This window comes from Microbacterium sp. LMI1x-1-1.1, assembly GCF_040676205.1.
Lineage (GTDB): Bacteria > Actinomycetota > Actinomycetes > Actinomycetales > Microbacteriaceae > Microbacterium > Microbacterium aquilitoris.
In genome coordinates this window covers 1-56,000 of record NZ_JBEGHM010000002.1, presented here as the reverse complement: position 1 = coordinate 56,000, position 56,000 = coordinate 1, and the positions used below count along the sequence as shown (strand labels likewise).

At 70.0% G+C, this 56,000-nt stretch carries 54 protein-coding genes and 1 riboswitch (1 of these 55 running past the window's edge); of the genes, 31 read left to right on the top strand and 23 right to left on the bottom strand.

Annotated features, from left to right (window positions below):
• The 5 genes from MRBLMI1x_RS07910 to MRBLMI1x_RS07890 all read right to left on the bottom strand — a co-directional run.
• On the bottom strand, positions 1-64 hold the 5' portion of the coding sequence (locus MRBLMI1x_RS07910) for an LCP family protein (RefSeq protein ID WP_020096742.1). It extends 1,397 nt beyond the left edge of the window; only the first 64 of its 1,461 coding nucleotides appear in the window; it begins with the start codon at positions 62-64; its stop codon lies off the left edge, out of view.
• 25 nt (positions 65-89) lie between these two features.
• A complete protein-coding gene (purE, locus tag MRBLMI1x_RS07905; RefSeq protein ID WP_018188751.1) occupies positions 90-557 on the bottom strand; it encodes a 5-(carboxyamino)imidazole ribonucleotide mutase in 468 nt (155 codons plus the stop codon).
• Between the two features lie 96 nt (positions 558-653).
• Entirely contained in the window at positions 654-1,781 is a 1,128-nt protein-coding gene (locus MRBLMI1x_RS07900; RefSeq protein ID WP_018188752.1) for a 5-(carboxyamino)imidazole ribonucleotide synthase, read from the bottom strand.
• Between the two features lie 55 nt (positions 1,782-1,836).
• On the bottom strand, positions 1,837-2,391 hold the full coding sequence (locus MRBLMI1x_RS07895) for a PH domain-containing protein (protein WP_020096739.1): 555 nt from the start codon (positions 2,389-2,391) through the stop codon (positions 1,837-1,839).
• A 66-nt stretch (positions 2,392-2,457) separates the two neighbouring features.
• A complete protein-coding gene (locus MRBLMI1x_RS07890) occupies positions 2,458-3,240 on the bottom strand; it encodes a biotin--[acetyl-CoA-carboxylase] ligase (protein WP_363457940.1) in 783 nt (260 codons plus the stop codon).
• Between the two features lie 129 nt (positions 3,241-3,369).
• Here MRBLMI1x_RS07890 and MRBLMI1x_RS07885 point away from each other — a divergent pair, with 129 nt between their 5' ends.
• Together MRBLMI1x_RS07885 and MRBLMI1x_RS07880 are read left to right on the top strand one after the other, a co-directional pair.
• Positions 3,370-4,968: an acyl-CoA carboxylase subunit beta gene (locus MRBLMI1x_RS07885; RefSeq protein ID WP_116228596.1), complete on the top strand. Its 1,599-nt coding sequence runs from the start codon at positions 3,370-3,372 to the stop codon at positions 4,966-4,968.
• On the top strand, positions 4,965-5,192 hold the full coding sequence (locus tag MRBLMI1x_RS07880) for an acyl-CoA carboxylase subunit epsilon (RefSeq protein WP_018188756.1): 228 nt from the start codon (positions 4,965-4,967) through the stop codon (positions 5,190-5,192). Before MRBLMI1x_RS07885 ends, MRBLMI1x_RS07880 begins: the two co-directional genes overlap by 4 nt.
• Before the next feature lie 241 nt (positions 5,193-5,433).
• Here MRBLMI1x_RS07880 and MRBLMI1x_RS07875 read toward each other — a convergent pair whose 3' ends face one another.
• The 4 genes from MRBLMI1x_RS07875 to MRBLMI1x_RS07860 are packed head-to-tail and all read right to left on the bottom strand — an operon-like array spanning position 5,434 to position 9,664.
• Positions 5,434-6,510, bottom strand: coding sequence for a hypothetical protein (locus MRBLMI1x_RS07875; protein ID WP_116228595.1), 1,077 nt, complete (start codon positions 6,508-6,510; stop codon positions 5,434-5,436).
• Positions 6,507-7,721: an ATP-binding protein gene (locus MRBLMI1x_RS07870; protein WP_018188758.1), complete on the bottom strand. Its 1,215-nt coding sequence runs from the start codon at positions 7,719-7,721 to the stop codon at positions 6,507-6,509. Before MRBLMI1x_RS07870 ends, MRBLMI1x_RS07875 begins: the two co-directional genes overlap by 4 nt.
• Entirely contained in the window at positions 7,711-8,367 is a 657-nt protein-coding gene (locus MRBLMI1x_RS07865; RefSeq protein ID WP_018188759.1) for a response regulator transcription factor, read from the bottom strand. Before MRBLMI1x_RS07865 ends, MRBLMI1x_RS07870 begins: the two co-directional genes overlap by 11 nt.
• A gap of 16 nt (positions 8,368-8,383) precedes the next feature.
• Positions 8,384-9,664: a class I SAM-dependent RNA methyltransferase gene (locus tag MRBLMI1x_RS07860; protein ID WP_363457935.1), complete on the bottom strand. Its 1,281-nt coding sequence runs from the start codon at positions 9,662-9,664 to the stop codon at positions 8,384-8,386.
• 41 nt (positions 9,665-9,705) lie between these two features.
• Between MRBLMI1x_RS07860 and MRBLMI1x_RS07855 the strand changes: the two genes are divergently transcribed.
• Both MRBLMI1x_RS07855 and MRBLMI1x_RS07850 read left to right on the top strand, forming a co-directional pair.
• Complete coding sequence (locus MRBLMI1x_RS07855; RefSeq protein WP_363457932.1) at positions 9,706-10,422, top strand: Maf family protein; 717 nt, start codon at positions 9,706-9,708, stop codon at positions 10,420-10,422.
• A gap of 81 nt (positions 10,423-10,503) precedes the next feature.
• Positions 10,504-12,285, top strand: coding sequence for an acetyl/propionyl/methylcrotonyl-CoA carboxylase subunit alpha (locus MRBLMI1x_RS07850; RefSeq protein WP_028497343.1), 1,782 nt, complete (start codon positions 10,504-10,506; stop codon positions 12,283-12,285).
• Positions 12,286-12,338: 53 nt separating this feature from the next.
• On the opposite strand, the gene MRBLMI1x_RS07845 is transcribed toward MRBLMI1x_RS07850, so the two are convergent.
• Entirely contained in the window at positions 12,339-13,790 is a 1,452-nt protein-coding gene (locus tag MRBLMI1x_RS07845; protein WP_026303045.1) for an NAD(P)H-quinone dehydrogenase, read from the bottom strand.
• A 93-nt stretch (positions 13,791-13,883) separates the two neighbouring features.
• On the opposite strand from MRBLMI1x_RS07845, the gene MRBLMI1x_RS07840 reads away from it, so the two are divergent.
• Genes MRBLMI1x_RS07840 through MRBLMI1x_RS07830 form a run of 3 tightly spaced genes read left to right on the top strand, consistent with a single transcriptional unit; the run spans position 13,884 to position 16,947 of the window.
• Positions 13,884-14,714: a purine-nucleoside phosphorylase gene (locus MRBLMI1x_RS07840; RefSeq protein ID WP_336124443.1), complete on the top strand. Its 831-nt coding sequence runs from the start codon at positions 13,884-13,886 to the stop codon at positions 14,712-14,714.
• Positions 14,711-16,375: a phospho-sugar mutase gene (locus tag MRBLMI1x_RS07835; protein WP_363457927.1), complete on the top strand. Its 1,665-nt coding sequence runs from the start codon at positions 14,711-14,713 to the stop codon at positions 16,373-16,375. The genes MRBLMI1x_RS07840 and MRBLMI1x_RS07835 overlap by 4 nt, the downstream gene beginning before the upstream one ends.
• On the top strand, positions 16,372-16,947 hold the full coding sequence (locus tag MRBLMI1x_RS07830) for a GNAT family N-acetyltransferase (protein ID WP_020096729.1): 576 nt from the start codon (positions 16,372-16,374) through the stop codon (positions 16,945-16,947). Before MRBLMI1x_RS07835 ends, MRBLMI1x_RS07830 begins: the two co-directional genes overlap by 4 nt.
• Here MRBLMI1x_RS07830 and MRBLMI1x_RS07825 read toward each other — a convergent pair whose 3' ends face one another.
• Entirely contained in the window at positions 16,948-18,840 is a 1,893-nt protein-coding gene (locus MRBLMI1x_RS07825; RefSeq protein ID WP_363459376.1) for a BglG family transcription antiterminator, read from the bottom strand.
• 140 nt (positions 18,841-18,980) lie between these two features.
• On the opposite strand from MRBLMI1x_RS07825, the gene MRBLMI1x_RS07820 reads away from it, so the two are divergent.
• From MRBLMI1x_RS07820 to MRBLMI1x_RS07790, 7 genes are all read left to right on the top strand, one after another.
• On the top strand, positions 18,981-19,310 hold the full coding sequence (locus tag MRBLMI1x_RS07820) for a PTS sugar transporter subunit IIB (RefSeq protein WP_116228590.1): 330 nt from the start codon (positions 18,981-18,983) through the stop codon (positions 19,308-19,310).
• Positions 19,307-19,582, top strand: coding sequence for an HPr family phosphocarrier protein (locus MRBLMI1x_RS07815; RefSeq protein WP_018188769.1), 276 nt, complete (start codon positions 19,307-19,309; stop codon positions 19,580-19,582). The genes MRBLMI1x_RS07820 and MRBLMI1x_RS07815 overlap by 4 nt, the downstream gene beginning before the upstream one ends.
• 7 nt (positions 19,583-19,589) lie before the next feature.
• The gene (gene ptsP / locus MRBLMI1x_RS07810) at positions 19,590-21,260 is read left to right on the top strand and encodes a phosphoenolpyruvate--protein phosphotransferase (RefSeq protein ID WP_363457922.1); all 1,671 of its coding nucleotides are present in this window, start codon (positions 19,590-19,592) and stop codon (positions 21,258-21,260) included.
• 2 nt (positions 21,261-21,262) lie between these two features.
• The gene (locus tag MRBLMI1x_RS07805; RefSeq protein ID WP_363457919.1) at positions 21,263-22,855 is read left to right on the top strand and encodes a PTS mannitol transporter subunit IICB; all 1,593 of its coding nucleotides are present in this window, start codon (positions 21,263-21,265) and stop codon (positions 22,853-22,855) included.
• A 79-nt stretch (positions 22,856-22,934) separates the two neighbouring features.
• The gene (locus MRBLMI1x_RS07800; protein WP_018188772.1) at positions 22,935-23,375 is read left to right on the top strand and encodes a PTS sugar transporter subunit IIA; all 441 of its coding nucleotides are present in this window, start codon (positions 22,935-22,937) and stop codon (positions 23,373-23,375) included.
• The gene (locus tag MRBLMI1x_RS07795; protein ID WP_363457916.1) at positions 23,372-24,535 is read left to right on the top strand and encodes a mannitol-1-phosphate 5-dehydrogenase; all 1,164 of its coding nucleotides are present in this window, start codon (positions 23,372-23,374) and stop codon (positions 24,533-24,535) included. Before MRBLMI1x_RS07800 ends, MRBLMI1x_RS07795 begins: the two co-directional genes overlap by 4 nt.
• Positions 24,532-25,290, top strand: a complete 759-nt coding sequence (locus tag MRBLMI1x_RS07790) for an alpha/beta hydrolase (RefSeq protein ID WP_363457913.1) — start codon at positions 24,532-24,534, stop codon at positions 25,288-25,290. The genes MRBLMI1x_RS07795 and MRBLMI1x_RS07790 overlap by 4 nt, the downstream gene beginning before the upstream one ends.
• Positions 25,291-25,360: 70 nt before the next feature.
• On the opposite strand, the gene MRBLMI1x_RS07785 is transcribed toward MRBLMI1x_RS07790, so the two are convergent.
• From MRBLMI1x_RS07785 to MRBLMI1x_RS07745, 9 genes are all read right to left on the bottom strand, one after another.
• Entirely contained in the window at positions 25,361-26,272 is a 912-nt protein-coding gene (locus MRBLMI1x_RS07785) for a DUF559 domain-containing protein (protein ID WP_363457910.1), read from the bottom strand.
• A gap of 157 nt (positions 26,273-26,429) precedes the next feature.
• Positions 26,430-27,545, bottom strand: a complete 1,116-nt coding sequence (locus MRBLMI1x_RS07780; protein WP_018188776.1) for an adenosine deaminase — start codon at positions 27,543-27,545, stop codon at positions 26,430-26,432.
• A gap of 23 nt (positions 27,546-27,568) precedes the next feature.
• Positions 27,569-28,861, bottom strand: coding sequence for a thymidine phosphorylase (locus MRBLMI1x_RS07775; protein ID WP_020096721.1), 1,293 nt, complete (start codon positions 28,859-28,861; stop codon positions 27,569-27,571).
• Entirely contained in the window at positions 28,858-29,283 is a 426-nt protein-coding gene (locus MRBLMI1x_RS07770) for a cytidine deaminase (RefSeq protein ID WP_081626489.1), read from the bottom strand. The genes MRBLMI1x_RS07775 and MRBLMI1x_RS07770 overlap by 4 nt, the downstream gene beginning before the upstream one ends.
• A 23-nt stretch (positions 29,284-29,306) precedes the next feature.
• Positions 29,307-30,593 (bottom strand): ABC transporter permease, encoded by a 1,287-nt coding sequence (locus MRBLMI1x_RS07765; protein ID WP_363457905.1) that lies wholly within the window; start codon positions 30,591-30,593, stop codon positions 29,307-29,309.
• On the bottom strand, positions 30,590-31,900 hold the full coding sequence (locus tag MRBLMI1x_RS07760) for an ABC transporter permease (protein WP_018188780.1): 1,311 nt from the start codon (positions 31,898-31,900) through the stop codon (positions 30,590-30,592). The genes MRBLMI1x_RS07765 and MRBLMI1x_RS07760 overlap by 4 nt, the downstream gene beginning before the upstream one ends.
• Complete coding sequence (locus MRBLMI1x_RS07755; protein ID WP_363457902.1) at positions 31,897-33,411, bottom strand: ABC transporter ATP-binding protein; 1,515 nt, start codon at positions 33,409-33,411, stop codon at positions 31,897-31,899. Before MRBLMI1x_RS07755 ends, MRBLMI1x_RS07760 begins: the two co-directional genes overlap by 4 nt.
• Positions 33,412-33,523: 112 nt before the next feature.
• Positions 33,524-34,648, bottom strand: a complete 1,125-nt coding sequence (locus MRBLMI1x_RS07750) for a BMP family lipoprotein (protein WP_018188782.1) — start codon at positions 34,646-34,648, stop codon at positions 33,524-33,526.
• A gap of 163 nt (positions 34,649-34,811) precedes the next feature.
• Positions 34,812-35,924, bottom strand: a complete 1,113-nt coding sequence (locus MRBLMI1x_RS07745; protein ID WP_311869881.1) for a mannose-1-phosphate guanylyltransferase — start codon at positions 35,922-35,924, stop codon at positions 34,812-34,814.
• Between the two features lie 163 nt (positions 35,925-36,087).
• Here MRBLMI1x_RS07745 and sdhC point away from each other — a divergent pair, with 163 nt between their 5' ends.
• Genes sdhC through MRBLMI1x_RS07705 form a run of 8 tightly spaced genes read left to right on the top strand, consistent with a single transcriptional unit; the run spans position 36,088 to position 43,156 of the window.
• Entirely contained in the window at positions 36,088-36,522 is a 435-nt protein-coding gene (gene sdhC / locus MRBLMI1x_RS07740) for a succinate dehydrogenase, cytochrome b556 subunit (protein WP_018188784.1), read from the top strand.
• The gene (locus MRBLMI1x_RS07735) at positions 36,522-36,983 is read left to right on the top strand and encodes a succinate dehydrogenase hydrophobic membrane anchor subunit (protein ID WP_018188785.1); all 462 of its coding nucleotides are present in this window, start codon (positions 36,522-36,524) and stop codon (positions 36,981-36,983) included. The genes sdhC and MRBLMI1x_RS07735 overlap by 1 nt, the downstream gene beginning before the upstream one ends.
• Before the next feature lie 46 nt (positions 36,984-37,029).
• Entirely contained in the window at positions 37,030-38,856 is a 1,827-nt protein-coding gene (sdhA, locus tag MRBLMI1x_RS07730) for a succinate dehydrogenase flavoprotein subunit (RefSeq protein WP_018188786.1), read from the top strand.
• Positions 38,856-39,623, top strand: a complete 768-nt coding sequence (locus tag MRBLMI1x_RS07725) for a succinate dehydrogenase iron-sulfur subunit (RefSeq protein WP_018188787.1) — start codon at positions 38,856-38,858, stop codon at positions 39,621-39,623. The genes sdhA and MRBLMI1x_RS07725 overlap by 1 nt, the downstream gene beginning before the upstream one ends.
• A 22-nt stretch (positions 39,624-39,645) precedes the next feature.
• The gene (locus MRBLMI1x_RS07720; RefSeq protein ID WP_363457895.1) at positions 39,646-40,782 is read left to right on the top strand and encodes a YihY/virulence factor BrkB family protein; all 1,137 of its coding nucleotides are present in this window, start codon (positions 39,646-39,648) and stop codon (positions 40,780-40,782) included.
• 4 nt (positions 40,783-40,786) lie between these two features.
• Positions 40,787-41,656 carry an exodeoxyribonuclease III gene (locus MRBLMI1x_RS07715; protein ID WP_414685571.1) on the top strand — a complete coding sequence of 290 codons (870 nt, stop codon included), beginning with the start codon at positions 40,787-40,789 and terminating at the stop codon, positions 41,654-41,656.
• A 47-nt stretch (positions 41,657-41,703) separates the two neighbouring features.
• Entirely contained in the window at positions 41,704-42,708 is a 1,005-nt protein-coding gene (trpS, locus tag MRBLMI1x_RS07710; protein ID WP_081626483.1) for a tryptophan--tRNA ligase, read from the top strand.
• The gene (locus MRBLMI1x_RS07705) at positions 42,701-43,156 is read left to right on the top strand and encodes a hypothetical protein (RefSeq protein ID WP_363457888.1); all 456 of its coding nucleotides are present in this window, start codon (positions 42,701-42,703) and stop codon (positions 43,154-43,156) included. Before trpS ends, MRBLMI1x_RS07705 begins: the two co-directional genes overlap by 8 nt.
• 109 nt (positions 43,157-43,265) lie before the next feature.
• On the opposite strand, the gene MRBLMI1x_RS07700 is transcribed toward MRBLMI1x_RS07705, so the two are convergent.
• A complete protein-coding gene (locus MRBLMI1x_RS07700; protein ID WP_363457885.1) occupies positions 43,266-44,033 on the bottom strand; it encodes an endonuclease domain-containing protein in 768 nt (255 codons plus the stop codon).
• Between the two features lie 288 nt (positions 44,034-44,321).
• On the opposite strand from MRBLMI1x_RS07700, the gene MRBLMI1x_RS07695 reads away from it, so the two are divergent.
• Positions 44,322-44,879: a GNAT family N-acetyltransferase gene (locus tag MRBLMI1x_RS07695; RefSeq protein ID WP_363457882.1), complete on the top strand. Its 558-nt coding sequence runs from the start codon at positions 44,322-44,324 to the stop codon at positions 44,877-44,879.
• Between the two features lie 59 nt (positions 44,880-44,938).
• Positions 44,939-45,802, top strand: a complete 864-nt coding sequence (locus MRBLMI1x_RS07690) for an Fpg/Nei family DNA glycosylase (RefSeq protein ID WP_363457879.1) — start codon at positions 44,939-44,941, stop codon at positions 45,800-45,802.
• Between the two features lies 1 nt (position 45,803).
• Here the strand turns inward: MRBLMI1x_RS07690 and glpK are convergent, their stop codons facing one another.
• Positions 45,804-47,336 carry a glycerol kinase GlpK gene (gene glpK / locus MRBLMI1x_RS07685; RefSeq protein WP_028497335.1) on the bottom strand — a complete coding sequence of 511 codons (1,533 nt, stop codon included), beginning with the start codon at positions 47,334-47,336 and terminating at the stop codon, positions 45,804-45,806.
• A gap of 52 nt (positions 47,337-47,388) precedes the next feature.
• A complete protein-coding gene (locus MRBLMI1x_RS07680) occupies positions 47,389-49,086 on the bottom strand; it encodes a glycerol-3-phosphate dehydrogenase/oxidase (protein WP_018188796.1) in 1,698 nt (565 codons plus the stop codon).
• A gap of 132 nt (positions 49,087-49,218) precedes the next feature.
• Between MRBLMI1x_RS07680 and MRBLMI1x_RS07675 the strand changes: the two genes are divergently transcribed.
• From MRBLMI1x_RS07675 to MRBLMI1x_RS07645, 7 genes are all read left to right on the top strand, one after another.
• Complete coding sequence (locus tag MRBLMI1x_RS07675) at positions 49,219-50,178, top strand: sugar-binding transcriptional regulator (RefSeq protein ID WP_018188797.1); 960 nt, start codon at positions 49,219-49,221, stop codon at positions 50,176-50,178.
• A 69-nt stretch (positions 50,179-50,247) separates the two neighbouring features.
• A riboswitch (FMN riboswitch) is annotated at positions 50,248-50,388 on the top strand.
• 65 nt (positions 50,389-50,453) lie between these two features.
• Positions 50,454-51,473, top strand: a complete 1,020-nt coding sequence (ribD, locus tag MRBLMI1x_RS07670; RefSeq protein WP_018188798.1) for a bifunctional diaminohydroxyphosphoribosylaminopyrimidine deaminase/5-amino-6-(5-phosphoribosylamino)uracil reductase RibD — start codon at positions 50,454-50,456, stop codon at positions 51,471-51,473.
• Positions 51,473-52,120 carry a riboflavin synthase gene (locus MRBLMI1x_RS07665; RefSeq protein WP_018188799.1) on the top strand — a complete coding sequence of 216 codons (648 nt, stop codon included), beginning with the start codon at positions 51,473-51,475 and terminating at the stop codon, positions 52,118-52,120. Before ribD ends, MRBLMI1x_RS07665 begins: the two co-directional genes overlap by 1 nt.
• Positions 52,117-53,397: a bifunctional 3,4-dihydroxy-2-butanone-4-phosphate synthase/GTP cyclohydrolase II gene (locus MRBLMI1x_RS07660; protein WP_018188800.1), complete on the top strand. Its 1,281-nt coding sequence runs from the start codon at positions 52,117-52,119 to the stop codon at positions 53,395-53,397. Before MRBLMI1x_RS07665 ends, MRBLMI1x_RS07660 begins: the two co-directional genes overlap by 4 nt.
• Positions 53,394-53,867 carry a 6,7-dimethyl-8-ribityllumazine synthase gene (ribH, locus tag MRBLMI1x_RS07655; protein WP_018188801.1) on the top strand — a complete coding sequence of 158 codons (474 nt, stop codon included), beginning with the start codon at positions 53,394-53,396 and terminating at the stop codon, positions 53,865-53,867. Before MRBLMI1x_RS07660 ends, ribH begins: the two co-directional genes overlap by 4 nt.
• Positions 53,868-53,918: 51 nt before the next feature.
• The gene (locus MRBLMI1x_RS07650; RefSeq protein ID WP_018188802.1) at positions 53,919-54,269 is read left to right on the top strand and encodes a hypothetical protein; all 351 of its coding nucleotides are present in this window, start codon (positions 53,919-53,921) and stop codon (positions 54,267-54,269) included.
• Between the two features lie 168 nt (positions 54,270-54,437).
• Positions 54,438-56,000 (top strand): MFS transporter (locus MRBLMI1x_RS07645; RefSeq protein ID WP_363457871.1); only part of this gene is annotated, 1,563 nt, incomplete at its 3' end.

The window sequence follows — 56,000 nt, the reverse complement described above, 5'->3', positions numbered from 1 at the left end:
CCTCGACGACGGAGCGTCCGCGCGTCGGAGTCGAGGTCGATCGCGGCGGGCTCATGACGCTCATCGGAGTACCTCCGTCGCGATCCGGCTCACAGGGAATCCTTGAGCCGTCGGTTCTTCTCCTCGACCTGCGACTCCAGGTCCCGGGCGTAGGCGGCGACGCGGTCGCCGACCTCCGCGTCCGTGGCGCCCAGCAGCCGCACAGCGAGAAGCCCGGCGTTCTTCGCGCCGTTGATGGAGACGGTGGCCACCGGGATGCCCGCGGGCATCTGGACGATGCTGAGAAGCGAGTCCAGGCCGTCGAGTGTCGAGAGCTGCACCGGGACGCCGATCACCGGGAGCGTCGTGACCGAGGCGAGCATGCCGGGCAGGTGAGCGGCGCCGCCCGCACCCGCGATGATGGCCCGCAGACCCCGCTCGCGCGCCTCACGCCCGTAGCGGAGCAGCTTGTCGGGGGTGCGGTGGGCGGAGACGACCTCGACTTCGTGCGCGATGCCGAAGTCCGTCAGGATCTGCGAGGCGTCGGACATGATGCGCCAGTCCGAGTCGGACCCCATCACGACGCCGATCAGAGGGGCGGAGGATGAGTGGAGGGGGCGATTCACTCGACCAGGCTAGGCGGGAGAGCTTGGAGAAGCCCGGAACGGCACGGGTCAATCGAGGAAGTAGGCCGCTGCCGCTCGCGCCTCGTAGACGACGGTGTCGAGATCGTCGCCGGCGACGTTGACGTGCCCCACCTTGCGGCCTGGACGGGGGTCCTTGCCGTAGGTGTGGATCTTGGCGGCAGGATGCGCCTCGAGGGCGGCGGGCAGGCGCTCACCGAGCGTCCCCTCGGCCGGCCCGCCGAGGATGTTCACCATTACGGCGTGCGGCGCGCGCAGCGCGGTGTCGCCCAGGGGCAGATCGAGGACGGCGCGCAGGTGCTGCTCGAACTGGCTCGTCACGGATCCGTCCTGCGTCCAGTGGCCGCTGTTGTGCGGACGCATCGCGAGTTCGTTGACGAGGAGCCGCTCGTCGCCCGTCTGGAAGAGCTCGACCGCGAGCATCCCGGTCACCCCGAGGCCCGTCGCGATCGCCTCGCCGATCTCGGCGGCGACGTCGGCGAGTCGGCCCGCCGAGTGGGGGGCCGGCGCGATCGCCTCGGCGCACACCCCGCCCTCCTGAACGGTCTCGACGACCGGGTAGACGATGAGGTCGCCCGACGGGCGCCGCGCGACCTGCTGGGCGAGCTCACGGCTGAAGGAGACGAGCTCCTCGGCGAGGAGCGCCCCGCCCTCCTCCAGCGCATCCAGCCAATCGGCCGCGTCGGCCGCGTCGGCGACGACGCGCACGCCCTTGCCGTCGTACCCGCCGCGCGGGGTCTTGACGACGGCGCGCCCGCCGTGCTCGGCGATGAAGGCGTCGAGGGATGCGGCATCCGCCACCGCGGCCCACTCGGGCTGCGGCATGCCCAGCTCGGCGAGCTTCGTGCGCATGTCGATCTTGTCCTGCGCGAAGGCGAGCGCATCGGGGCCGGGGTGCACGGCGACGCCGGCGGCGACGAGACCGCGGAGCACGTCCTGCGGCACATGCTCGTGATCGAAGGTGATGACGTCGACGTCCTTCGCGAAGGCGAGGACCGTCTCGAGGTCGCGGTAGTCGCCGACGGCAGAGGCTGCGAGTCCCGCCGACATCCCGGGCTCCTCCGCGAGCACCCGGACGTCGATGCCCATCTCCACGGCGGGCGCGATCATCATCCGCGCGAGCTGTCCGCCTCCGACGATTCCGACCTGCAGTGCCATGCCGCTCCTCCTGTCGTCTCCATCCTCGCGCATACCGGTGCCCGGTCGCAGACGGTCAGTCTTCGAGACCCGCGATCGGGATGCTGTGGGAGTCGCGGTGGGCGAGGATCTGGCTGACCTCGACCTGGTCCGACAGCGTCTCGTGCACGAGACGGACCGAGGGGATGTCGATCAGTCGGAGCGGTTCGTCCACGCCGTTGGCGAGGGTCAGCGTGCCGCTCCCCCACATCCGCTGCAACGGACCACGGCGCTCCGAGATCGTGTAGCCCCGGGCGTGCGGGATGTCGGTGCGACGCCGGTTGAGGAGTCCGGCCCGCTCGATGACGCGCCGGGTCGTGACCGTATAGGTGTGGGCGAGCCAGCGGAGGTACGGGAGGACCACGAAGAGGAGGATGACGGCGGATGCGGCGCCCCACAGCATCCAGTCCTCCCACGGTTCCGGGAGGTTCCCGCTGAAGTACCCGGTCGCCCCGGCGGTGACGATGAGGACGAGCGCGGACCAGGCCAGTCGACGGGCGTGGCGGTGCAGCCGGGCGATGACGAGTTCGGGCGCGGCGGTGCCGGGCGCAGGCGTCCGGGGACGTCCCGGATACGCGGTCGGCTGGCTCACGGCACCATCATGACGCGCCCGGCGCACCGGTCCGCGCCGACGCGCCCGGAGCGCATCGGACGGAGGTCATCGGACGTGCACGACATCGCCTGCGGAGACGACGTGCGTCACACCGGCGGCCTCGACGACGAGGCGCCCCTCGTCGTCGATCCGCTGCGCCGTGCCGACGAGGGTCGAGCCGTCCGGGAGCGAGACCGAGACGTCCGAGCCGAGCGTGGTGCACACCTCGCGCACCGCCTGCATCGCGGCATCCGCGACCGTCCCCCCGACGGCGAGCGCCGCGACGGCGTCGCGGAGGCCCGTCAGGTAGTCGGCCAGCAGGCGATCCTCGTCGGCCGTGCGGGCGAGGGCGGCGAAGGACGTCGCGGTGGGGACGGGGAGCTCGGCGGCGGTCATTCGCGTGTTGACACCCGCACCCACGACGACCGTGTGGGGGTCTCCGGGCATGACCTCGGCGAGGATGCCGCAGATCTTGAGCCCTCCGACGAGGACGTCGTTCGGCCACTTCAGTCCGACCTCTCGGCCCTCCAGCTGGTCGCGGACGGCGGAGGTCATGGCCGCGCCCGCCACGAGCGGGATCCGTCCGCGGGCGGACGTCGGAACCGCCTCGACGCGGAGGAGCACCGAGACGGCGAGCGCGGAGTCCGGCGGGGTCACCCAGGTGCGGTCGAGGCGACCGCGTCCCGCGCGCTGATCACGGGTGAGGACGACTGAGAGGTGGGGATGCCCCTCGGGATCGTCGAACGCATCGGTCAGGAGCTTCTTGTTCGTCGAGTCGACGCTCGGGGCGATGTGGAGGCGCGGGCTGACCGCGGCGGCGCGGGGGTAACCGTTCTCGGGGATCGACATGCCGCCACCCTAGAGTGCGGCGACGGTCAGGCCCCGCGGGTTGACAGGCGGGGCTCTGAGGGATGCCACAGCGGATCCGCCGTGCCGTTGTCGCCGGTATCCAACGCCGCCGCGGGCGCGCTCGCTAGGGTGGAACCCGTGACCGATCAGCCCGACCTGTTCACGACCGCCGGCAAGATCGCCGACCTGCGTGCACGCTATGAAGAAGCCGTCGTCTCCGCCGAGGAGACCGCCCGCACCAAGCAGGGCGCGAAGGGGAAGCTCACCGCCCGCCAGCGGATCGAGCTGCTCGTCGACCCCGGTTCGTTCGTCGAGCTCGACGAATACGTGCGGCACCGCACCACCGCGTTCGGCATGGACCGCTCCCGCCCCTACGGCGACTCGGTCGTGACCGGCACGGGCACGATCCACGGTCGCACCGTCGCGGTGTACTCGCAGGACTTCACGACCTTCGGCGGCTCTCTCGGCGAGGTCGCCGGCGAGAAGATCATCAAGGTCATGGAGCTGGCGCTGCGCAGCGGCATCCCGATCATCGGCATTCTGGACTCGGGCGGCGCCCGCATCCAGGAGGGTGTGGTCGCCCTCGGCAAGTACGGCGAGATCTTCCGCCTGAACACCGCGGCCTCGGGCGTCATCCCGCAGATCTCCCTCATCATGGGCCCGGCCGCCGGCGGCGCCGTCTACTCCCCCGCCCTCACCGACTTCGTCATCATGGTCGACAAGACCAGCCAGATGTTCGTCACCGGCCCCGACGTCATCAAGACCGTCACCGGCGAGGACGTCGGCATGGAGGAGCTCGGCGGTGCGCACACGCACAACACCCGCTCGGGAGTCGCCCACTACCTCGCCGAGGACGAGGACGACGCGATCGATTACGCGCGCACCCTCATCGGCTACCTGCCCGACAACAACATGTCAGATGCCCCCGGTTACGAATCGGGCTTCGAGTTCGAGACCACCGACTCCGACCGGGTGCTGAACACGGTCATCCCGGATTCGGCGAACCAGCCGTACGACATCCACGAGGTCATCTCGCACATCGTCGACGCCGGCGACTTCCTCGAGGTGCAGCCCCTGTTCGCCCCGAACATCGTCATCGGCTTCGGTCGCATCGAGGGACGGACGGTCGGCATCATCGCCAACCAGCCGTCGCAGATGGCCGGCACGCTGAACATCGACGCGGGCGAGAAGGCCAGCCGGTTCGTGCGCTTCTGCGACGCGTTCTCGATCCCGATCCTCACCCTCGTCGACGTCCCCGGCTACCTGCCCGGAACCGACCAGGAGTGGACCGGCGTCATCCGCCGCGGGGCGAAGCTGCTCTACGCCTACGCCGAGGCGACCGTCCCCCTCGTGACGGTGATCCTTCGGAAGGCCTACGGCGGCGCCTACATCGTCATGGGGTCCAAGCAGCTCGGTGCGGACATCAACCTCGCCTGGCCCACGGCGGAGATCGCCGTCATGGGCGGCCAGGGCGCGGTCAACATCCTCTACCGCGGCGAGATCAAGCGCGCGGAGGAGGCCGGCGAGGACGTCGCCGCCGTCCGCACCCGCCTCGCGAACGAGTACACCTACAACGTCGCCTCGCCGTTCCTCGCCGCCGAGCGCGGCGAACTCGACGGCATCATCGAGCCGGCGCAGACCCGCGTCGCCGTCGCGAAGGCGCTCCGCGCCCTCCGCGGCAAGCGCGCGAGCCAGCCGGCCAAGAAGCACGGGAACATCCCGCTGTGAGCCTGCCCGACGACGCCCCGACAGCCGCCCCACTGCAGGTGCGGCGCGGCGACGCGAGCCCTGAGGAACTCGCCGCGGTGATCGCCGTCGTCAGCGAATCGCTCGCCCGCGAGGAGCAGACGGCCGTCGTGGACGAACCGACCGTCTCGGCATGGCAGGTGTCGGCTCGCGGCGTGCGAAGCGGCCTCCGCCGCGACGTGCCCTGGGGTCGCTGGGCGGGCTGAGCGGCTGCGGTCGGCTTTGTCCCCCAAAGTACCTACAGACACGCTTTTCGCGACCAGGAAGACTAATACCGCTGGAACGCTTCTGCGTTCTGTCGATCCGTATCCCTCAGAGCGCGGATCGGCATGTGCAGGTCGGTTTTCGGGTAACCACCTGCATGGCGAGGGGCGGGCGGCTTCGCCGCCCCTCGCCTCTTCCCTCACCGGGATATCGGCGCGTCAGCGCATGACGCCGCGTCGCGCGTCAGCGCTCGATGGGCGAACGCGGGTGGGCGATCTCGTGCCAGAGGTCGACGACCTCATCCCCGTCGGGATCGTCGCGCCGACGCGAGCGGCCGACGACCGTGACCGCCACGCGCGGGTGCGGTGACGTGCGGATGTAGATGCGCTCCGACGACGCACCCTTGAGCGCCTCGGCCAGGTCGGCGCGGATGCGGTCGAGCGCGCCCGGGGACACGGCATCCAGCCCGCCCTCGTCGAGCACCGTCACGGTGCTGCCGCGCAGACGCGCCTCCTGGAGCCGCCCCCGGACCGCCTCGTCGAGAAGGCGGGGACCGCGGAGTTCGTCTCGGAGCGATCCCTCGGCCAGGCGCGCGCGTTCGCGCTCCTCCGGCTCGAGGTCGCCTTCGGATTCGATCGTGCGGATGAGGAGCGGCCCCGCGACGGCGAGGGCCTGCTGCACCCGGACACGGCGCTCACGGCGCCTGCCCTCCTGGCTCGCGAGCCACTCGAAGGAACGGCGTTGGATGCCGGTGAGTTCGGCGGTGTCGACGGCCGCCCGGTCGACGAGCGCCGTCAGCAGCTGCGCGGCGACGACCCAGACGGCCGCCCCCACGAGGCCGAGCGCGAGCGAGGCGAGGACGCCGATCCACAGCGACGAGGACACGCCGAGGAGCACGACGCCGATCCAGGCGATGAGGGGTCGCCGGCGCACGGTGACGATCGTGAGCAGCGCACCGATGCCGCCGAGACTCCAGGTGGCGAACGGCTCCTGCCGCGCGCTCTCGGCGACGGCCGACCACGTCGCGAGCGGGACGAGGACCGTCGTGGCGAGGACCAGCGCACACAGCCACAGCGGGAGTCCGCCCACGCGCGGCGCAGCACCGCCGGGAGCGGGCTCGACCTGCGGTGAGTCACCGCCCGGCCGTGGGGTGAACCCCCAGAAGACGCAGAGCCACGTCGTCACCAGGTACAGCGAGAGGGCCGCGATGAACAGGGCGGGCTGCGGCACCGGGGCCGTCCAGACGAGCCCGCCCACCGCCAGGTAGGCGGTGAAGACGACCGCCACGATCGACAATCCGGTCTGGACACGCACGTTCATCGCGTGTACTCCCATCGCAGCTCGACCGCGGTGCCGCGGCGGGTGCTGCGCACGCGCGCCTGCCCTCCGACGGCGGCGACGCGGGCGACGATCGACCCGCTGATCCCGAGGCGATCCTCAGGCACCGCCTGCACGTCGAACCCGTCGCCGGCATCGACGATCCGCACGACGACGCGGCGGTCGTCCGCCGTCACTTCGGCGTGAAGGCCGGCGCCGCCCGCGTGCTCGATCGCGTTGACGACGGCCTGCGCCGCGGCCAGAGCGAGGGCGCGCGCGACACGACCGGGGAGCGGCTGCGCGCGTTGGTCGACCGCGATCCGCACGTCGATGTCGACGTCGTGCTCGGCGGCGGCGGCGCGGATCCCATCGACGATGAACGTCGGCTCGACGGGTTCGTCGGGCCCCTCTTCGGCCTCGCGATCGGCGTTCGCCAGCCTCGTGAGGGCGTCTCGCGCCATCCCGACGGCCAGGTCGCGCTCGCGGGGGGTCGAGGCACGCTCGGCGGCGATGAGGGCGGCCAGCACGCTGTCGTGCATGAGAGCGGCGACGGAGATCCGTTCCTGCTCGACGGCGTCGGCCGCCGCCGCCGCGGCGTAGGAGCGGACGGCATCCTCGCGGGTGCGATCCAACCGCTCCGCCAGCAGCCGCAGCATCCAGCCGATCATGATCATGACGACGGCGAGGATGATGGCGTACACGACCTGACGCGACACCTGGATGACGCTCGTGACGTCGGCGCCGATCTGGATCAGCCGCACGACGCCGTAGAGCACCGGCACCAGCGCGCACCAGAGGTACTGCAGCAGCAGCGGGAACGCCAGGGCCGTCGCCACGGTCGCCACGTTCAGCAGGTACCAGATCCACGGTTCGGCGGTGGCGGATGCCTCGCGGCCCGCCGTCGCGATCGGCCAGCAGATCAGCACGAGGGGGAAGATGATCGCGAACGCCGCGGCGAGCGGCCGGTAGAACCGCCCCGCGACACCGGCGGCGATCATGAGCACGAGGGGTCCGAACGTGACGAACGTGAGGACCAGGTTCCAGCCGTGGTCCTCCTGGGTCGACCCGATCGCGTGGAACAGGGACTGGAGCCCGAGCACGGCGCACCCGACGGCGATGACGAACGCGAGGATGCGCTCGACGCGCTCGCGGGAGAAGAAGGTCGAATCGGGCGGGATCGTCAGCATCCCGGTCGTCGCGACCTCAGCTGCCACCGGAGTCCTCGTCGACCAGGCCGTCCTCCATCGCTCGGCGGAGAAGATCCACCTTCGTCGGGGCGGGACGGCCCACCTCGACGTACTTGACCCGCACGCGGGTGATGTTCTCCTTCGCCGTCGAATAGGCGACCCCGAGCCGTTCCGCGACGGACTTCAGCGGCAGACCCGCGGCGTAGAGACGCAACACGTCGCGCTCGCGTGACGACAGCTGCGCATCGGCGAACGCCCGGTCGCCGTCGATCGCCGACGCCCATTCGACGTTGTCGAGCGACTCGCCACGGGCGACCGTGTCGACGGCGGAGATGACCTCGTCGATCCGGGAAGCCTTGCTCACCACGCCGGCGGCCCCGGCGACCAGCGCCTCGCGCACCGCGGCGGGGCGGTCGGCCACGCTGTGGATGATGACCGGTGACCCGTCGTGGACGAGGCGCCTGACGTTCTCGGTCACGGTGGCCCCGTCGCCGAGGGTGAGATCGAGCACGACGACATCGGCAGGATGCTGCTGCGTGAGGGTCCGCCAGTCGAGGTATGCCGCGACGCTCTCTCCGGAGAAGACGACGCGCATCGTCTCCGTACGACTGCAGGCGGCCTCGAGGCCGAGTCGCACGGATTCGTGGTCGTCGATCAAGGCGACGCGGATCATGCGCTCACCCTATCCGTCAGCGCGTCAGCACGACGATCGCCTCGACGTGATGCGAGTGCGGGAACAGATCGAAGGCCCGCACCGACGGCGTCGTGTAGCCGTGCTCAGCGAAGGTGCCGAGGTCTCGGGCGAGCGCGACCGGGTCGCAGGCGACGTAGACGATCCGCTCCGGCGAGAGGGCCACGAGCCGTTCGACGACGTCCTTTCCCGCGCCGGCGCGCGGCGGGTCGAGGACGACGGTGCCACGCGCGAGACGTGCGCGCTGGGCGGGCGTGGCGGTGTCAACGAGGTGGCCGAGCCAGCGGTCCACCCGCGCGGTCTCGGCGCGCGCGCCGATCCACGCCGCCAGGTTCTCGCCCGCGTGCTCGGTCGCCCGCGAATCGGATTCGACCGAGGTGATCCGGGTGCCGGGGCCGCCCGCATCCGCGACGGATGCCGCGAGGAGCCCGACGCCGCCGTAAAGGTCGAGGTGCCAACCCTCCGGATCCACCGATCCCGCCACGGCATCGGCGACCGCGTCATGCAGGGTTCCCGCGGCGAGGCGATGGACCTGCCAGAAACCACCGGCATCCACCTGGAACTCGCGGTCGCCGACCGTCTCGACCACGACCTCGCGGGCCGCGGGGTCGACGGGTCCGGGGCGGCGCGAACGGGTCGACTCGGGCCGGGAGATGACACGCACGCGGCCGTCCGCCGGCTGGACGAGGTCGAGCCGGCCGGGTGAGCCGCCCTGGCGCCTCGCCATGGCGCGGGTGATGCCGGGGGTCGCCAGCGGAAGCTCCTCGACCGGGATGACGCGGTGGCTGCGCGCGGCGAAGGGTCCGATTCGGCCGTCCTCGTCGACGTGCAGGCTCACCCGCGTGCGCCATCCGGTGCCGTCGGAAGACTCCTCGACGACACGGTCGCCCTTCATCTGCGCCGTCGGCGGCTCGATGGTCACGGGCGCCGAGGAGCCTGCGAACCGCGCGAGGGCGTCACGGAGGACCTCGGCCTTCAGCTCGCGCTGGTGGGCGAGAGCGATGTGACCGAAGTCCGCACCGCCGGGGCGATCCTCGGGCGCCGTCGCGACATCGGCGGGCGTCCACACGTGGGGGCGCCGGTGCGGGGAGGCATCCAGGACCTCGACGGTGTCGCCCCGCCAGAACGACGACTTCTTCGTGTCGGTGAGGGCGACGCGCACGCGTTCCCCGGGAATCGCGTCCGAGACGAAGACGACCCGGTTCTCGTGGCGGGCGACGAAGACGCCGCCGTGCGCGACGGCCGTGATGTCGAGGTCGAGGAGGTCTCCGGGTTGCATCCTCCGATGCTGTCACACCGCTCGCGGCTAGCGTGGTCCGCATGCGCGTCTGCCTCGCCTCCACCTCCCCCGCCCGCCTCATGCTCCTTCGCCAGGTAGGCATCGAACCCGCGACGCGGGCGCCGCAGGTGGACGAGGAAGCGGTGATCGCGACGACCGAGGCGGCGGAGGGCCGGACCCTGCCGCCCGAGGAGCACGTCCTCCTGCTCGCGCGTCGCAAAGCCGCCGACGTCGCCGGGACGCTCGCTGCCGAGGGGTTCGAGGGGCTCGTCATCGGGGGCGACTCGATGTTCGAGCTCGACGGCGAGATCCTCGGCAAGCCGTACACGCCCGAGGCGGCGCGCGCCCGCTGGCAGTCGATGCGCGGACGCACCGGCATCCTGCACTCGGGACACAGCGTGTTCCTCGTCGGTCCGGAAGGCGCCCTGACCGAGGCGTTCGCGGTGGCCGCGGCATCCGTCTCGTTCGCGGCGGATGTGACGGATGCCGAGATCGACGCGTACGTGGCGACGGGGGAACCCCTGCTGGTGGCCGGTGCCTTCACGGTCGACAGCCTGGGCGGAGCCTTCATCGAGCGCGTCGAAGGAGACCCGTCGACTGTCGTCGGGATGTCGCTGTCGACGCTGCGGCGGCTGGTGCGCGAGCTCGGCGTGGAGTGGACGACGCTGTGGCACACGGCGGGGACAACCCCGACGTCGCGGAACACGGCGGGGACAACCCCGGCGTCGCGGAACACGGCGGGGACAACCCCGGCCTAGTGGACTCCGCCACATGAATCCCGCATGACTTTGTGCGAGTGATCCAAAGAGTCCGGCAGTCACGTGGGTAGGCTCGAAGCCATGCCTGAGAGCGTGAACACTGGAATCTCGAAAGTGCTGATCGCCAATCGTGGCGAGATCGCGGTGCGCATCATCCGCGCCGCACGTGACTCGGGGAAGGCCTCGGTGGCGGTCTATGCCGACCAGGACCGCGACGCGATGCACGCGCGCCTCGCCGATGAGGCCTACGCCCTCGGCGGAGCGACGAGCGCAGAGACGTACCTCTCGATCGAGAAGATCCTCTCGGTCGCCCGCCGCTCCGGCGCCGACGCCGTCCACCCCGGCTACGGCTTCCTGGCCGAGAACGCGGAATTCGCGCGCGCGGTCATCGGTGCGGGCCTCATCTGGATCGGACCGTCGCCCGAGGCGATCGAGGCACTCGGCGACAAGGTCACGGCCCGCCACGTGGCCGAGAAGGTCGGTGCTCCCCTCGCTCCCGGCACGCCCGGCCCCGTCTCCGGTGCGGACGAGGTCGTCGCCTTCGCCCGCGAGTTCGGCATGCCCATCGCCATCAAGGCGGCCTACGGCGGCGGCGGCCGCGGCCTGAAGGTCGCCCGCGAGTTCGACGAGGTCGAGGAACTGTTCGAGTCGGCGACGCGTGAGGCGATCACCGCGTTCGGACGCGGCGAGTGCTTCGTCGAGAAGTACCTCGACAAGCCGCGTCACGTCGAGACGCAGTGCCTGGCGGATGCCGAGGGCAACGTCGTCGTGGTCTCGACGCGCGACTGCTCCCTCCAGCGCCGCCACCAGAAGCTCGTCGAAGAGGCCCCCGCACCCTTCCTCACCGCGGAGCAGAATGAGATCCTCTACTCGGCGTCGAAGGCCATCCTCAAGGAGGTCGGCTACGTCGGCGCGGGCACGTGCGAGTTCCTCATCGGGGCCGACGGCACCATCTCGTTCCTCGAGGTCAATACGCGCCTGCAGGTCGAGCACCCGGTCTCCGAAGAGGTGACCGGGATCGACCTCGTGCGCGAGCAGTTCCGGATCGCCGAAGGCGGCACGCTCGACTACGCCGATCCCGAGCCGGTCGGCCACTCGATCGAGTTCCGCATCAACGGCGAGGACCCGGGCCGAGGCTTCCTGCCCGCCCCCGGCGACATCCACGTCTTCAAGACGTTCGGCGGCCCCGGTGTGCGTCTGGACTCCGGTGTCACCGCCGGCGACAGCGTCTCGGGAGCGTTCGACTCGCTGCTCGGCAAGCTCATCGTCACGGGCCGCACCCGCGAAGAGGCGCTGGAGCGCTCTCGTCGCGCGCTCGACGAGTTCGAGGTCGCCGGGATGCCGACGGTGCTGCCGTTCCACCGCAAGGTCGTTCGCGACCGTGCCTTCACGGGCGAGGACGGCACGTTCGGCGTCTTCACACGCTGGATCGAGACCGAGTTCGACAACGACATCCCCGCCTGGGACGGCGAGGCTGGCCCCTCGGCCGAGCCGGAGGGCCGCCACACGGTCGTCGTGGAGGTCTCGGGCAAGCGTCTCGAGGTCAGCCTCCCCGACCGCCTCTCCCACGCCCCTGCCGCGGTCGGACGCCCCGTCGCCGTGCCCCCGTCGCGGCGCTCGCACGCGTCGTCCGCCGTCTCGGGCGCGAGCGGTGACGCCGTCGCGTCCCCCATGCAGGCGACCGTCGTGAAGATCGCCGTCGAGGAGGGACAGCAGGTCGTCAAGGGCGATCTCGTCGTCGTCCTCGAGGCGATGAAGATGGAGCAGCCCATCCAGGCGCACAAGGACGGCGTCGTCGGCGCGATCAATGCTCAGGCAGGTGCGACCGTCTCGGCGGGGCACCAGCTGCTCACCATCTCCTGACGGAGTGAGCCCTCGAGGGCCGGAGGCGACCCGATCGGGCCCGCCTCCGGCCCTCAGCTGTAGGTGTCCTCGTCGCGGGCGACCTGGTGCATCGCACGCGTCGCGTCGGTGATGCTGCCGGCCAGCGAGGGGAACACCGCGAAGACACGGGAGAGCTGGTCGACCGTGAGCCGCCGCTCGACGGCGATCGCGATCGGGTAGATCAGCTCGGAGGCGCGCGGAGCGACGATGACACCGCCGATGACGGTCCCCGATCCCTCGCGCGCGATGATCTTCACGAAGCCGTCCTTGACGCCCATCATCTTCGCCCTGGCGTTGGCCGCGAGCGGGAGCTTGTACACGGTGCCGTTGACGGCGCCCGACTCGATGTCGCGCTCCTGGCTACCGACGGTCGCGATCTCGGGTGCGGTGAAGATGTTGGCGGTGACGCGCTCCTTCTTGAGCGGGATGACGGTGTCGCCGAGCGCGTGGAAGACCGCCATCCGCCCCTGCATGGCCGCGACCGAGGCGAGTGGCAGGAACGTCGTGCAGTCGCCGGCTGCGTAGATGTTGGGCACCGAGGTCCGCGCGACGCGGTTGACCTGGATGTGGCCGGAGCCGGTGAGCTGGACCCCGGCATCCTCCAGTCCGATGCCCGCCGTGTTCGGGATCGATCCGACCGCCATGAGGCAGTGGCTCCCCTCGACGGTGCGGCCGTCCGAGAGGGTCGCGACGACGCCGTCCTTCGTGCGCTCGACCTTCTCGGCGCGCGACTTGGAGAGCACCTCCATGCCGCCCCGGGTGAACACCTTCTCGATGACCGCGGCGGCGTCGGAGTCCTCCCCCGGGAGGACCTGGTCGCGGCTCGAGATCAGCGTGACCTTCGAGCCGAGGTTCATGTACGCGCCGGCGAACTCGGCTCCCGTGACGCCGGACCCGACGACGATGAGGTGCTCGGGGAGGCTCGTCATGTTGTAGAGCTGCGTCCACGTGAGGATGCGCTCCCCGTCGGGCTTGGCGCTGTCGAGCTCGCGGGGCGACGCGCCGACCGAGACGACGAGGGTGTCGGCCTCGACGCGGTCGAAGTCGGTGCCGCCGGGACCGGTCGAGACGACGACGGCGTGCGTGCCGTCGAGGCGGCCGTGGCCCGAGATGATGCGGACGCCCGCGTCCACGAGCTGGGCCCGCTGATCGTCGGACTGCTGGCGGGCGAGGGAGAGGAGTCGCTTGTTGACGGCGCCCAGGTTGATGGCGATCTCGGGCTTGAGCGGCTTGCCGCTGTCGCCGCGTGCGAACAGCTGCACGCCGAGATCCGACGCGCCGCGGATCGCGACGGCGGCGTCCGCCGTGGCGATGAGGGTCTTGGACGGGACGACGTCGGTGATGACGGCGGACCCGCCGATGCCCGCGCGCTCGACGAGCGTCACCTCGGCTCCCAGCTGGGCCGCTGCGAGAGCCGCCTCGTATCCGCCGGGGCCGCCACCGATGATCGCGACACTCTGGGTGGTCTCGAAGCTCACAGACATGTGGATCATTCTTTCAGGCTGACGGGGGTTCGTGCGCCGCGCCGCGGAACGCATCGTGTGGCCGAGCGCGTCGGCGCTTCCTAGAGTGGGAGCATGCACGAGGAGACCCACCCGCTCGACGATCCCGCCACCGACCCGTTCGAGGTCGCTGACACCGCCGCCGCTGACATCGCACGCCTCACCGGTGTGGAACGCCATGACATCGCCCTGACCCTGGGCAGCGGATGGGGGAAGGCCGCCGAGCTCATCGGCGAGACGATCGCGACGCTCGACGCGACGGAGGTCACCGGCTTCAGCAAGCCCGCCCTGGCCGGGCACGTCGGGTCGATCCGCAGCATCCTGACACCCGACGGCAAGCGTGTCCTCGTCATCGGAGCGCGCACCCACTACTACGAGAACCACGGCGTCCGCCGCGTCGTCCACAGCGTGCGGACCGCCGCCGCGACCGGCGCGAAGATCATGGTCCTCACCAACGGCGCCGGCGGGATCAAGACGTCGTGGACGCCGGGACAGCCCGTCCTCATCAGCGACCACATCAACCTCACCGCGGACTCGCCGCTCGAAGGCGCGACCTTCATCGACCTGACCGACCTCTACTCGTCGCGCCTGCGCGACCTCGCGCGCACGATCGATCCGAGCCTCGACGAGGGCGTCTACTGCCAATTCCGCGGGCCGCACTACGAGACCCCGGCCGAGGTCCAGATGGCGAAGGCCATCGGCGGACACATCGTCGGGATGTCCACGGCCCTCGAGGCGATCGCCGCCCGCCAGGCGGGCATGGAGATCCTCGGCTTCTCGCTCATCACGAACCTGGCCGCCGGCATCCAGTCGACCCCGCTCAGCCACCAGGAAGTCCTCGAGGCCGGGCGCGACGCCGAGCCCGTCATCTCGGACCTGCTGGCCCGCGTGATCGGCGTCCTGTGAGCGAGGGCGTGCTCGAGACCGCCCGTGAGTGGCTCGCGCAGGACCCGGATGAGGCGACCCGGGCGGAGCTCTCCGACCTGATCTCGCGCGCCGAAGGGGGCGACTCCGCTGCGACAGCCGACCTCCACGACCGCTTCGACACCCGCCTCGCCTTCGGCACCGCGGGCCTTCGCGGGGCGCTCGGTGCGGGCTCGAACCGCATGAACCGCGTGCTCGTGAGCCAGGCGGCCGCCGGCTTCGCGGCATACCTCCGTGACCGTGCCGGCGCCGAGACGCCGTCGATCGTCATCGGCTACGACGGACGTCGAAACTCCGACGTGTTCGCCCGCGACAGCGCCGAGATCTTCGCCGGTGCAGGGCTCCGCGCGATCCTCCTCCCCCGCCTCCTGCCGACGCCCGTCCTCGCCTTCGCGGTGCGCCACCTCGGCGCCTCGGCCGGCGTCATGGTCACGGCATCCCACAACCCGCCGGACGACAACGGGTACAAGGTCTACCTCGGCGGTGACGACGACGGCGCGCAGATCGTGTCGCCGGCGGATGCCGAGATCGCGGCGCGCATCGACGAGGTCGCGGCGCGCGCGGACCTCGGATCGATCCCGCGCTCGGACGACTACGAGGTCGCCGATGAATCCGTCGTCGACGCCTACGTCACCGGGACCGCCGTCGTCGCCCCCGCCCCGGCGGGCGCGGCGGGACTCAACTGGGTGTACACGGCGATGCACGGCGTCGGATACGAGACGCTCTCTCGCGTCCTCGAGACCGCCGGCTACCCTGCGCCGACGGTCGTGGCTGCGCAGATCGAGCCGGACGGCCGCTTCCCGACCGTCGCGTTCCCGAATCCCGAAGAGCCCGGCGCGATGGACCTCGCGTTCGAGACCGCCCGGGGCGCGGACGCCGAGCTGATCATCGCGAACGATCCCGACGCCGACCGGCTCGCCGTCGCGATCCCGGATGCCGCGGCCCCCGGCGGCTGGCACCGGTTGACCGGCAACGAAGTGGGGCTCCTGCTCGGCTGGCGTGCCGCCCGCACCGCCACCTCGGGAACCCTCGCGTGCTCGCTCGTCTCGTCGCCCGGTCTGCAGACGATCGCCGAGCACTACGGCCTCGACTTCACGGCGACCCTCACCGGATTCAAGTGGATCTCCCGTGCCCCGGGCCTCGTCTACGGCTTCGAGGAGGCGCTCGGCTACCTCGTCAACCCGGGCACGGTCCGCGACAAGGACGGCATCTCGGCGGCTGTCGCGATCCTCGGCCTCGTCGCGGAGGCCCGCGAGGAGGGCAGGACGCTCGGCGACCTGCTCGACGAGTCCGCGGCGACCTTCGGACACTTCGCGAGCGGCCAGGTCTCGCTCCGTGTCGACGACGTCTCGGTGATCGGCCGGATCATGACGGCCCTGCGCGCGGCGCCCCCGGCATCCATCGGCTCGGTCGCCGTGGAGCGCATGGAGGACCTGCTCACGGCGCCCGAGGGCTCGCCGCGCGGCGACGTCCTGCGCCTCTGGCTCGAGGACGGGTCGCGCGTCATCGTGCGCCCGAGCGGCACCGAGCCGAAGCTGAAGGCCTACCTCGACGTACGCGGCGAGTCCGCCGAGGATGCCGCTGCGCGCCTGAGCGGGGTCGACGCCGGTGTGCGCGCCGTGCTGGATGCGGCGCAGGCATGACGACCGCACTGACCGAACCGGTCACCCTCCGACACGGCCGGGTCGAGCTCGTGCCGCTCGACCCCTCGCACGCGGATGCGCTGGCATCGGCACGCGACGGGCTCGAGTACGCCTGGTACACGGCGATCCCGGCATCCGTCCCCGATGAGATCACGCGGCGCCTCGCCGAGCGGGACGCGGGCCGGATGAATCCCTTCACGGTCGTCGTCGACGGTCGCCCGCAGGGCATGACGACGTTCTGCGACATCGACGCCGAGAACCGGCGCGTCGAGATCGGATACACGTGGCTGTCACGCGACGTGCAGCGCACCGAGGTGAACACGACGGCGAAGCGGCTGCTGCTCGGCCACGCGTTCGAGGCGTGCGACGCGATCGCGGTCGAGTTCCGGACCTCGTGGCACAACCGGCAGTCCCGAGCGGCGATCGAACGGCTCGGCGCCCGTCAGGACGGCGTGCTCCGCAACCACCGCATCGGACCGGGTGGGACGATGCGCGACACCGTGGTGTACTCGATCCTCCCCCACGAGTGGCCGGGTGTCCGGATGGGACTCGACGCGCGCCTCGTGGGCTGATCAGCCGTCGACGACCGCGACGAGCTCGTCGAGGAAGCCGGCGAAGCTCGTGCCGCGGCGGAGGATCCGCTGCACGCTGTCGCGCTCGCTGAACACCTCGACGAACTGCTCGAACACGGTCTGGAACGCCTCGCGGTCCGACTCCGAGAACGCCACCATCGCGACGACCTGGACGCGCCCGTCGCCCCAGCGGATCGACGGGTCGGCGAGGCCCACGGCGATCGCCGTCCGCGTCGCGGTCATGCCGATCGCGTGCGGGACGGCGAGCGCATCGGTGAACGCGGTCGATGAGATGCGCTCCCGCTCGAGCGTGCGATCGACATAGTCCTCGGTGATGACGCCCTGGGCGGCCAGGAGCCCGCCGAGACCGCGGATGACCGTCTCCTCGTCGGCGTCGGCGGGCAGCCGTGAGACGAACGCATCGGGCGAGAAGTAGCGCTCGAGCTCGGCGCGGAGCCCCGCGAGGCGTCGTGCCCGGCGGGCACGTGCCGCGGCCTGCTGCACGCGCTCGACGTCGGGCTCGGTGAGGAACGGCTGGATCCGCACGAGCCGGTCGGAGGGCGTGGGGGGATCGATCGTGGTCAGCACCAGGTCGGTGTCGAGCCCTGCCCAATCGGGGTCGACGCGCGTCTCGACCGCGACGACCTCGATCTCGCGACCGAGGGCGCGATCGATGCTCGTGCGCAGCAGCTCGTGCATCTCGTAATAGCCCGGGCAGACGAGCGTCGCCGTCAGCAGACGAGCGGACTGGCGCGAGCGCTCCAGTCGGCCGCCGACGTGCATCGCGATGTACGCGATCTCGTCCTCGTGGAGCGGCGCGCCGACGACGACGCGGAGCTGCTCGGCCATGAAGACCGCCACGTCGAAGATCATCGGGTAACTCGACTTCAGCGACCGGGTGAGGGCGTTGCGCGACCACGCCCGATCCTGGGCACGCTGCCGCAGGTTCTGGACGTGCAGCGCGAGCCTCAGGATGAAATCGTCGTGGTCGATGTCGACGAGGAACTCGGATGCCGCTCGCGCGACGACCGCTCGCACGGCCTCCTCGACGTCGGCATCCAGTCGGTCGCGGATGACGGCGTCGGGCTCCGCGGCACCCGGCGCGACGACGCGGGTCTGCACGAGCGCGGCCAGGTGGTCCCGGTCGCCGTCGCCGAGGTGGACGCCCAAGTGGGTCACGGCGAGCCGATCGAGCAGATCGGCGATCTCGCCGCGCGCCGCCGAGTCCCCGACCGGCTCGCCGTCGAGCCCGCGGCCGCGACCGACGCGGTCGGCGGCGATCGCGATGTGCATCATCACGTCGCCGATGCCGAACTCGTTCACGAGGTAGCCGAGTTCCCCGAGACCGTCGACCAGCTCGGCTTTGAACGCACCCAGGGCGGAGGTCTCGGCGGTGCTCTCGCCGAGGGCACGTCGGAGTGCCCGCAGATCGAAGGCGCCCTGCTCCATCTCGTCGTGGACGAGACGGCTGAGCAACCGGCGTTGGGCCATCTCGGTCCCCGACAGCCGCACGCGTTCGGCGGACCGTTCCAGCGTGAGCTGCGTGCCGCTCAGGAGCGCGCGCACCCGGCCGAGGTCTGCCTCGAGCGTCGCTTCGCTCACGTGGAAGTGCTGCGCCGCGTCGTAGACGTCGATTCCCGCGGGCGCGTCGAGCAGGTCGCGGACGAGTCGGTGCAGGCGATCCCGCGGTGTCTCCTCTGCGACCGTCCGCAGCGCCCCCGGGGCTCCGGGGCCCGGGCGGTACCCGGAAGGACCCGACTCGATCGCGTCGCCGCCGGGGACGCGGGCGTTGAGCGCCGCGACGTAGGAGCGGATGCTGCGGGGCGTGACCCCCACGACGTCGGCGAGCTCGCCGGCCGTCCGCCACGCGGCATCCCGGATCAGGAGCGCCATGACCTGGTCCTGTCTCGCCCGGCTCACCCGTCCAGTCAACCACCTGTGCGACCAGGGGGTTTCCTCCCCCGCGGAAGAACGGCTGGTTGTCGCTTCCTGGGAGTCGGATGAGAATGACAAGGAGACAAGGAGGCGGATCGATGAAGATCCTCGTCGTCTGCGGCGCCGGTGCGTCGAGCACGTTCGTCGCCCAGCGTCTGCGGCATGCCGCACAGCGCGAAGGCAGGGACCTGTTCGTCCGCGCCGGAGTGCCCGGCATGGTCGCCACGGAGGCCGACGCCGGCGACGTGGTGCTCGTGGGTCCGCACCTCGCCTCCGCCCTCCCCGACATCGAACGGGATGCCGCCACCCGACAGGCGCGCACCGTGCTGCTGCCGGAGGACGTCTTCGACGACCGTGACGGAATCCGCACGCTCGCCCTGGTGAACGCCGCGACAGTGGCAGACCGCAGTGAAAGGACCCCGCGATGAGCGCACCGGCCAGCCGGACCGTGAGGATCGGCTCCTCCAACGGCCTGCACGCCCGCCCCGCGAAGATGTTCGCGCAGGCCGCGAAGGATTCCGGCATCCCCGTCACGATCTCGAAGGGATCCGGCGGAGCGGTCAACGCCGCCAGCATCCTCAGCGTGATCTCGCTCGGTGCCGAGAACGGCGACTACGTGACGCTCACCGCAGACGGCGCGAACGCCGAAGGGGTGCTCGACGCCCTCACCGAACTTCTGACCACCGACCACGACGCCTGAGGGACACATGACTGAGCTTCGAGGAGTAGGAATCGGCCTGGGCGTGAGCCACGGCCCCATCGCGCGGATGGCGGAGCCGCTGCCCGCGCCGAAGGACGAGAAGAGCGCACGGAGCGCCGACGAGGAGACCGCGCGCGTCCGTGCCGCGATCGAGGCGGTCGCGCGCGAGCTGGAGCAGCGCGGCGAGACCGCGGGAGGTGCCGCGCAGGAGGTCCTCGAGGCGCAGGCCATGATGGCCGAGGACCCGGCGCTCGAAGAAGAGGTCACGAACCGCATCGGCGCCGGCAAGACCGCCGAGTTCGCCGTCTTCGATGCTTTCGCGTCGTTCCGCGACACGCTCTCCGCGATGGGCGGCTACCTCGGCGAGCGCGCCGCCGACCTCGATGACGTCGCTCAGCGCGTCATCGCCCACCTCCGGGGCGTCGCCGCTCCCGGAGTGCCCGACCCGGGGCATCCGTTCGTCCTCGTCGCGAAGGACCTCGCTCCCGCCGACACCGCGCTCCTCGACCTCGACAAGGTCCTCGCGCTCGTGACGACCGAGGGCGGCCCGACGTCGCACACCGCGATCCTCGCCCGCGAGAAGTCCATCGTCGCCGTCGTCGGCGTCCGCGGTGCGGCCGGTCTCGCCGAGGGCGAGACGGTCGTCGTCGACGCCGCGGCCGGTGTCGTCACGACCCAGCCGACCGACGACGACATCGCCCAGGCGGAGCGCCGCGAGGCCGATCGCGCCGCCGCGGCGGACGCGCCTGTCACCCCGGGGGCGCTCGCGGACGGTACCGCGGTGCCGCTGCTCGCGAACCTCGGCAAGCCGCAGGACGCCGCGAAGGCCGTCGAGCTCGGCGCCGAGGGTGTGGGCCTGTTCCGCACGGAGTTCCTCTTCCTGAGCTCCTCGCAGGCCCCGACCGTCGAGGAGCAGACGAAGGCGTACACCGAGCTGCTGCAGGCGTTCCCCGGCAAGAAGGTCGTCGTCCGTGCGCTGGATGCCGGCGCCGACAAGCCGCTCGCCTTCCTGAACGACGCGCACGAGGAGAACCCGGCCCTCGGGCTCCGCGGCCTCCGCGCTCTCCGCGCCAGCGAGGACATCCTGCGCGAGCAGCTCACCGCCCTCGCCAACGCGGATGCCGCCACCGAGGCCGACCTCTGGGTCATGGCACCGATGGTGTCGACCGTCGAGGAGACCGAGTACTTCGTCACGCTCGCGAAGGAGTACGGCATCAAGACCGCCGGCGTCATGGTCGAGGTCCCCTCCTCGGCTCTGCTGGCCGACAAGGTCCTCGCCCACGCCGATTTCGCCTCCATCGGGACGAACGACCTGACGCAGTACACGCTGGCGGCCGACCGCCTGCTCGGTTCGGTCTCGTCGTTCCAGGACCCGTGGCATCCCGCCGTCCTGCAGCTCGTCAAGGCGACGGGCGACGGCGGACGCGTCAACGGCAAGCCGATCGGCATCTGCGGTGAGGCCGCGGCCGACCCGATGCTCGCGGTCGTCCTCGTCGGCCTCGGCGCGACCACGCTCTCCATGGCACCGACGGCGCTCGCAGATGTACGCGCCACCCTCTTGCACCACAGCCTCGACGACGCGAAGCGCATCGCCGAAGCAGCCCTCGCCGCATCCGATGCGGCATCCGCCCGAGCCGCGGCCCAGGAAGCCGCAGCACAGCACAAGGAGAACCAGTAACCATGACAACGACGTCTCCGGCACAGACCCGGGGAGGAGCACGCGTCGCCGTTCAGCGATTCGGCACGTTCCTCTCGGGCATGATCATGCCGCTCATCCCCGCGCTCATCGCGTGGGGCATCTTCACCGCCTTCTTCATCGAGAAGGGGTGGACGCCGAACGCCGACCTGGCGAACATCGTCGGCCCGTTCATCCACTACCTGCTCCCCATCCTCATCGCCTACCTCGGCGGCCATCTGGTCTACGGCGTGCGCGGCGGTGTCGTCGGAGCGATCGCGACGTTCGGTGTGATCGCCGGCTCCGACCTCCTCATCGACAAGTTCAACGCCGCTCTGGCCATCTCCGACCCGCAGGCCGACCCCCTGGGCAAGGTGAACATGTTCATCGGCGCGATGATCATGGCGCCGCTCGCCGCCTGGACCATGAAGATGCTCGACCGCCTGTGGGAGGGCAAGGTCCGCGCGGGCTTCGAGATGCTCGTGAACATGTTCTCTGCCGGCATCTGGGGCTTCGTCATGGCCATCGTCGGGTTCTACCCGCTGGCATGGCTCATCAACGGCCTCATGAACGTCCTCAGCACCGCGGTGAACTGGCTCGTCGAGACGAACCTCCTCCCGCTGACGAGCATCATCATCGAGCCCGCCAAGGTGTTCTTCCTGAACAACGCCCTGAACCACGGTGTCCTCACCCCGCTGGGCCTCGACCAGGCGGCGACGAGCGACGCCGGGGGATCGATCCTCTTCCTCCTCGAGGCCAACCCCGGCCCCGGCGTGGGACTCCTGCTCGCCTTCACCTTCTTCGGGATCGGCGCCGCCCGCGCGTCGGCTCCGGGAGCGGCGATCATCCAGTTCTTCGGAGGCATCCACGAGGTGTACTTCCCGTACGCGCTCATGAAGCCGATCCTGATCGTCGCGCTGATCGCCGGCGGCATGACCGGTGTCACCACCAACATGCTGCTCGGCGGCATGCTGCGCGCACCGGCAGCCCCGGGCAGCATCCTGGCAGTGATGGCGCAGGTCGCGAACAACAGCTACATCGCGGTCATCCTCTCGGTGGTCCTGTCGGCCGCGGTGACCTTCATCGTCGCGTCGATCATCCTGCGGGCCTCCCGTAAGCGCGACCTGGCTGCCGCTGAGCTGGGCACGGACTCCTTCTCCGCCGCGGTCTCGCAGACCGAGGCGAACAAGGGCAAGCAGTCCGAGGCCCTCTCCGGCCTGCGCGGCTCCGCCACGGCTCCCGCAGCGACGACGGATGCGGCTGCTGCGGCATCCGCCCCCGCCGAAACCGCCATCGCCGAGCGCGAGATCACGAACGTCGTGTTCGCCTGCGACGCCGGCATGGGCTCGTCCGCGATGGGCGCGAGCGTGCTCCGCAACAAGTTCAAGAAGGCGGGTGTCGAGGGCGTCACGGTCACCAACAAGGCGATCGCGAACCTCGACCCGTCCGCCGACCTGGTCATCACGCAGCAGCAGCTGACCGACCGCGCGCGTGGAGTCACCCCCGACTCCCTGCACGTCTCGGTCGACAACTTCATGAACTCGCCGAAGTACGACGAGGTCGTCGAGATGGTGCGTCGCCAGCGCGGCGACGTCTGATGCACGCCGCTGCGGGGTCGGGAACAATGGTCCCGACCCCGCAGCATCCTTTTTCCCACCCCCTCAGAAGGAGAACGTCATGGCCCGCGAAGTCCTCACCCTCGGCCAGATCCGCATCCACTCCGGCTCCGTCAGCCAGGAACAGGCCATGAAGGAGGCCGCCGACATCCTCGAGGCGGCCGGCGCCGTGACGAGCGCCTACTTCGACGCCATGCAGCAGCGCGAGGTCGCCGTCTCGACCTACATGGGCAACGAGCTCGCGATCCCCCACGGGACCAACGAGACCAAGGAGGCGATCCTCGACTCCGCACTCTCGTTCGTCCGCTACGACGGCGGCGTCGACTGGGGCGGCGAGCACGTGTCGTTCGTCGTCGGCATCGCCGGCAAGGGCGACGAGCACCTCGAGATCCTGTCGCAGATCGCCCTCCTGTTCTCCGAGGACGAGGAGGTCGCGAAGCTCAAGGCCGCCCAGACTCCCGAGGAGCTCTACCAGCTGCTCGCCACGGTGAACAACGCATGAAGGCCGTCCACTTCGGCGCCGGAAACATCGGCCGCGGCTTCGTCGGACTGCTCTTGCACGAGGGCGGGTACGAGCTCGTCTTCTCGGACGTCGCCCCGACCCTCGTCGAGACCATCAACGCGGCATCCGGGTACACGGTCCACGAGGTCGGGCCGGGCGGAGGCGACAAGACCGTCACCGGCTTCCGGGCGATCAACAGCCAGGCCGACCCGGATGCCGTCGCCGACGAGGTCGCTGCGGCCGACGTCGTGACGACCGCCGTGGGACCCAACATCCTGCCGTTCGTCGCACCGCACATCCTCGAGGGACTCGCCCGTCGCTCCGCCGACGCGAAGCCGCTGCAGGTCATGGCGTGCGAGAACGCGATCGGCGCGACCGACACCCTCCGCAGCGAGATCGAGAAGCTCGCCGGTGATGCGTGGGGCGATCTGTCCACGCGCGCCGTGTTCGCCAACACCGCCGTCGACCGCATCGTCCCCGGCCAGCCAGAGGGCGCAGGCGTCGACGTGACGGTCGAGCCGTTCTTCGAGTGGGCTATCGAGCGCGGACCGTTCGGCGACGACCTGCCGAACATCCCCGGCGCGCACTTCGTCGACGACCTCGCCCCCTACATCGAGCGGAAGCTCTTCACGGTCAACACCGGCCACGCCGCCACCGCCTACTTCGGTGCCGCCGCGGGGATCACCCGGATCTCGGACGCCCTGGCGGACCCCGGCATCCGGGGCAAGGTCGAGCAGGCACTCGGGGAGACCTCCGCGTTCCTCGCGGCCGCGCACGGGCTCGACCCCGCCGAGCTCGCCGAGTACCGCGCGACGATCCTCGAGCGGTTCTCCAACGAGGCCCTGCCCGACACCGTGCAGCGCGTCGGCCGTCAGCCGCTGCGCAAGCTGTCGCGTCACGAGCGCTTCGTCGGCCCCGCCTCGGCGGCCGCCGAGCGCGGTCTCGGCGTCGACGGACTCATCGCCGCGATCGCCGCCGCACTGCGGTTCGAGGACGCTGCAGACCCGCAGGCCGTCGAGTTGCAGGAGCGCATCCGAACCGAGGATGCCGCGGCCTTCACGGCATCCGTCACAGGTCTCGAGCCTGCCCACCCCCTGTTCGCACGCATCCAGGATCAGGTCGCCCAGCGGCAGACCGAGCTCGGCCTCTACAGCGCGTGAGCGCGTCGAAGCGGCCCCGCTCCCGGGCACGGCGCATCGTCTCGATCGTGCTGCTGTCCGTGGCGGGGCTGCTCGTCGCCGGCATCCTCGGCATCGTGATCTGGAGCCAGGTCGGCGTCATGGGCGCCGAGGCCGGCCCGCTCGCCTCAGTGCGCGAGGACGACCGGATCGCCGTGTCCGACACCGGCGGCAACGTCGTGATGTCGCCGTCCTCCGGAGAGAGCACCGTCGGGCTCGTCTTCATCCCCGGGGCGAAGGTCGACGCTGAGGCGTACGAGGCGAAGCTCGCGGGGCTCGTCGCGGAGGACGGGATGACGGTCGTCATCACCCGCCCGTGGCTGAACCTCGCTTTCTTCGACCCCCGGTCCCTGTCGACGTTCACCGATTCCGCGCCCGACATCGACACCTGGCTCGTCGGCGGCCACTCCCTCGGCGGGGTGCGCGCCTGTCAGCTCGCATCGGATGCCGGCGGCCTCGTACTCTTCGCCTCGTACTGCGCGAACGACCTGTCCGGTTCCGGGCTTCCCGTGCTGAGCATCTCGGGCTCCGAGGACGGGCTGTCCACCCCCGAGAAGATCCAGGATGCCCGCGGCATGCTGCCCGCCGACGCCGAGTTCGTCGAGATCCCCGGCGCCTCGCACGCCTCCTTCGGCGACTACGGCCCGCAGGCCGGCGACGGCACCCCCACGATCGACGACCCCGCCATGACGGCCGAGATCACGGCATCCGTCGCGGAACTCCTCCCCCGCCTCTGACTCGCGGTCGAAGTCCCCCTCTGGCCGGGTATGCGCCCGGGATACCCGGCCGGATGGGGACCTCGGCGGGTCACGGCGTCCATCCCGCCTCCCGGAGCGCGCCCTCGACCATGCGCACCGCAGTCCGTCCGTCGCCCTGCAGATGGTGGCGCAGGATGCGGATCAGCACCCACCCCTGTTGACGGATGTCGTCCCACCGGTCGGCATCGCGCTCGAACTGCGCGCGGTCCTCGGCGTGCTGGCGCCCGTCGTACTCGACAGCGACTCGCCACTGTTCGTACGCCAGGTCCAGCCGTGCGACGAACCGACCGTCCGGCGCACGAATGACGATGTTGAGTGCAGGCTCCGGGAGTCCTGCGGCGCGCACGACCAGCCGCAGCCGCGTCTCCTGGGGCGACTCGGCACCGACGCGCACGTCGGAGAGCGCGGCTTCCAGCGCAGCCTGTCCCCGCCCCACTGCCCTGGCGACTTCCGCGGCGAGATCGTCCAACGTGAGCAGACCGCCGCGCACACCCACGAGGAAGTCCCCTGCCGCCACCAGCTCCTCGTGATTCCACCAGGAGGCGACGTGGCGCCATGCCCTCGCCGGCCCTTCGACGCGCAGCCCCTCCACCACCCGCACGTCGGCGACACCCGGACCGAGCCGATGACCTACGACACCTGCGACCCTCGGCTCCCGATCCGGGCGGTGCGCCGCGACGTGGAGCCGCTGCGAGGCTCGATCCGCCGGAAGTGGCGCCCCGTAGAGAGCCAGCGCTGTGCTGTGGCTGAAGAACTGCCACGGCCGCATCCGCTGGGCGAACTGACGAGCCTTCGCCTCGAGCGCCTCGAGGTCGTGGCCTGTGGGCACTCGGACGCCGGGATACGGGATCGCCAGATCCGCGGCATCCAGTCGACCGGTGGTTACCCCGGCACGACGGGCTTCATCGACATGGAACTCTCGATCACGCAGGTTCTCGGGAAGGGGACGCGGTCGCCGCATTCCTGCAGGATGTCGCGCGGGGGCAGCCGGTCAGGCGCCCATCCCGCGCGCCGCGGACAGCCCTCACACGACCGGCCCTGGGGAGAAAGGATGAGGTCCCGATCGGGCCGGGTATGCGCGAGCCGCACCCGGCCCGATCGGGACCTCGAAAATGGCGTCAGGCCGAGAAGCCCTCGCCGATGAGCTCGATGAGCTCCTCGCGCTCCTCGATCGTGAGGAAGGCCGCCGCCGCAGCGTTCAGCTGGAACGCCTCGAGGTCGTCGAGCGTGTACTCGAATGCGTCGGCGAGGAGCTTCAGCTCGCGGGTCAGCGAGGTGCGGCTCATGGTGCGGTTGTCGACGTTCACGGTGACGGCGAAGCCGAGCTGGTACAGCAGGTCGAAGGGGTGATCCTCGAGCTGCGTTCCCCACGCCGCGATCGCGCCGGTCTGCAGGTTCGACGAGGGCGACAGTTCGAGCGGGATCTCGCGGTCGCGGACCCAGCGCGCCAGGTCGCCGAAGCGGACCTGCACCTCCTCGCCCTTCTCCGCGACGACGTCGAGGTCCTCGGCGATGCGCACACCGTGTCCGAGGCGCAGTGCCCGCCCGTCGATCAGCGCGGAGCGGATCGAATCGAGCCCCGCGGCCTCACCGGCGTGCACCGTGGCGGGGAAGAAAGCGGATGCCAGGTAGTCGAACGCCGGGCGCAGGTTCGACGGCGGGAAGCCCGCCTCCGGACCGGCGATGTCGAACCCGACAGCGCCGCGACCGCGGTGGCGGACGGCGAGCTCGGCGATCTCGAGCGACCGGTCGGTGTGACGCATGGCGGTGATGAGCTGGCCGACACGGATGTCGCGGCCCGATCCCTCGACCGAGTCCTCGCCCTCCTCGATGCCCTCCTGCACGGCTTCCACGACCTCGTCGAGGCTCAGGCCGCCGCCCAGGTGCTGCTCGGGCGCCCAGCGCACCTCGCCGTAGATGACGCCGTCGGCTGCGAGGTCCTCGACGAACTCCTTCGCGACGCGGCGCAGTCCGTCACGGGTCTGCATGACCGCGATGGTCAGGTCGAACGTCTTCAGGTACTCGACGAGCGAGCCCGAATCGGACTGGTCCTCGAACCAGTCGGCGAGGTCGTCGGCCGCGGCTTCGGGAACCTCGACGCCCGCCTCGTCGGCGAGCTCGATGATCGTCTGCGGCCGGAGCGCGCCGTCGAGGTGGTCGTGCAGCGACACCTTGGGGAGCGAGCGGATCGAGACGCCCTCGAGGTTCGCGTCACCGTGCTGATCGATGGCCATTGTGCAGTCCTGTCGTGAGGGGTTCAGGCGGTGATGCGCTCGAGGACGAGCGGGGTGGATGCCGGGGCTTCCGCACCGATCTCCCAGGCGCCCTCGAGCGCCTCGGCGGCCCGCGCGAAGCGGTTCTCATCGTCGGCCAGCAGTGTGAACAGCGGCTGTCCGGCGGTGACCGTGTCGCCCGGCTTCACGTGCAGGTCGATGCCGGCGGCGTGGATGACGGGGTCCTGTGCGCGGGCGCGTCCGGCGCCGAGGCGCCAGGCGGCGATCCCGAACGGGAGGGCTTCGAGCCGCGTGACGACGCCGGACTCGGTCGCCGTGACGGTGTGGGTCTCGCGCGCGGTGGGCATCGCGGCATCCGGGTCACCGTCCTGCGCGCGGATCATCCGGCGCCACGAGTCCATGGCGCGCCCGTCCTTCAGGGCGGCCTCCACGTCGGCGTCGGGCTGGCCGGCGAGGGCGAGCATCTCTCGTGCGAGCGCGACGGTCAGCTCGACGACGTCGGCGGGTCCGCCGCCAGCGAGCACCTCGACGGACTCGCGGACCTCGTTGGCGTTGCCGATGGCGAGGCCGAGGGGCGTGTTCATGTCGGTGAGCAGCGCCGTGGTCGCGACGCCCGAATCGGTGCCGAGGGCGACCATCGTGCGGGCGAGCTCGCGGGCCTTGTCGACGTCCTGCATGAAGGCGCCGGAGCCGAACTTCACGTCGAGGACGAGCGAATCCGTGCCCTCGGCGATCTTCTTCGACATGATGCTCGAGGCGATGAGCGGGATCGCCTCGACGGTGCCGGTGACGTCGCGGAGCGCGTAGAGGCGCTTGTCCGCCGGTGCCAGGCCGGAGCCGGCGGCGCAGATGACGGCGCCGACATCCCGCATCTGCGCGATCATCTCGTCGTTGCTGAGGGCTGCTCGCCAGCCGGGGATGGCCTCGAGCTTGTCGAGCGTGCCACCGGTGTGCCCCAGTCCGCGGCCCGACAGCTGCGGCACGGCGACGCCGAAGGCGGCGACGAGCGGTGCGAGCGGGAGGGTGATCTTGTCACCGACGCCGCCGGTGGAGTGCTTGTCGACGGTCGGCTTGCCGAGCCCGCCGAAGCTCATCCGCTCCCCCGAGGCGATCATCGCATCGGTCATGACGCGGATCTCGTCGCGGTTCATCCCGTTGAGGAGCACCGCCATCGCGAACGCGGCCATCTGCGAGTCGGCGACGTACTCGCGGGTGTACGCATCGATCATCCAGCGGAGCGCATCCTCAGGGACGGCGCCGCCGTCGCGCTTGGTGCGGATGACGTCGACGGCGTCGAACGCCTCGACCGCGCTCATCGGGCGGCCTCCAGGTCGCGGGGGCCGAAGGCGTCGGGCAGGACCTCGTCGATCGTGCGGATGCCCGAGACGGTCTCGAGCAGCATCCCGGGGATCGCGAACTCGTTGAGCAGCTGTCGGCACCGGCCGCACGGCATGATCGTCTCGCCGTCGTTGTTGACGCAGACGAACGCGACGAGCTCGCCGCCGCCGGTCATGTGGAGGTTCCCGACCAGGCCGCATTCGGCGCACAGGCCGACCCCGTAGGAGGCGTTCTCGACGTTGCAGCCGGTCACGATCCGCCCGTCGCTCACGAGCGCCGCGGCGCCTACTCGGTAACGGGAGTACGGCGCGTACGCCTTCTCCATGGCCTCGACGGCTGCCGAACGCAGCTCGTCCCAATCGATGTCGGTCACGACTTCTTCCTCTGTAGATGAGCGGATGCCGCGGGTCGCGGCATCCCGTGTCAGCCCTTGATGTAGGGCTTGCCCGCTGCCGCGGGCCCGCGGATCTGCCCGGCGAAACCGGCGACCGCGAGGATCGTCACGACGTACGGCAGCATGAGCATGAATTCGCTCGGGATGGGGGTGTCCAGCACGGTGAGCTGGTTCTGCAGGTTCGTCGCGAAGCCGAACAGCAGCGCGGCGAGCGTCGCGCGGATCGGGTCCCACCGGCCGAAGATGACGGCCGCGAGAGCGATGAAGCCGAGCCCGGCGGTCATCTCCTTGCCGAACTGCGGCACCGAGACGAGCGTGAAGTACGCGCCGCCAATGCCGGCGATCGCTCCGGCGAGCGAGACGTTCCAGAATCGCGTCGTGTTGACCTTGATGCCCACGGTGTCGGCGGCCTGCGGGTGCTCACCCACGGCGCGGAGGCGCAGACCCCAGCGCGTGCGGTAGAGGCTCCACGAGACGACGGCGACCGCGACGTACATGAGGTACACGATGAAGGTCTGGTTGAACAGGACCGGACCGATGATCGGGATCTCGCTCAGGAACGGGATCTCGATGCGGCCGAAGCGCTCCGGACGGTTGAGGGTGTCCTCGTTGGGGACGAGCAGCGCCCCGTACAGGAAGCCCGTCAGGCCGGTCACGAGGACGTTCAGGACGACGCCGACGATCACCTGGTCGACGAGGTACTTGATGGCGAACGCCGCGAGGACGAAGGAGACCAGCACGCCGCCCACCATCGCGCCGATCAGGCCGATGAAGGGGCTGCCCGTGATGCTCGACAGGAGTGCCGCCGAGAAGGCGCCCAGCAGCAACTGACCCTCGATGGCGACGTTGACGACGCCGACGCGTTCGCCGATGACCCCGCCCAGCGCACCGAACACCAGCGGGACCGACAGCGACACGGCTCCGAAGAGCAGGCTCGTGACGGGGAAGGTTCCTCCGGCGGCGGCCCACACGATGAAGGCGACGATCGCAACGACGGCGAAGACCGAGGTCAGCCACAGCGGCGTCCGGCGGTAGTTCCATGCGTTCCATGCCGCCAGTGCCGCGAGGAGGACGAGGACGACGACCATCGCCCAGCTCGTGGCGCCCGTCGGCACCTCGATGTTCGGGACGGCGATCGACGAGGTCGCGTCGCCGAGGCGGAACGTCGTGACGGGGCCGCGGGGGACGAGGCCGAACAGGAGCGCCATCAGCACGACGACGACGCCGAAGACGATCGGCACCTTGACGTGACGCGCCTTGACGACGGTCAGCTGGATGGTGCCGTCGGATTCGAGTGCGGGAGCCGGAGCGCTCATGCCGCCACCGCCTTCTTCGCGGCCTTGGCTCGCGCCTTGTCCGCCTTCTCGATCTCGGTCTTGGGAAGGAAGAACACGGCGCGCAGCAGAGGCGGCGCCGCGATGAAGAGCACGACGAGCGACTGGACGACGAGCACGATGTCGACCGGGATCCCCTGCGCCTGCATCGAGAACGACCCCGCCTTGAGGGCGCCGAACAGGATGCCGGCCGCGAAGGTCCCCCACGCGCGGCTGCGCCCGAGGAGGGCCACGGTGATCGCGTCGAAGCCGATGCCGGCGTCGATGGTGGCGGCGAATCCGGTCGTGACATTGCCCTGGATCTGGTTCATGGCGGCGAGACCGGCGAGGCCGCCGGCGAAGACCATGGCGTAGATGTAGATGCGCTCGACGTTGATGCCGCCCGCACGCGCGGCGTGCGGGTTCTCGCCGACGGCCCGCATCCGCAGTCCGAGGCTGGAGCGCTCGATGAGCCACCAGACGAACACGGTCGCGACGACGACGATGACGAAGCCCCAGTCCAGCTGCGGGAACGTCGGGCCGAACAGGTCGGGGAACTGAGCTGTGGCCGGCGTCGGCTGCGACTGCGGCTGGTTGCTGCCCTCTGCCTGCAGGAGACCCGGGGTGCGCAGCATCCACAGCAGCAGGTAGTACGCGACGTAGTTGAGCATGATCGTGAGGATCACCTCGTGCGCACCGGTGCGCGCCTTCAGCAGACCCACAAGACCGCCCCAGATCGCTCCGCCCAGGATGCCGGCGAGCAGGGTGAGCGGCAGGTGCACGAGCAGCGGCAGGTCGAGGTTGAACGCGAAGAAGCCTGCGAACAGGGCACCGACGAGCATCTGGCCGCGCGCACCGATGTTGAACAGGCCGACGCGGAACGCCAGGGCGACGCCGAGGCCGGCGGCGATCAGCGGCGCGGCGAACCCGAGGGTGTTGGTCAGCGGGCGGATCTGCGCCGAGAAGTCGCCGACGCGCGGGTTGAAGACGGCGCCGCGGAAGAGGGCCTCGTACCCGGTGTAGATGGCGTTCCACGCCGCGACGAGGGTGTCGGTGGGACGCGCGAAGAAGTATCCGCTCGTGCGCTGCACCTCTTCGTTGGTCACCGCGATGAGCACGCCGCCGACGATCATGGCGAGCACGAAGGCGAGGATCGTCGTGACGGCGCTGCCGCGCACGAGCTCACGGAAGAAGACGTCGGTGCGCGAAGGCTGCCCCGGCTCTTTCTCCCCCGTCAGCGGGCCGCTCGCGGTGGGCAGCTGTGCAGCGGGATGCGCCGCGTCGGCGGCGCCGGGCGTCGTGCCGCTCATGCAGCCACCTCCGGGTCGGTTGCGCCGGCCATCATGAGGCCGAGGGTTTCGCGGGGGGTGTCACCGGGGACGATGCCCACGACGCGCCCGCGGTACATGACAGCGATGCGATCGGCGAGTGCGGTGACCTCGTCGAGCTCGGTCGACACGACGATCACGGGGATCCCCGCGTCGCGCGTCTCGACGATGCGCTTGTGGATGAACTCGATGGATCCGACGTCGACGCCGCGGGTCGGCTGGGCGGCGACGAAGAGCTTGAGGTCGCGGCTCATCTCGCGAGCGATGACGACCTTCTGCTGGTTTCCGCCGGACAAGGTGCCTGCAGGGGTCTCGGGACCCCGCGTGCGGATGTCGTATTCCTCGATGCGGGCACGCGCGAACGCGTCGAGTTCGGCGCGGCGGATGGTGCCCGCGCGCGAGAACGCCGGGTCGGTGGTGCGGTCGAGGATGAGGTTCTCGGCGACGGAGAAGCCGCCGACGAGCCCGTCTTCCTTGCGGTCCTCGGGGACGAAGCCCACGCCGGCATCCAGGATGCTGCGGACGCTCTTTCCGACGAGCTCCGTGCCGTCGAGGCTGATGGAGCCCTCGGTGCGGGCGGCGAGGCCGACGATGGCCTCGACGAGCTCCGTCTGGCCGTTGCCCTGCACACCTGCGACGGCGAGGATCTCGCCAGGACGGACGTCGAACGACACCTCGTCGACGACGATGGCGCCGCCGGGGGTGAGGACGCGCAGGTCTCGCACCTCGAGTCCGCCGGAGCTCGGCTTGGCCGGGTCCTTCTGGACGGTCAGCTCTACGGCACGACCGACCATGAGGGAGGCGAGCTCGGCGTTGGTCGCCGTCGGCGACGCGGTGCCGACGATCTTGCCGAGGCGCACGACCGTGATCCGGTCGGCGACCTCGCGCACTTCGCGCAGCTTGTGCGTGATGAAGACGATGGAAGTCCCCTCGTCGCGCAGCTGTCGCATGATCCCCATGAGCTCGTCCGTCTCCTGGGGGGTGAGGACCGCGGTCGGCTCGTCGAAAACGAGGACCTTCGCGTCGCGGGAGAGGGCCTTGATGATCTCGACGCGCTGCTGGACGCCGACGGGGAGGTCGCCGACGAGGGCGTCGGGGTCGATCTGGAAGCCGAACCGGTCGGCGACGGCACGCACATGGGCGCGGGCCTGCGCGAGGTCGAGCTTGCCGAGGCCGGTCGTCTTCTCGTGGCCGAGCATGACGTTCTCGGCGACGGTGAACACGGGGATGAGCATGAAGTGCTGGTGCACCATGCCGATGCCGGCCGCCATCGCGTCACCGGGACCCCGGAAGTTCTGGACGGCGTCGTCCAGCAGGATCTGTCCCTCATCGGCGCGGTAGAGGCCGTAGAGGACGTTCATGAGAGTGGATTTGCCGGCGCCGTTCTCGCCGAGGAGAGCGTGGATCTCCCCCGGCTCGACCACGAGGTCGATGTGATCGTTGGCGACGAGGCTGCCGAATCTTTTCGTGATTCCGCGGAGCTCGAGCTTCATACGAGAACCCTAACCGGCGGGTGTCTGGAAAGTACCCGCCATAAAACGTTGAGCGAACGGCACTCGGGGCGGACAGCTCTGCGCTGCCCGCCCCGAGTGGATGTCGTTCAGATCACGGCGAGTTCTTGGACTCCACCGTGATGTCACCGGAGATGATCGACTTCTGGAGCGTGTCGAGCTCGTCGGTCAGACCGGCGGGCAGCTTCGACTCGAAGTCGTGGAAGCTCGAGAGCTTGACGCCCTCGTTCTCGAGGGTGCCGACGTACGGCGCGGCGTCGAACTTGCCGGTCGATGCGGCGACCGTGGTGTCGTAGACGGCCACGTCGATCGCCTTCATGATCGAGACCAGCGTGATGTCGGAGACCGTGTCATCGGCGACGGCGAGGTCGCTGTCGACGCCGAGGATGAGGGTGTCGTCACCGCTGTCCTTGATCGCCGCTGCGGCGCTCGTGTAGATCGGACCGCCGACGGGGAGGATGACGTCGACGCCCTGGTCGAGGACCGACTGAGCGGTCTGCTTGGCGGTGTCGTTCGCGTCGAAGCCGCCGGTGAAGGCGCCCTTCTGAGCGGCGACGTCCCAGCCGAAGAGCTTGACGTCGGCACCCTTGTCCTCGTTGTACTTCTCGACGCCGAGGGCGTAGCCGTCCATGAAGACCGCGACCGAGGGGATCTGGAGGCCACCGAAGGTGCCCACCTTGTTGACGCCGGCCTCAGCGGACCACGCGGCGGCGGCGTAGCCACCGAGGTACGCGGCCTCCGCCGTGTTGAACACGAGGGGCTTGATGTTGGGGGCGTCGGTCTTGCCGTCCTGGTCGGTGTCCGCGTAGTCGTCGATGATCGCGAACTGCAGTTCCGGGTTGGCCTTGGCCGCCTCGACCGTCGCCGCGGCGAGCTTGAAGCCGACCGAGACGATGAGGGTGCAGCCCTCGGAGATCGCCGTGGTCATGTTGGGCTCGTAGTCGTTGTCGTTGGTCGACTCGAACTCGAGGGGCTTGATGCCCAGCTCGTCGGCGGCCTTGTCCATGCCGTTCTTGGCCGACTCGTTGAACGACTTGTCGTTCCAGCCACCGGCGTCGGAGACCAGGCAGGGCTTGAAGCCGTCGACGATGTCGCCGCCACCGGCGCCGGCGGACGACGTCGGGTTGGCCTCGGGTGCGGTACCGCAGCCAGCCAGCGCGGCGATGAGAAGCGCGGCACCGGCGATGCCGGCGAGCTTCTTCGGGTTCGAGATGGTCAAGAGTGCCTCCACGGAAGAGAACCCGCGGACTTCGCGGGTGTGCGCAACCGAAGTTACCCACTGTGACGACGACCGGTCACCCTGATGAGCCCGTTCGTCCGAATGGTTACAAAGCCGCAATGAACCCGTCACAGGAGCGGCATCCTGCTCAACGGACGGGGTGTCAGAGGACGTCCCCGCGACCGGTCACCTTCAGCGCGTCGACGACGCTCTTGACCCGCTGGGCGTGCTCGGCAGTGGTCACCAGAAGCGCGTCGTCCGTGTCGACGACGACGATGTCCTTGACGCCGATGATGCTGATCACGCGACTCGTCTGCGAGACGACGATGCCGCTCGCGGCATCCGAGAGCACCCGGGCGTTCTGTCCGAGGATCGCGAGGTCCGTGCGGCCGCCCGAGTTGAGCTTGGCGAGGCTCGCGAAGTCCCCCACGTCATCCCAGTCGAAGTGTCCGGGGACGACGGCGAGCTTGCCCTTCTCCGCCGCCGGCTCCGCGACGACGTAGTCGATCGCGATCTTCTCGAGGGTCGGCCAGATGCGGTCGACGGCGGGGCCCCGCAGGTCGCGGTCGTCCCACGCTTCGGCGAGCTCCATGAGCCCGGCGTGCAGGGTGGGGTTGTTCGCCTCGATCTCGGCGAGCAGGACGTCGGCCCGCGAGATGAACATGCCCGCGTTCCACAGGTAGGAGCGATCGGCGACGTAGGCCTTCGCCGTCTCGAGGTCGGGCTTCTCGACGAAGCGCTCGACCAGGGAGGCATCCCGCGCGCCGTCGACGATCAGCTCGCCGCCCCGCTTGATGTAGCCGAAGCCGACCGCCGGCTCGGACGGGGTGATGCCGATCGTGCAGATGTAGCCCTCGCGTGCCACCTCGACGGCGTCGCGCACCGCGAACTCGAACACGCGCGAGCCGCGGATGACGTGATCGGCGGCGAAGGATCCGATGACGACATCCGGATGCCGCCGGTGCAGGATCGCCGCAGCGAGGCCGATCGCGGCGGCGGAGTCGCGCGGCTCGGATTCGAGGATGACGTTCTTGTCGGGGATGCCGGGGAGCTGCGCCTCGACGGCGGCGCGGTGCGCGCGGCCGGTGACGACGGCGATCCGATCGGGCCCGGTGAGGGGCTCGAGGCGGTTCCACGTGTCGCGGAGGAGGGAGTGCCCCGACCCGGTCAGGTCGTGGAGGAACTTCGGGGCATCCGCGCGAGACAGGGGCCACAGGCGGGATCCGACGCCCCCGGCGGGGATGACGGCGTAAAAGTCCTCGATGTGTTCGACCATGGTCGGAACCCTACCGGCCGATTAAGGCTCGCCTTCCTCGCCCACCCCTCTCGAGGCCGCTTAGGATGGTCGATGCGCCCGCTTGCGACGATGGGCGACATTCCCCGGGATGCCGCGATCTCGCCGCACGCGCGCGATCCATCTCACTCAAGGGAGGACGACCGTGTCTGCACCAGCACGCGTCACGCCGTCGATCGCTGAGACCACGTCCAAGACCCCGCGCGGCACGCTGTACCGCGGCAACGAGGGCATGTGGTCGTGGGTCCTTCACCGCATCACCGGCATCGCCATCTTCTTCTTCCTGCTCGTGCACGTCCTCGACACCGCACTCATCCGGGTCTCCCCCGATGCGTACAACGCGGTCATCGGCACGTACAAGAACCCGATCATGGGCCTCGGCGAAGTCGCCCTGGTCGGCGCGATCGTCTACCACGCCTTCAACGGCCTCCGCATCATCGCGGTGGACCTGTGGCCGTGGGCCACGCGTCACCAGCGGCAGCTGTGGTGGGGAGTGCTGGCCGTCTGGGCCGTCACCCTCGTCGGCTTCGCCGCGCGCCACCTTCCGAACGTCTTCTCGCACATGGGAGGCGAGCACTGATGACCGCCGACACCCTCGCCGCTCCGCGCACCCCGCAGGGCAAGGCCGCCGTCCGCAAGAAGGGTCCTAACCTCGAGAAGTGGGGCTGGGTCTTCATGCGCGTCTCGGGCGTGCTGCTGCTCGTCCTCATCTTCGGTCACCTCTTCGTCAACCTCATGCTCGGCGAGGGCATCTCGGGCCTCGACTTCGCGTTTGTCGCGGGCAAGTTCGCCACGCCGTTCTGGCAGTGGTGGGACGTCCTCATGCTGTGGCTGGCGTTCATCCACGGCACGAACGGCATGCGCACGATCGTCAACGACTACGTCACCAACGCGAAGGTCCGCCGGGTCCTCGTCACCAGCCTCTGGGTGGTGGCCGGCTTCATGATCCTCCTCGGCACCCTCGTGGTCTTCACCTTCGATCCCTGCATCCCCAACCTCGACGGCAGCGTTCTCGCCGAGGTCTGCAAGGCACAGGGCTGAGCCGGCCGCGCCGGCACGCAAAGCAGAGAACAGAGGCATTCGTCACGTGAGCACTCAGACCGCGGACTCCGTCGTCAAGGACGGCGTCCACTACCACCAGTTCGACGTCGTCATCGTGGGCGCCGGCGGCGCCGGCATGCGCGCCGCGATCGAGGCCGGTCCCGGCGCGAAGACGGCCGTCATCACCAAGCTCTACCCGACCCGCAGCCACACCGGCGCGGCACAGGGCGGCATGGCGGCAGCGCTCGCCAACGTCGAAGAGGACTCCTGGGAGTGGCACACCTTCGACACCGTCAAGGGCGGCGACTACCTCGTCGACCAGGACGCAGCCGAGATCCTCGCGAAGGAAGCCATCGACGCGGTCATCGACCTCGAGAACATGGGCCTGCCCTTCAACCGCACGCCCGACGGCAAGATCGACCAGCGCCGTTTCGGCGGGCACACCGCTGAGCATGGCAAGAACCCGGTCCGTCGCGCCTGCTACGCCGCCGACCGGACGGGTCACATGATCCTCCAGACGCTGTTCCAGAACTGCGTCAAGCTCGGCATCAACTTCTTCAACGAGTTCTACGCGCTCGACCTCATCACGGTGAAGGATGCCCTGGGTCGCACCGGCATCGCCGGTGTCGTCGCGTACGAGCTCGCCACCGGCGACCTCCACGTCTTCCACGCCAAGGCCGTCATCTTCGCGACCGGCGGCTTCGGCAAGATCTTCAAGACGACCTCGAACGCCCACACCCTCACCGGTGACGGCGTCGGCATCGTCTGGCGCAAGGGACTGCCGCTCGAGGACATCGAGTTCTTCCAGTTCCACCCGACAGGTCTGGCGGGCCTCGGCATCCTTCTCACCGAGGGTGCCCGCGGCGAGGGCGCGATCCTCCGCAACGCCTCGGGCGAGCGGTTCATGGAGCGCTACGCCCCCACCATCAAGGACCTCGCGCCCCGCGACATCGTCGCCCGGTGCATGGTCAAGGAGGTCCTCGAAGGCCGCGGCGCCGGCCCGAACAAGGACTACGTCTACCTCGACTGCACGCACCTGGGCGCCGAAGTGCTCGAGACGAAGCTCCCCGACATCACCGAGTTCGCCCGTACCTACCTCGGCGTCGACCCGGTCGTCGAGCCGGTGCCGGTCATGCCGACCGCGCACTACGCGATGGGCGGCATCCCGACCAACATCAAGGGCGAGGTCCTCGCCGACAACGACACCGTCGTCCCCGGCCTCTACGCCGCGGGCGAGTGCGCGTGCGTGTCGGTGCACGGCGCGAACCGCCTCGGCACGAACTCGCTCCTGGACATCAACGTCTTCGGGAAGCGCTCCGGCCAGAACGCGGTCGAGTACGTCCAGACCGCCGAGTTCATGCCGCTCCCCGAGGACCCCGCGAAGGAGGTCCGCGAGCTGATCGAGGGCCTGCGCAACAACGCGGGCACCGAGCGCATCTCCACGCTCCGCAAGAAGCTGCAGGAGGAGATGGACGCCAACGCCCAGGTCTTCCGCACCGAAGAGACGCTCACGAACGTCATGGGCACGATCAACGACCTGCGCGAGCGGTACAAGAACGTCCACGTCGACGACAAGGGCAAGCGCTACAACACCGACCTCCTCGAGGCCGTCGAGCTGGGCTTCCTCCTCGACATCGCCGAGATCGTCGCCTACGCCGCGCGCAACCGCAAGGAGAGCCGCGGCGGTCACATGCGCGAGGACTACCCCGACCGCAACGACGACGAATACATGCAGCACACGATGGCCTACCTCACGGGCGACCCGCACTCCGCGAACCCCGAGGACCACATCCGCCTGGATTGGAAGCCGGTCGTGTTCACCAAGAACGAGCAGGGCGAGTACAACTACCCGCCGATGGAGAGGAAGTACTGATGACGATCGTCGACAGCGGCGCCCCGGCGCAGACGCAGGAGACGAACGACTCCGGCATCCAGTCGTACCTGGTCACCTTCATCATCCGGCGCTTCGACCCCGAGGTGGACGCTGAGCCGCGCTGGGTCGACTACGACGTGGAGATGTACCCGACGGACCGCGTGCTGGACGCACTGCACCGCATCAAGTGGGACGTCGACGGCACGCTGAGCTTCCGCCGCTCGTGCGCCCACGGCATCTGCGGCTCGGACGCCATGCGCATCAACGGCCGCAACCGCCTCGCCTGCAAGACGCTGATCAAGGACCTCGACATCTCGAAGCCGATCTACGTCGAGGCGATCAAGGGACTGCCGCTGGAGAAGGACCTCATCGTCGACATGGACCCGTTCTTCGAGTCCTTCCGCGACGTGCAGCCCTTCCTCCAGGCGAACAGCGCCCCGGAGCCCGGCAAGGAGCGCATCCAGTCGATCAAGGACCGCGCCGTCTACGACGACACCACGAAGTGCATCCTCTGCGCCGCGTGCACGTCGTCCTGCCCTGTGTTCTGGACCGACGGTCAGTACTTCGGCCCCGCCGCGATCGTCAACGCGCACCGCTTCATCTTCGACTCGCGCGACGACGCGGGCGACGTGCGCCTCGACATCCTCAACGACAAGGAAGGCGTGTGGCGCTGCCGCACGACCTTCAACTGCACCGAGGCGTGCCCCCGCGGCATCGAGATCACCAAGGCCATCGCCGAGGTCAAGCAGGCGGTCCTCCGCAGCTGATCCGGCCGGATAGCCTCGAGGCGTGACCTCGGACGACACGACGCCTCCCCTGCGCGAGCGGTGGGAGGCGTCTCGTCTGCGCGAGCGACTCGATCAGCCGATCGAGCGGGCCACCGAGCTGACGCAGCGGACCATCGGCTCGTTCCCGGTGCGGGTGTGGCGCCGCTTCCTGCGGCGGAACGGGTTCCTGCTCGCGGCATCCATCAGCTATCAGTCCCTGTTCGCGATCTTCGCGACGCTGTACACCGCGTTCGCCGCCGTCGGCCTCTGGCTGGGCGGTTCGCAGACCGCCATCGACGGACTCATCGCGGTCGTGAACTCCTACCTGCCCGGATTCATCGCGGTCGGGGGAACGCTCGATCCGGCCGACGTGGCGGGCATCGCGCGCGACAGCGGCAGCCTCCTCGCGGTGACGGGTGCGATCGCCGTCACCGTCGCGATCTGGACGGCGATCGGATTCGTCACCTTCACCCGGCGCGCGGTGCGCGACATCTTCGGTCTGCCGTTCGACACGAGGAGCTTCGTGCTCCTCAAACTCGGGGACCTGCTCGCCGCCCTCCTGTTCGGGCTCGCTCTGGTCCTCGGCGCGGTGTTCGGACTCGTCGCGGGCGGTGTCGTGGCGATCGTCCTCGACTGGGCCCAGGTGCCGTACGAATCCACCGCGGTGGACGTATCGAGCCGCATCGCGTCGGTCATCGTCAGCATCCTTCTGAACACCACCGCTCTCACCGGACTCATCCGGTTCCTCACCGGGACCTCGCTGCCGGTGAGGTCGATCATCCCGGGCGCCGCCGCCGGCGGGAGTGCCCTGGCGCTCCTGCAGCTCGGCGCCGGATTCCTCGCGGTCTACTCCCCCACCAACCCGCTCCTGGCGACCTTCACCGTCGTCGGGCTGCTGCTCTGGCTCCGCCTCGCGGGGATCGTGATCCTCGTCGCCGCGTCCTGGATCGCCGTCGCCGCGGATGACGCCGACATCCCGCTCGTGGAGATGACCGCCGAGGAGCGACGGGAGCAGGAGCGCCGCGCGCTCCGCGTCGTGGCCGAAGCCGGTGTCCGCGAGGCGCGGCAAGCGCTCGCGGACGCCTCGTGGTGGCGGAAACCCGGCGCACGGCGTGATCTGCGGCACGCCGAGGACCTCTGGGAACGCACCCGGCGGTGAGTCGATGTCCGCCGCCCTGGATACGCTGGAAGGCGTGCCACGAACACTCCGCATCGCCTCCGTCAACGTCAACGGCATCCGCGCCGCCGCCCGGAAGGGGATGCACGACTGGCTCGAGACCGCGGGGGTCGACGTCCTGACCCTGCAGGAGGTGCGGGCCGAGGCATCCGATCTCGCCGCCGCCCTTCCCGGATGGCACCTGGTGAACGACGAGGCCCTCGCGAAGGGCCGCGCCGGTGTCGCGATCGCGACCCGAGAGCCGTTCGACGTCTGGCGCGTCGAGCTCGGCGACGACACGCTCGATTCGAAGGGCCGGTGGGTCGAAGCCGACATCGAGGTCGACGGCGAGCTGCTCACCGTGGTCAGTGCCTACGTCTTCACGGGCGAGGCGGGCACCGAGAAGCAGGTCGCGAAGTACGCGTTCCTCGACGCGATGGAAGAGCGGATGCCGCACCTCGGCGACCTCGCGCTCATCACCGGCGACCTCAACGTCGGGCACCGCGAGTTCGACATCCGCAACTGGAAGGGCAACGTCAAGAAGGCCGGCTTCCTGCCGCGCGAGCGCGCGTACTTCGACCGCTTCACCGGGCCCGCGGGCGAGACCGTCACGACCGTCGACGGCGAGAGCGGCACCGGGCTCGGCTGGGTAGACGTCGGGCGCAGCTTCGCCGGCGAGGTCGACGGGCCGTACACGTGGTGGTCGAACCGCGGCAAGGCGTTCGACAACGACACCGGCTGGCGGATCGACTACCACCTCGCGACCCCCGAGCTCGCGACGCGGGCGACCGACTACCGGGTCGTCCGGGCACCGTCCTGGGACACCCGCTGGAGCGACCACGCGCCGGTCGTGGCCGACTACACGCTCGGCAGCTGAGGCACGGACGCGGGGGCGCGGCATCCGTTCGCGCCTAGGATCGTAGGGTGAGCAAACCCCGCCTGTACTCCGGAATGCAGCCCTCCGCCGACTCCCTCCAGATCGGCAACTACATCGGGGCGCTCCTGCAGTGGCGGGACATGCAGGAGTCCTACGACGCGTTCTTCTCCGTCGTCGACCTGCACGCCCTCACGCAGCCGAACGATCCCGCGGAGCTGCGCGAGAAGACCCGCCGCACCGCCGCGCAGTACATCGCCGCCGGCATCGAGCCGTCGAAGTCGACGCTGTACGTGCAGTCGCACGTGCGCGCGCACGCCGAGCTCGCCTGGGTGCTGTCCACGGTCACCGGCTTCGGCGAGGCCGGCCGGATGACGCAGTTCAAGGACAAGTCGGCGCGCTACGGCACCGACGCCACCAACGTCGGGCTCTTCACGTACCCGATCCTCATGGCCGCCGACATCCTGCTGTACCAGACGGATCTCGTCCCCGTGGGCGACGACCAGAAGCAGCACGTAGAGCTGACCCGCGACCTCGCCGAGCGCTTCAACAGCCGCCACGGTCAGACGTTCGTCGTGCCGAAGCCCGTCATCCAGAAGGAGACGGCGCGGATCTACGACCTGCAGAACCCGACGTCGAAGATGTCGAAGTCCGCCGAGTCGGATGCCGGTGTCCTGTGGCTTCTCGACGATCCGGCGAAGTCGGCGAAGAAGATCATGCGGGCCGTCACCGACTCGGAGGGCGTCGTCCGCTACGACTCGGAGAACAAGCCCGGCGTCTCGAACCTCCTTGTGATCTACGCCGCCCTCACCGGTCGGCAGGTCCCCTCGATCGAGGACGAGTACGCAGGTCGCGGCTACGGCGACTTTAAGAAGGGGCTCGCCGAGGTCGTCGTCTCGGAGTTCGGTCCCGTGCGCGAGCGCACGCTCGAGCTGCTCGACGACCCGGCCGAGCTCGACCGGGTGCTCGCGACGAACGCCGCCCGCGCCGAGGAGGTCGCCGACCGCACCCTGGGCGACGTCTACGACAAGCTGGGGCTGCTGCGTCGTGCCTGATCAGCCGACTCCCGAGCTCGGGCCCGCCCCGGAGACCGTCGCGGCGATCGACGCGGCCGCTGCGGTGTCGATGGCCGCCCCCGACGACCGCGACGCGCAGGAGCGCCTCTGGCGCGCCGTCTTCGCCCTCGAGCGGTGGATCTTCATCGCGCGCGGAACCGATGAGCAGCCCTCCCCCTTCGCCGCCACCACCGAGCAGGGCCCGGCGATCTTCGCCTTCTCGACGCCGGAGCGTGCCGCAGAGGCGGCGGCGGGGTTCGGCATCCCGCCCGAAGAGGTCGACCGGCTGCTCGCGGTTCCGATGCCGGATGCCGCGGGCTGGGTCGCCTCCTACGCCGAGGTCGGCGTGGAGTCCATCGTGTTCGACGCGCCGGTGACCGGCGCGATGGCCCCGCTGGCCAACCTCGCCGCCATGGCCGTCTGGATCCAGCAGCACCCCGAGGGCTGAGCCTCCCGCTCGTGGGTCGTGGCCGGTCGCGTGCCGGATGCAGGTTCAGACGCCCGCTCGGGGCGATTCAGCCCGCATTCGCGCCGCTGAGCCTGCACTCGGCACAGCGTCAGCGCCGTCGCGCACGCAACAACCCTCTCACCGCCGCAACCACCCGGTCCGGATGCCACATGATGTCAGCCGCCATCGGTCGGAGCGTCGTGTAGCCGAGCGCGGCGAGCGTCAGATCACGACGACGGTCGACCCTGTGGGCGAGCGGACCGGAATGGTGAGCATCGCTGTCGCACTCGACGACGAGCCACCCGTCGACGAGAAGATCAACCCTCCCGACTCCGTCGATCCTCACCTGCACCTCCACCTTCAGCCCGAGGCGGCGCAGGATGAGTCGCATCAACGACTCCGGCCCGGACTCGGCCCGTCCGTCGAGCATCTTCCGGATCACGCGATACTTCCGGGGCACAGCGGCGAAGACGAGGTCGAGCTCCGACGGCAGGACGAGGCCCCAGTGCAATGCGCTGTCGAGGGTGGCGACAGCCGCCGCGGGAGACTGGCAGACGATCGCGTGGGCGAGCAGGTCCCACGGGTGCGAGATGCCCGCCTCGGAGGGTCGCTCCCCGATCGGTGGCGACCAATGACGCGAGGCTCCTTCCGACGGCACACGGAGTCGAGCCGCGTGCGGAGGGATGTGCACGTGAAGCTCCTCCGAGGTGAGGGTGAAGACCCCCAGGAGGCGAAGAGCGCTCACGCAGGTGAGCCGCCCACCGACGCGGGCCGCCCGGACGACATCGGCCGGGACGTCCGAGGCAAGATATCGGCCCCGACGGACCGCCACGATCGCACCGTCCGCTGCGGCCTGCGCGATGGCCCGTTTCGACATCCCGGAAGACCGGAGCTCGTAAGCGGTTCTACAGCGGATGGAGAGGAGGTATGCGGCTCTGTCGGCGAAGACGCGCCGATCACGTGACGAGGTCATGGCACGACGCTCGCCGAGGGCACAGGTGGGCAGCTCGGCTCCGTGAGAAATGTGGCGGACAGGCTCCATAGTGGCCTCGGGGAGGAATCCTCGTGCCGAGTGCAGGGGCAATCGTCGGATCCGTCGGAGCGAACCGGCCGAGACGCATCTGAACCTGCACTCGGCACACGCGGCCGCCGCTAGGGTCGGGTCATGGAACCGGTGACTCTGCGGACCGAGCGGCTCGAGCTGTCCGTCCCGACGGCGGCCGACGTCGACGCGATCACGGCGGCGGCGCAGGATCCCGAAGTGCCGCGGTGGACGACGCTTCCGTCGCCATACGACCGGCGGCACGCGGAGGACTTCGTCGCCAAGGCGACCGGATGGTGGGACGACGAGAGCGAGCTCACCTGGGGCGTCCGCCGCGAGGACCGCTGGATCGGCATGGTCGGCCTCCACCGCGTCGAGAAGCAGGGCTCGGCAGAGATCGGGTTCTGGATGGATGCCGCGGCCCGCGGCCACGGCTACCTCACCGAGGCGGCCACCGCCGTCGTGGACTTCGGGTTCGCGGAGCCCCTCGCTCTCGCCCGGATCCAGTGGCGCGCCGTCGTCGGCAACCACGCTTCTGCGCGGGTCGCGCAGAAGCTCGGGTTCCGGTACGAGGGACTCCTGCGCCAGGGTCTCAGCGATCCGCGCGGCCGCCACGACGGCTGGATCGCCGCGCTCCTGCGCACGGACGACCGCTCGCCGCAGACGTGGCCGGTGCTCTGACAAGCCGGTCCCGTGACAACCCCCTGACCGCCGTCCCCACCGGATGACAGGATGACCCCATGCCTGAGATGCCCGAGGTGCAGGGACTGGTCGACTTCCTCCGCGAGCGTGCGACGGGACTCACCGTCACGAAGGTGTCGGTCGCGAACATCGCCGCCCTGAAGACGTACGACCCGCCGATCGACGCGATCACCGGCGCGACGGTCACCGGTGCGGAGCGTCATGGCAAGTTCGTCGACCTGCAGACGGATGCCGGTGCCCACCTCGTCTTCCACCTCGCCAAGGCCGGCTGGTTGCGCTGGTACGACCAGCTGCCCGCCACGGTCATCCGGCCGGGGAAGACCCCGATCGCCCTACGAGTCGGCTTCGACGACGGCTCCGGGTTCGACCTGACCGAGGCCGGCACCAAGAAGTCCCTGGCCTACTACGCCGCCCGCTCCCCCGCCGACGTGCCCGGCATCGCGCGCCTCGGCCCGGATCCCCTCGACTCCGCGTTCACGCGCGACACGCTCGCGGAGCTCCTGGCGGGGCGCCGCACGCAGATCAAGGGCGTCCTGCGGGACCAGTCGATCGTCGCGGGGATCGGCAACGCCTATTCCGACGAGATCCTCCACGCCGCGAAGATGTCGCCGTACGCATTGGCTGCAGGGCTGACGGATGCCGAGATCGACAGACTCTACGCCGCGTTGCGGCAGACCCTCGCCGAGGCGGTGGCCGCGGCATCCGGCAAACCTCCGGCCGACCTCAAGGACGCCAAGCGCCGCGGGATGGCCGTCCACGGCCGACGCGGCGAGGCGTGCCCGGTGTGCGGCGATGAGGTGCGATCGGTGTTCTTCGCCGACAACAGCCTCGAGTACTGCCCCACGTGTCAGACGGGCGGCAAGATCCTCGCGGACCGCCGCCTGTCGAGGCTCCTGAAGTAGGTCAGACGGTTCCGGCGAGGACCCGGGCGTCGTCGTCGACCCAGCCCATCGACTTCGAGACGGCCTTCTCCCACAGCCGGCATCGGCGGTCGCGCTCGTCGGGGTCCATCTGCGGCTCGAACCGGCGGTCCTCCTGCCAGTACCCGCGGAGCGCGTCCTTGTCGGACCACACGCCGACGGCGAGACCGGCGGCGTAGGCGGCGCCGAGAGCCGTCGTCTCGACGACCTTGGGGCGGATGACGGGGATGCCGAGGATGTCGGCCTGGAACTGCATGAGCGTGTCGTTGCGGGTCATGCCGCCGTCGACGCGGAGCTCGTCGAGGTCGCGGCCGGTGTCGGAGATGACGGCGGCGATCACGTCGCGCGTCTGGAACGCTGTCGCCTCGAGGGCGGCGCGGGCGATGTGGGCCTTGGTGACGTAGCGGGTGAGGCCGACGAGGGCGCCGCGCGCGTCGGGTCGCCAGTACGGGGCGAACAGTCCCGAGAAGGCGGGCACGAAGTAGGCGCCGCCGTTGTCCTCGACGCTGCGGGCGAGCCGCTCGACCTCGCCCGAATCGGAGATGATCCCGAGGTTGTCGCGCAGCCACTGCACGAGCGAGCCGGTGACGGCGATGGAACCTTCGAGCGCGTAGTGGGCGGGCTCGTCGCCGATGCGGTAGGCGACCGTCGTGATGAGACCCGCCTCGGAGCGGACGAGCTCGGTGCCGGTCCCGACGAGCAGGAAGTTGCCGGTGCCGTACGTGTTCTTGGACTGCCCGGCGTCGAAGGCGGCCTGCCCGAAGGTGGCGGCCTGCTGGTCCCCGAGGATGCCGGCGATCCGGATGCCGCGCGCAACCCGCGGCTGCGCGACCTCGCCGTAGACCTCCGAGGAGGAGCGGATCTCGGGCAGCATCGCGCGCGGGATGTCCCAGATCTCGAGCATCTCGTCCGACCAGTCGAGGGTCTTGAGATCCATCAGCAGCGTGCGGCTCGCGTTGGTGACGTCCGTGATGTGGATGCCGCCGTCGCTGCCACCCGTGAGGTTCCAGACGATCCACGTGTCCGGCGTGCCGAACATCAGGTCGCCGTTCCGCGCCGCGTCGCGCGCCCCGTCGACGTTGTCGAGGATCCACGCGATCTTCGACGCGGAGAAGTACGACGCGAGCGGCAGCCCCGTCACGTCGGCGAAGGCGTCGACGCCGTGCGTCTCGATCAGCCGGTCGATCGCGGGCTGCGTGCGGGTGTCCTGCCAGACGATCGCATTGTGGATCGGCCGGCCGGTGCGGCGGTCCCAGACGATCGCGGTCTCGCGCTGGTTGGTCACGCCGATGGCGGCGACGTCCGACGGCGCCAGCCCCACCTGGTTGAGGACGCGGGCGAGCACCCATTCCGTGTTCGTCCAGATCTCCACGGGGTCGTGCTCGACCCGCCCGGCCCGCGGGAAGATCTGCTCGTGCTCCCGCTGCGCGGTGGCGACGAGCGCCCCTTCGCCGTCGAACACGATCGCGCGTGTCGAGGTGGTTCCCTGGTCGATGGCGATCACGTGTTCGGCCACGTCTCGTCTCCTCTTCGAGTGCTCGTCGCTGATCGCGACGCGGATGCCGGCGTCAGACAGCGACGGGATCGGCGGCGTGCACCGCGGCGAGCGTCCGGTCGATCTCCGAGCGGCGGGTCGCGGCATCCCAGCCCATCACATCCGAGACGGCGTAGGCCACCTCTTCGACGACCTCGCGGGTCGCCTCACCGCGGAAGCCGATGTTCGTGCGGCGCAGGAAGATGTCGTCGAGGTGCACGACCGACTCGCGGGTCGCCATGTAACGGAACTCTCCCGAGCTGAATCGCGGCAGCGTCGACAGGGGCGCGTCGTCGTCGTCCTGGCGGAGCGCGGTGGCGACGGCCAGCGCGTGCGTGCCGTAGCGGTGCAGCAGACGCGTACCGCGCTCGAGTCCGAAGTCCGAGAGGTGCTGGTGCACCCATTCGTCGCGGTCGGCGTCGGTGCGGGGGAACCCGACGGCGCCGCCGATCGGCAGACCCTTCGTGGAGCGGACACGCTCGCGGCCGATCCGGGTCATCAGCTCGTCTGTCAGTCGTGCGGCGACGGCGCGGAACGTGGTCCACTTGCCGCCGACCAGGCTGAGCACCGGCACGCGGTCCGACCCGGGGAGGATCGCCTCTTCGATGCGGTAGTCGCGCGAGACGAAGCCCGCGGCCATGTCGCCGTGCCCGGGGAGGGGACGGACACCCGAGTAGCGGTGGACGATCTGCGAGCGGTCGACGGGGATCGTCGGGAAGACGTGACCGATGAGGTCGAGGAAGTAGTCGACCTCCTCCTCGGTGCAGACAGCCGGCTCGGACATGTCGTGCTCGAGGTCGCTCGTTCCGACCAGGACGCGACCGTTGAGGGGGTAGATGAGGACGATGCGTCCGTCGGAGTGCTCGAAGAACAGCTCGCGTCCTCCGGTGGCCTGCATGAGCTCGGGGTGGTCGAGGACGATGTGCGACCCCTTGGTGCCGCCCATGTAGCGGGTGGCGTCGCCGAGCGCGCGGTTGGCGAGGTCGGTCCACGGCCCCGCCGCGTTGAGGACGACGGATGCCGCGAACGGAAACTCCTCGCCGCTCTCCTCGTCGCGGAGCACGACCTTGCCATCCTGGACGCCCGCGGCCGAGACGTAGTTCGCGGCGCGAGCGCGGCTGCCGCCGACGGCGATGCCGTCCCGGACGAGATCGAGACCGAGGCGCTCGGGGTCGCGGAGCGAGGCATCCCAGTACGTGGCGGTGTACTTGACGTCGGGGTTGAGGTCGGGCAGGGCGCGGAGCGACCGGCGGCGACCGTGGAACGTGTGGCGGGGGACCTTGCCGCCGCCGCGCGAGAACGAGTCGTAGATGATGAGCCCCACCTTGATGAGGAGGGCGCCGCGTTCGGTCGAGGCCGTCTTGCGATGCAGCACCATGCGGAGCGGTGCCGACAGGAGGCCCGAGAAGGTCGAGAAGATCGGCACGGTGGTGCGGAGCGGTCGGACGTAGTGAGCCGCCGTCGTGAGCAGGTCGTTGCGCTCGGTGACGGCTTCGTGGACGAGTCGGAGCTCGCCGTTCTCGAGATAGCGGATGCCGCCGTGGATCATGTGGCTCGACGCGGCCGACGCTCCGGAGAGGAAGTCGCTCTTCTCGACCAGGGCGACGTCGATGCCCTGGAGGGCCAGGTCGCGGAAGGTCGCGACGCCGTTGATGCCGCCGCCGATGATGAGCACGTCCGCCTGGGGCCGCTCCCGCAGCGCCGCTGTCGTCGATCGGATGTCCGCGTCCACGTCACACACTCCCACTTCTGCCGGGTGTCGACCCGGTCGCCTCAGACCGCCACCGCAGTGGCTGATGGGACCAATGATGACATTCGTGGACGGGATTGCAGTCGCCATGCACATACGTGCACACTGTCATCCGTGGAAGAGACGCTCGATCCCGACGACATCCGTCGCGCCCTCACGGCCGCGCACCTGTACTACGTCCAGGACCGCACGATGGAAGCCATCGCGCGCGAACTCGGGACCTCCCGATCGACCGTGTCGCGCCTGCTGTCGCGTGCCCGCGCGACCGGGATCGTGGACATCCGCATCCGCTCCCCCTTCGCCGCGCCGCAGCTGCTCGAGCAGAACCTCGCGGACCGCTACGGCATCACCGCGCATGTCGTTCCGGTGCCCGACGACGCCAGCGACGTGGAGCGACTCGAGCGCGTCGCGACGGCTGCCGCCCACCTGCTCGGCGACCTCATCGTCGCGGACACCACCGTGGGGATCGCCTGGGGGTCGACGACGGCGGCGGTCAGCCGGCGCCTCGTCCCGAAGTCCGTGCACGGCACGACGTTCGTGCAGCTGAACGGCTCGGGGAACACGCGGACGACGGGCCTGCTGTACGCCAGCGACATCCTCAGCCGCTTCGCCGAGGCCTACGGCGGAAACGCGCAGCAGTTCCCGGTGCCGGCGTTCTTCGACGACCCGCGCACGAAGCACGCGATGTGGCGGGAACGCAGCACCACCCGCATCCTCGCCATCCAGGCGGCGATGGACCTCGTCGTCTTCAGCGTCGGCGCCGCCGACTCGCGCGTCCCCAGCCACGTCTACTCCGGCGGCTATCTCGAACCCGAAGAGCTCGCCGCGCTCGACGGCGAGGGGGTGGTGGGCGACGTCGCGACGGTGTTCTACCGGCTCGACGGCTCCACGCGCGGGATCGAGCTCAACGACCGCGCGACGGGCCCGCGGTTCGACGTGCTCCGCCGCGTGCCGAGTCGCGTCTGCATCGTCTCGGGCGTCGACAAACGCGACAGTCTGCGCGGGGCGCTCGCCGCCCGCCTCGTCACCGAGCTGGTCGTCGATGAGGCGACCGCCCGCGCGCTGACCGAATGACCTCGGAAGTCAAGAGATGACGCGGGAATGAAACCGGCGAAGAGCGGTTGATTACACTGCAAGAGCAAGAAACGTGCTCCGGGGTCGGTGGGAATCCGAACCGGCGGTGACAGTCCGCGAGCGGGACCCAGGTCCTGCTGATCCGGTGGAAATCCGGAACCGACGGTGATGCGACGAGAGTCGCTAGTCCGGATGGGAGGCAGCACGGTGGATGCGGCGACGCCGTATCCACCTGTCGCGCCCGCGCCCCGGAGAACCCCATCGTGAGGATCCGGATGAGTGTCACCGACGCGGAGCGCAGCGCGCTCCGTCACGCGTTCGCGCTCGCGACGAACGGGCCTCGCGGCCTGAACCCGCAGGTCGGGGCCGTCATCCTCTCGCCCGAGGGCGCCGTGCTCGCCGAGGGCTGGCACCACGGCGCCGGCACCCCCCATGCCGAGATCGACGCGCTGTCGAAACTGGGGCCGGATGCCGCCCGCGGCGCCACCGCCGTCGTGACCCTCGAGCCCTGCAACCACACCGGCCGCACCGGCCCGTGCGCCGTCGCCCTCATCGAGGCCGGGGTCGCTCGCGTCGTCTACTCGGCCGAGGACCCGGGCGCCGTCTCGTCCGGAGGCGCAGAGCGCTTGCGCGCCGCCGGTCTCGACGTCGAGGGGGGCGTGCTCCGCGAGGAGGGCGAAGACCTCATCTCGTCGTGGCTGACCGTGCAGCGCCTGGGGCGACCGCATGTCACCGTCAAGTGGGCGCAGTCGCTCGACGGTCGGGCCGCGGCATCCGACGGCACCAGCCAGTGGATCACGGGACCCGACGCGCGCGCGGACGTGCACCGCCGCCGCTCACGGGCGGACGCGATCGTCGTCGGCACCGGCACCGTCCTCGCGGACGACCCCGCGCTCACCGCACGCACCGCGGACGGATCGCTCTACGAGGACCAGCCGCGGCCGGTCGTCGTCGGAATCCGCGCAGTCCCCCAGGAGGCCGCGCTCCGGCGCCACCCGCGGCCGTTCATGCAGGACGAGGGCGAGGATCTCCGCGACCTGCTCGACAGGCTCCGCGAACTCGGCGCTCACCGCGTGTTCCTCGAGGGCGGCCCGACGCTCGCGGCGTCGTTCCTGCGCCAGGGACTGGTCGACGAGCTCCTCGTGTACGTCGCGCCGACCCTAATCGGAGGAGACCGCGTCGCGGTCGGCGACATCGGAGTCACGACGATCGCAGAGCAGCGCCGACTCGAGATCCTCGGTCTCGACCGACTCGGTGACGACATCCTCGTCACCTTGACCCCCAAGGAGGGCTGATGTTCACGGGCATCATCGAAGAGCAGGGCGTCATCACCGCCATTGATCCGTCCGGCGACGGCGTACGCCTCGCGGTCCGCGCACCGCTCGCGGTCTCGGACGCGCAGCGCGGCGACTCGATCTCCATCAGCGGGGTCTGCCTCACGGTCACCGACCAGACGCCGGAGGGGTTCACCGCCGACGTCATGAAGCAGACGCTCGACATGTCGACGCTCGGCACGCTCGCCGTCGGCTCCCCCGTCAACGTCGAGCGCGCCCTGGCCGCGCACACCCGGCTCGGCGGGCACATCGTGCAGGGACACGTCGACGGCACCGGCGAGGTGCTCGAGGTGCGCCCCGGCGAGCAGTGGCGCGTCATCCGCGTCTCGCTGCCCGCGGACCTCGCCCCCCTCGTCGTCGACAAGGGATCGATCACCGTGCAGGGCGTCTCGCTCACCGTCTCGGACGTGTCGGACGCCGACGCGTCGTCGCAGTGGTTCGAGATCTCCCTCATCCCCGAGACCCTCGAGGTGACCACACTCGGCGCGCTGACGCCCGGCGACCGGGTCAACCTCGAAACCGACATCCTGGCGCGGCACGTGCAGCGCCTGCTCCGATTCGCCTCACCCGACGGCATCCCGTCCACAGAAGAAGGAGGCTCCCGATGAGCCTTTCGTCCATCCCCGACGCCCTGGCAGCCCTCAAGGAAGGCCGACCGATCCTGGTCGCCGACGACGAGAGCCGCGAGAACGAGGGCGACATCATCATCTCCGCCGAGCTGGCCTCGCCGGAGTGGCTCGCCTGGACCATCCGGTGGTCCAGCGGCTTTCTCTGCGCGCCGATGCCGGCGGACTGGGCCGACCGGCTCGACCTGCCGCCGATGGTCGAGGTCAACCAGGACGCCCGCAGCACCGCGTACACCGTGAGCGTCGACGCCGCCGACGGCGTCACGACCGGCATCAGCGCGTCGGACCGCGCCCGGACGGCCAACGTCCTCGCGGACCCGACGTCGGTCCCCGCCTCCCTCATCCGCCCCGGCCACGTACTCCCGCTCCGCGCCGTCGACGGCGGCGTGCGCGAGCGCGCCGGGCACACCGAAGCCGCGGTCGAGCTCATGCAGCTCGCCGGCCTCCAGCCCGTCGCCGTCATCGGCGAAGTGGTCGCTGACGACGGCAGCATGATGCGGATGCCGGGCCTGCTGGAGATGGGCGAGCGCGAAGGCATCCCCGTCATCACGATCGAACAGCTCATCGCGCACGTGAGCGCAGCCGACGGCGACAGCGCCGCCGCACACACCGACCACATCGGCAAGCGTCGCGTGAGCCTGCGCGCGGAGGCGAAGGTCCCGACCTCGCACGGGGAGTTCCGCTTCCTCGCGTACAAGGACCGCATCACCGGCACCGACCACATCGCCGTCGTCTCCGGCGAACTCACCGAGGAGGCGCCGCTCGTACGGGTCCACTCGGAGTGCCTGACCGGTGAGGCCTTCGGCTCGCTGAAGTGCGAGTGCGGTCCGCAGCTCGAGGCGGCCCTGGACGCCATCGAGCAGGACGGCGGCGTCGTCATCTACATGCGCGGCCATGAGGGTCGCGGCATCGGTCTCATCAACAAGCTGCGGGCCTACAGCCTGCAGGAGCGCGGCCTCGACACGGTCGACGCGAACCTCGCACTCGGGCTGCCGGCCGACGCTCGCGACTACGCGGCGGCCGCCGGCATCCTCACCGACCTCGGCGTCAAGCAGATCCGCCTGCTGACCAACAACACCGACAAGGTCTCGCAGCTGCGCGCACTCGGCCTGACGATCGTCGACCAGGTGCCGCTGCTCGTCGGGGTCGGCGCGAACAACCACCAGTACCTGGCGACGAAGGCCGACCGCATGGGTCACATCATCGACGCCGACGAACTGCGCGAAGCACTCGCGCACAGCGAGGAGCACAAGGCATGAGCGGCCACGGAGCACCCCAGACCGAGATCGTCGACGCGAGCGACCTGTCGGTCGTCGTCGTCGCCGGCCAGTGGCACGATGTCATCACCGATGGGTTGATCGCCGGCGCGAAGCGCATCCTCGACGCGTCGGGCGCCTCGTGGCGACTCGTCCGCGTCCCGGGATCGTTCGAGCTGCCGGTCGCCGCCAAGGCGGCACTCGACGCCGGCGCCGACGCGGCCGTCGCGCTCGGGGTCATCATCCGGGGCGGCACTCCCCACTTCGATTTCGTGTCCTCCGCCGCGACCGACGGCCTCACCCGCGTCGCGCTCGACACCGGCAAGCCCGTCGGCTTCGGCGTCCTGACGCTGGACGACGAGCAGCAGGGACTCGACCGGGCGGGCCTGGAGGGCTCGAAGGAGGACAAGGGTGCGGAAGCAGCGGATGCCGCGATCCGCACCGCGCTCGTCCTCCGCGACCTCCGCGTCTGAGAGCTCGAGCCGATGCTGCGCGGGATCTCCACCTTCAGGTAGCCTGAGGGCATGGAGACCCTGCGCAGCATCGTCGTTCTCGTCCACCTCGTCGGATTCGCGACGCTCTTCGGTGCGTGGGTGGTCGAACTCGTCGGTCAGCGCCGCGTGACCCGCATCATGCACTGGGGACTCGGCATCGCCCTCGTGGCCGGCCTCGCACTGTCGGCGCCCTGGGGACTCGACCACGACCTCAACTACGCGAAGATCGGCATCAAGCTCGTCATCCTGGTGATCATCGGCGGGCTCCTCGGCGCGGGCGCGGGACGTCTGCGGAAGTCGGGCTCCGTCCCCGCGGGGATCTTCTGGCCCATCGGCATCCTGACGCTCGTCAACGCCGGCCTCGCCGTCATCTGGCGCTGACCGGGACTTCTCGCGCGACGCGCGGGAGTAGGGTGGAGGTTTGCGTCGACCACTCCGTCGACGCATCGGTGATCCCAGTGCTGTGATGCCCTCGCGTCACCCCTGCGAGCGCATCCGCCGCCGACACGTCCCATGAGGACCCACCGCTTCGTTCCGAAGGTCCCCCGCATGTCATCCGCAGCACCCGCGGCATCCGCCGCACCCGCCAATCCGCGCTCCCGCGTCATCACGGCGAGCCTGATCGGCACGACGATCGAGTTCTACGACTTCTACGTCTACGCGACCGCCGCCGTCCTCGTCTTCCCCATCCTCTTCTTCCCGGCCGGCAACGACACCGTGAACCTGCTGCTGTCGTTCAGCATCTTCGGCGCGGCCATGGTCGCGCGCCCCGTCGGCGCCGTCATCTTCGGCCACTTCGGCGACAAGTTCGGTCGCAAGGCCACGCTCGTCGGATCGCTCCTGACGATGGGCGTCGCGACGTTCCTCATCGGCTTCCTGCCGACCTACGGCCAGGTCGGCATCGTCGCCCCGATCCTGCTCCTGATCCTCCGCCTCGCGCAGGGCTTCGCCCTCGGCGGCGAGTGGTCGGGCGCTGCGCTCGTCGCGACCGAGAACGCTCCGAAGGGAAAGCGAGCCTGGTACGGCACGTTCCCGCAGCTCGGTGCGCCGATCGGCTTCATCATCGCCAACACCGTCTTCCTGGTGATCTACTTCCTCCTCCCCCACCCGGACGGACCCGCGCAGCGCAGCGAGGAGTTCCTCGCCTGGGGCTGGCGCGTGCCGTTCCTGTTCTCGGCGGTCATGGTCATCGTCGGTCTCTACGTGCGCCTGAAGCTCGTCGAATCGGCGACGTTCGCGAAGGCCGAGAAGACCGGGGCGATCCGCAAGTTCCCGCTGGGTGAAGTCGTCCGACGCCACTGGAAGCAGCTCATCCTCGGCACGTTCATCATGCTGGCGACCTACGTGCTCTTCTACCTGATGACCAGCTTCACCCTGGCGTACGGCACCAAGGCCACCACCGACGGTGCCGCCGCGGCCGCCCAGGCCGCCGGGACGCCCTTCGACGCGGCCACCTATGTGCCCGGCCTCGGGTTCGGGTACACGGACTTCGTCATCATGCAGATCGTCGGCGTCATCTTCTTCGGCGTCTTCACACTGCTGTCCGGCCCCGTCGCCGACTCGATCGGACGTCGTCGCCTGCTGCTGTGGATCACGGGACTCATCGGCGTCTTCGGCCTGCTGTTCAACGTGTTCCTGCTGCCCCAGCTCGACCCGAAGTTCAGCGGTGCACTCGTGCAGGCGTTCCTCATCCTCGGGTTCATGCTCATGGGCGCGACGTTCGGCCCGATGGGGGCCCTGTTGCCCGAGCTCTTCCCGACGAACGTCCGCTACACGGGGTCGGCGATCTCGTACAACGTGTCGTCGATCCTCGGTGCCGCTCTCGCTCCGATCGTTGCGACCGCGCTGTGGGCGGCCGCGGGCGGCTCGCCGTGGCTGGTCGGCATCTACCTGTCGGGCTCCGCCGTCCTCACCTTCATCGCCCTGTGGCTGTCGAAGGAGACGAAGGACGTCGAGTACGAGACGAACATCGGACACGCGGACCTCGGCATCCGTTCTGTCAAGAGTTCCCCTCGGGCACGAGGCGGGTCTATCGTCGGCCTCACAGGCACACGAGGGAGTGGACCATGGCTATCAAGAAGGTCACCCAGGCATCGGTCGTCGAGTACGACC

Excerpts from the sequence above, each read along its gene's own strand:
- MRBLMI1x_RS07780 (WP_018188776.1), bottom strand. The coding sequence starts at position 27,545 with ATGGCCATCGATCAGCACGGTGACGCGAACCTCGAGGGCGTCTCGATC.
- MRBLMI1x_RS07775 (WP_020096721.1), bottom strand. The coding sequence starts at position 28,861 with ATGAGCGCGGTCGAGGCGTTCGACGCCGTCGACGTCATCCGCACCAAG.
- purE (WP_018188751.1), bottom strand. The coding sequence starts at position 557 with ATGGGGTCCGACTCGGACTGGCGCATCATGTCCGACGCCTCGCAGATC.
- MRBLMI1x_RS07715 (WP_414685571.1), top strand. The coding sequence starts at position 40,787 with ATGTCCGCCGCCCTGGATACGCTGGAAGGCGTGCCACGAACACTCCGC.
- MRBLMI1x_RS07725 (WP_018188787.1), top strand. The coding sequence starts at position 38,856 with ATGACGATCGTCGACAGCGGCGCCCCGGCGCAGACGCAGGAGACGAAC.
- MRBLMI1x_RS07785 (WP_363457910.1), bottom strand. The coding sequence starts at position 26,272 with ATGCGGCGACCGCGTCCCCTTCCCGAGAACCTGCGTGATCGAGAGTTC.
- MRBLMI1x_RS07875 (WP_116228595.1), bottom strand. The coding sequence starts at position 6,510 with ATGAACGTGCGTGTCCAGACCGGATTGTCGATCGTGGCGGTCGTCTTC.
- MRBLMI1x_RS07805 (WP_363457919.1), top strand. The coding sequence starts at position 21,263 with ATGACAACGACGTCTCCGGCACAGACCCGGGGAGGAGCACGCGTCGCC.
- MRBLMI1x_RS07840 (WP_336124443.1), top strand. The coding sequence starts at position 13,884 with ATGCACGAGGAGACCCACCCGCTCGACGATCCCGCCACCGACCCGTTC.
- ribH (WP_018188801.1), top strand. The coding sequence starts at position 53,394 with ATGAGCGGCCACGGAGCACCCCAGACCGAGATCGTCGACGCGAGCGAC.
- MRBLMI1x_RS07735 (WP_018188785.1), top strand. The coding sequence starts at position 36,522 with ATGACCGCCGACACCCTCGCCGCTCCGCGCACCCCGCAGGGCAAGGCC.
- MRBLMI1x_RS07760 (WP_018188780.1), bottom strand. The coding sequence starts at position 31,900 with ATGAGCGGCACGACGCCCGGCGCCGCCGACGCGGCGCATCCCGCTGCA.
- MRBLMI1x_RS07855 (WP_363457932.1), top strand. The coding sequence starts at position 9,706 with ATGCGCGTCTGCCTCGCCTCCACCTCCCCCGCCCGCCTCATGCTCCTT.
- MRBLMI1x_RS07900 (WP_018188752.1), bottom strand. The coding sequence starts at position 1,781 with ATGGCACTGCAGGTCGGAATCGTCGGAGGCGGACAGCTCGCGCGGATG.
- MRBLMI1x_RS07825 (WP_363459376.1), bottom strand. The coding sequence starts at position 18,840 with ATGGCGCTCCTGATCCGGGATGCCGCGTGGCGGACGGCCGGCGAGCTC.
- MRBLMI1x_RS07665 (WP_018188799.1), top strand. The coding sequence starts at position 51,473 with ATGTTCACGGGCATCATCGAAGAGCAGGGCGTCATCACCGCCATTGAT.
- MRBLMI1x_RS07820 (WP_116228590.1), top strand. The coding sequence starts at position 18,981 with ATGAAGATCCTCGTCGTCTGCGGCGCCGGTGCGTCGAGCACGTTCGTC.
- MRBLMI1x_RS07830 (WP_020096729.1), top strand. The coding sequence starts at position 16,372 with ATGACGACCGCACTGACCGAACCGGTCACCCTCCGACACGGCCGGGTC.
- MRBLMI1x_RS07745 (WP_311869881.1), bottom strand. The coding sequence starts at position 35,924 with ATGGTCGAACACATCGAGGACTTTTACGCCGTCATCCCCGCCGGGGGC.
- MRBLMI1x_RS07660 (WP_018188800.1), top strand. The coding sequence starts at position 52,117 with ATGAGCCTTTCGTCCATCCCCGACGCCCTGGCAGCCCTCAAGGAAGGC.
- MRBLMI1x_RS07800 (WP_018188772.1), top strand. The coding sequence starts at position 22,935 with ATGGCCCGCGAAGTCCTCACCCTCGGCCAGATCCGCATCCACTCCGGC.
- MRBLMI1x_RS07845 (WP_026303045.1), bottom strand. The coding sequence starts at position 13,790 with ATGTCTGTGAGCTTCGAGACCACCCAGAGTGTCGCGATCATCGGTGGC.
- MRBLMI1x_RS07860 (WP_363457935.1), bottom strand. The coding sequence starts at position 9,664 with ATGCAACCCGGAGACCTCCTCGACCTCGACATCACGGCCGTCGCGCAC.
- MRBLMI1x_RS07815 (WP_018188769.1), top strand. The coding sequence starts at position 19,307 with ATGAGCGCACCGGCCAGCCGGACCGTGAGGATCGGCTCCTCCAACGGC.
- MRBLMI1x_RS07650 (WP_018188802.1), top strand. The coding sequence starts at position 53,919 with ATGGAGACCCTGCGCAGCATCGTCGTTCTCGTCCACCTCGTCGGATTC.
- MRBLMI1x_RS07700 (WP_363457885.1), bottom strand. The coding sequence starts at position 44,033 with ATGTCGAAACGGGCCATCGCGCAGGCCGCAGCGGACGGTGCGATCGTG.
- MRBLMI1x_RS07850 (WP_028497343.1), top strand. The coding sequence starts at position 10,504 with ATGCCTGAGAGCGTGAACACTGGAATCTCGAAAGTGCTGATCGCCAAT.
- ptsP (WP_363457922.1), top strand. The coding sequence starts at position 19,590 with ATGACTGAGCTTCGAGGAGTAGGAATCGGCCTGGGCGTGAGCCACGGC.
- MRBLMI1x_RS07890 (WP_363457940.1), bottom strand. The coding sequence starts at position 3,240 with ATGTCGATCCCCGAGAACGGTTACCCCCGCGCCGCCGCGGTCAGCCCG.
- MRBLMI1x_RS07755 (WP_363457902.1), bottom strand. The coding sequence starts at position 33,411 with ATGAAGCTCGAGCTCCGCGGAATCACGAAAAGATTCGGCAGCCTCGTC.
- ribD (WP_018188798.1), top strand. The coding sequence starts at position 50,454 with ATGAGTGTCACCGACGCGGAGCGCAGCGCGCTCCGTCACGCGTTCGCG.
- MRBLMI1x_RS07695 (WP_363457882.1), top strand. The coding sequence starts at position 44,322 with ATGGAACCGGTGACTCTGCGGACCGAGCGGCTCGAGCTGTCCGTCCCG.
- MRBLMI1x_RS07765 (WP_363457905.1), bottom strand. The coding sequence starts at position 30,593 with ATGAGCGCTCCGGCTCCCGCACTCGAATCCGACGGCACCATCCAGCTG.
- MRBLMI1x_RS07690 (WP_363457879.1), top strand. The coding sequence starts at position 44,939 with ATGCCTGAGATGCCCGAGGTGCAGGGACTGGTCGACTTCCTCCGCGAG.
- MRBLMI1x_RS07865 (WP_018188759.1), bottom strand. The coding sequence starts at position 8,367 with ATGATCCGCGTCGCCTTGATCGACGACCACGAATCCGTGCGACTCGGC.
- MRBLMI1x_RS07795 (WP_363457916.1), top strand. The coding sequence starts at position 23,372 with ATGAAGGCCGTCCACTTCGGCGCCGGAAACATCGGCCGCGGCTTCGTC.